General features: G+C 44.4%; 56 protein-coding genes and 1 tRNA gene (1 of these 57 running past the window's edge). 29 read left to right on the top strand and 28 right to left on the bottom strand.

Features of this window, described 5'->3' with window-relative positions; all coding sequences use genetic code 11:
• The 6 genes from QXR92_00285 to QXR92_00260 form a co-directional block, all read left to right on the top strand.
• A protein-coding gene (locus QXR92_00285; GenBank protein ID MEM0318450.1) for an MBL fold metallo-hydrolase crosses the window boundary here: on the top strand, positions 1 to 813 show its 3' portion. Its footprint begins 69 nt before the window's first position; only the last 813 of its 882 coding nucleotides appear in the window; its start codon lies beyond the left edge, outside the window; its stop codon occupies positions 811 to 813.
• A 74-nt stretch (positions 814 to 887) separates the two neighbouring features.
• Entirely contained in the window at positions 888 to 2129 is a 1242-nt protein-coding gene (locus tag QXR92_00280) for a glycosyltransferase (GenBank protein ID MEM0318449.1), read from the top strand.
• Positions 2130 to 2153: 24 nt separating this feature from the next.
• A complete protein-coding gene (locus QXR92_00275; protein ID MEM0318448.1) occupies positions 2154 to 4754 on the top strand; it encodes a thermopsin family protease in 2601 nt (866 codons plus the stop codon).
• 37 nt (positions 4755 to 4791) lie between these two features.
• On the top strand, positions 4792 to 6225 hold the full coding sequence (cysS, locus tag QXR92_00270) for a cysteine--tRNA ligase (protein ID MEM0318447.1): 1434 nt from the start codon (positions 4792 to 4794) through the stop codon (positions 6223 to 6225).
• Between the two features lie 2 nt (positions 6226 to 6227).
• Entirely contained in the window at positions 6228 to 6968 is a 741-nt protein-coding gene (locus tag QXR92_00265; protein ID MEM0318446.1) for a class I SAM-dependent methyltransferase, read from the top strand.
• 156 nt (positions 6969 to 7124) lie between these two features.
• Positions 7125 to 9545, top strand: coding sequence for a plasma-membrane proton-efflux P-type ATPase (locus QXR92_00260; GenBank protein MEM0318445.1), 2421 nt, complete (start codon positions 7125 to 7127; stop codon positions 9543 to 9545).
• Here the strand turns inward: QXR92_00260 and QXR92_00255 are convergent.
• Positions 9528 to 10748, bottom strand: coding sequence for an FprA family A-type flavoprotein (locus QXR92_00255; GenBank protein MEM0318444.1), 1221 nt, complete (start codon positions 10746 to 10748; stop codon positions 9528 to 9530). The genes QXR92_00260 and QXR92_00255 overlap by 18 nt on opposite strands.
• 525 nt (positions 10749 to 11273) lie before the next feature.
• Positions 11274 to 13274: a V-type ATPase 116kDa subunit family protein gene (locus tag QXR92_00250; protein ID MEM0318443.1), complete on the bottom strand. Its 2001-nt coding sequence runs from the start codon at positions 13272 to 13274 to the stop codon at positions 11274 to 11276.
• 192 nt (positions 13275 to 13466) lie between these two features.
• On the opposite strand from QXR92_00250, the gene QXR92_00245 reads away from it, so the two are divergent.
• From QXR92_00245 to QXR92_00210, 8 genes are all read left to right on the top strand, one after another.
• A complete protein-coding gene (locus QXR92_00245; protein MEM0318442.1) occupies positions 13467 to 13784 on the top strand; it encodes a V-type ATP synthase subunit F in 318 nt (105 codons plus the stop codon).
• Between the two features lie 134 nt (positions 13785 to 13918).
• On the top strand, positions 13919 to 14524 hold the full coding sequence (locus QXR92_00240) for a V-type ATP synthase subunit E family protein (protein MEM0318441.1): 606 nt from the start codon (positions 13919 to 13921) through the stop codon (positions 14522 to 14524).
• 5 nt (positions 14525 to 14529) lie between these two features.
• Positions 14530 to 16320 carry a V-type ATP synthase subunit A gene (locus QXR92_00235; protein ID MEM0318440.1) on the top strand — a complete coding sequence of 597 codons (1791 nt, stop codon included), beginning with the start codon at positions 14530 to 14532 and terminating at the stop codon, positions 16318 to 16320.
• 6 nt (positions 16321 to 16326) lie between these two features.
• Positions 16327 to 17730 carry a V-type ATP synthase subunit B gene (locus QXR92_00230; protein MEM0318439.1) on the top strand — a complete coding sequence of 468 codons (1404 nt, stop codon included), beginning with the start codon at positions 16327 to 16329 and terminating at the stop codon, positions 17728 to 17730.
• A gap of 12 nt (positions 17731 to 17742) precedes the next feature.
• Positions 17743 to 18393, top strand: a complete 651-nt coding sequence (locus tag QXR92_00225; GenBank protein ID MEM0318438.1) for a V-type ATP synthase subunit D — start codon at positions 17743 to 17745, stop codon at positions 18391 to 18393.
• Positions 18394 to 18512: 119 nt separating this feature from the next.
• Positions 18513 to 18827 (top strand): V-type ATP synthase subunit K, encoded by a 315-nt coding sequence (locus tag QXR92_00220; GenBank protein MEM0318437.1) that lies wholly within the window; start codon positions 18513 to 18515, stop codon positions 18825 to 18827.
• Between the two features lie 75 nt (positions 18828 to 18902).
• A complete protein-coding gene (gene proS, locus QXR92_00215; protein ID MEM0318436.1) occupies positions 18903 to 20327 on the top strand; it encodes a proline--tRNA ligase in 1425 nt (474 codons plus the stop codon).
• A 329-nt stretch (positions 20328 to 20656) separates the two neighbouring features.
• Complete coding sequence (locus QXR92_00210; GenBank protein MEM0318435.1) at positions 20657 to 20944, top strand: 30S ribosomal protein S26e; 288 nt, start codon at positions 20657 to 20659, stop codon at positions 20942 to 20944.
• 24 nt (positions 20945 to 20968) lie between these two features.
• Here QXR92_00210 and QXR92_00205 read toward each other — a convergent pair whose 3' ends face one another.
• The 5 genes from QXR92_00205 to topA all read right to left on the bottom strand — a co-directional run bounded on the left by QXR92_00205 (position 20969) and on the right by topA (position 26633).
• Positions 20969 to 21823 carry a deoxyribonuclease IV gene (locus QXR92_00205; GenBank protein MEM0318434.1) on the bottom strand — a complete coding sequence of 285 codons (855 nt, stop codon included), beginning with the start codon at positions 21821 to 21823 and terminating at the stop codon, positions 20969 to 20971.
• A gap of 30 nt (positions 21824 to 21853) precedes the next feature.
• The gene (locus tag QXR92_00200) at positions 21854 to 22630 is read right to left on the bottom strand and encodes a ribonuclease Z (GenBank protein ID MEM0318433.1); all 777 of its coding nucleotides are present in this window, start codon (positions 22628 to 22630) and stop codon (positions 21854 to 21856) included.
• A complete protein-coding gene (locus QXR92_00195; GenBank protein ID MEM0318432.1) occupies positions 22627 to 23622 on the bottom strand; it encodes a hypothetical protein in 996 nt (331 codons plus the stop codon). Before QXR92_00195 ends, QXR92_00200 begins: the two co-directional genes overlap by 4 nt.
• Positions 23623 to 23683: 61 nt before the next feature.
• Entirely contained in the window at positions 23684 to 24580 is an 897-nt protein-coding gene (locus QXR92_00190) for a ribose-phosphate pyrophosphokinase (protein MEM0318431.1), read from the bottom strand.
• A gap of 31 nt (positions 24581 to 24611) precedes the next feature.
• On the bottom strand, positions 24612 to 26633 hold the full coding sequence (gene topA / locus QXR92_00185) for a DNA topoisomerase I (protein MEM0318430.1): 2022 nt from the start codon (positions 26631 to 26633) through the stop codon (positions 24612 to 24614).
• Between the two features lie 180 nt (positions 26634 to 26813).
• Between topA and QXR92_00180 the strand changes: the two genes are divergently transcribed.
• The gene (locus tag QXR92_00180; protein ID MEM0318429.1) at positions 26814 to 27578 is read left to right on the top strand and encodes an MBL fold metallo-hydrolase; all 765 of its coding nucleotides are present in this window, start codon (positions 26814 to 26816) and stop codon (positions 27576 to 27578) included.
• Here QXR92_00180 and QXR92_00175 read toward each other — a convergent pair.
• From QXR92_00175 to QXR92_00160, 4 genes are read right to left on the bottom strand one after another with little or no spacing between them, the layout of a single operon-like run.
• The gene (locus tag QXR92_00175) at positions 27570 to 28139 is read right to left on the bottom strand and encodes a methyltransferase domain-containing protein (protein ID MEM0318428.1); all 570 of its coding nucleotides are present in this window, start codon (positions 28137 to 28139) and stop codon (positions 27570 to 27572) included. The genes QXR92_00180 and QXR92_00175 overlap by 9 nt on opposite strands.
• 38 nt (positions 28140 to 28177) lie before the next feature.
• Complete coding sequence (locus QXR92_00170) at positions 28178 to 29068, bottom strand: ABC transporter permease (protein MEM0318427.1); 891 nt, start codon at positions 29066 to 29068, stop codon at positions 28178 to 28180.
• A gap of 6 nt (positions 29069 to 29074) precedes the next feature.
• Complete coding sequence (locus QXR92_00165) at positions 29075 to 30076, bottom strand: ATP-binding cassette domain-containing protein (protein MEM0318426.1); 1002 nt, start codon at positions 30074 to 30076, stop codon at positions 29075 to 29077.
• Positions 30069 to 30557: a PadR family transcriptional regulator gene (locus tag QXR92_00160; protein MEM0318425.1), complete on the bottom strand. Its 489-nt coding sequence runs from the start codon at positions 30555 to 30557 to the stop codon at positions 30069 to 30071. The genes QXR92_00165 and QXR92_00160 overlap by 8 nt, the downstream gene beginning before the upstream one ends.
• 194 nt (positions 30558 to 30751) lie before the next feature.
• On the opposite strand from QXR92_00160, the gene QXR92_00155 reads away from it, so the two are divergent.
• Complete coding sequence (locus tag QXR92_00155) at positions 30752 to 31966, top strand: N-6 DNA methylase (GenBank protein ID MEM0318424.1); 1215 nt, start codon at positions 30752 to 30754, stop codon at positions 31964 to 31966.
• A 166-nt stretch (positions 31967 to 32132) separates the two neighbouring features.
• On the opposite strand, the gene QXR92_00150 is transcribed toward QXR92_00155, so the two are convergent.
• The 3 genes from QXR92_00150 to QXR92_00140 form a co-directional block, all read right to left on the bottom strand.
• Positions 32133 to 32207, bottom strand: a tRNA-Val gene (locus QXR92_00150).
• Positions 32208 to 32335: 128 nt separating this feature from the next.
• Positions 32336 to 32590, bottom strand: coding sequence for a helix-turn-helix domain-containing protein (locus tag QXR92_00145; protein MEM0318423.1), 255 nt, complete (start codon positions 32588 to 32590; stop codon positions 32336 to 32338).
• Positions 32580 to 32756, bottom strand: coding sequence for a ribbon-helix-helix domain-containing protein (locus QXR92_00140; GenBank protein ID MEM0318422.1), 177 nt, complete (start codon positions 32754 to 32756; stop codon positions 32580 to 32582). Before QXR92_00140 ends, QXR92_00145 begins: the two co-directional genes overlap by 11 nt.
• 188 nt (positions 32757 to 32944) lie before the next feature.
• Between QXR92_00140 and QXR92_00135 the strand changes: the two genes are divergently transcribed.
• Genes QXR92_00135 through QXR92_00125 form a run of 3 tightly spaced genes read left to right on the top strand, consistent with a single transcriptional unit; the run spans position 32945 to position 35365 of the window.
• Positions 32945 to 33550: a hypothetical protein gene (locus tag QXR92_00135; GenBank protein MEM0318421.1), complete on the top strand. Its 606-nt coding sequence runs from the start codon at positions 32945 to 32947 to the stop codon at positions 33548 to 33550.
• A complete protein-coding gene (locus QXR92_00130; protein MEM0318420.1) occupies positions 33525 to 34514 on the top strand; it encodes a thiamine-phosphate kinase in 990 nt (329 codons plus the stop codon). Before QXR92_00135 ends, QXR92_00130 begins: the two co-directional genes overlap by 26 nt.
• The gene (locus tag QXR92_00125) at positions 34511 to 35365 is read left to right on the top strand and encodes a protoheme IX farnesyltransferase (GenBank protein ID MEM0318419.1); all 855 of its coding nucleotides are present in this window, start codon (positions 34511 to 34513) and stop codon (positions 35363 to 35365) included. Before QXR92_00130 ends, QXR92_00125 begins: the two co-directional genes overlap by 4 nt.
• A 24-nt stretch (positions 35366 to 35389) precedes the next feature.
• Here QXR92_00125 and QXR92_00120 read toward each other — a convergent pair whose 3' ends face one another.
• From QXR92_00120 to QXR92_00110, 3 genes are read right to left on the bottom strand one after another with little or no spacing between them, the layout of a single operon-like run.
• On the bottom strand, positions 35390 to 35860 hold the full coding sequence (locus QXR92_00120; GenBank protein MEM0318418.1) for a (2Fe-2S)-binding protein: 471 nt from the start codon (positions 35858 to 35860) through the stop codon (positions 35390 to 35392).
• Between the two features lie 2 nt (positions 35861 to 35862).
• The gene (locus tag QXR92_00115) at positions 35863 to 36753 is read right to left on the bottom strand and encodes a xanthine dehydrogenase family protein subunit M (GenBank protein ID MEM0318417.1); all 891 of its coding nucleotides are present in this window, start codon (positions 36751 to 36753) and stop codon (positions 35863 to 35865) included.
• A 6-nt stretch (positions 36754 to 36759) separates the two neighbouring features.
• Entirely contained in the window at positions 36760 to 39192 is a 2433-nt protein-coding gene (locus tag QXR92_00110) for a xanthine dehydrogenase family protein molybdopterin-binding subunit (GenBank protein MEM0318416.1), read from the bottom strand.
• 134 nt (positions 39193 to 39326) lie between these two features.
• Here QXR92_00110 and QXR92_00105 point away from each other — a divergent pair, with 134 nt between their 5' ends.
• From QXR92_00105 to QXR92_00090, 4 genes are all read left to right on the top strand, one after another.
• Complete coding sequence (locus tag QXR92_00105) at positions 39327 to 39620, top strand: MoaD/ThiS family protein (protein ID MEM0318415.1); 294 nt, start codon at positions 39327 to 39329, stop codon at positions 39618 to 39620.
• Between the two features lie 128 nt (positions 39621 to 39748).
• Positions 39749 to 41404 (top strand): thermosome subunit alpha, encoded by a 1656-nt coding sequence (gene thsA, locus QXR92_00100; GenBank protein ID MEM0318414.1) that lies wholly within the window; start codon positions 39749 to 39751, stop codon positions 41402 to 41404.
• A gap of 64 nt (positions 41405 to 41468) precedes the next feature.
• Positions 41469 to 41762 carry a DNA-directed RNA polymerase subunit K gene (locus QXR92_00095; GenBank protein ID MEM0318413.1) on the top strand — a complete coding sequence of 98 codons (294 nt, stop codon included), beginning with the start codon at positions 41469 to 41471 and terminating at the stop codon, positions 41760 to 41762.
• A 317-nt stretch (positions 41763 to 42079) separates the two neighbouring features.
• Positions 42080 to 42253, top strand: coding sequence for a hypothetical protein (locus tag QXR92_00090; GenBank protein ID MEM0318412.1), 174 nt, complete (start codon positions 42080 to 42082; stop codon positions 42251 to 42253).
• A 123-nt stretch (positions 42254 to 42376) separates the two neighbouring features.
• Here QXR92_00090 and QXR92_00085 read toward each other — a convergent pair whose 3' ends face one another.
• The 3 genes from QXR92_00085 to ilvA form a co-directional block, all read right to left on the bottom strand.
• The gene (locus QXR92_00085; protein ID MEM0318411.1) at positions 42377 to 42709 is read right to left on the bottom strand and encodes a carboxymuconolactone decarboxylase family protein; all 333 of its coding nucleotides are present in this window, start codon (positions 42707 to 42709) and stop codon (positions 42377 to 42379) included.
• An 88-nt stretch (positions 42710 to 42797) separates the two neighbouring features.
• Entirely contained in the window at positions 42798 to 44387 is a 1590-nt protein-coding gene (locus tag QXR92_00080) for a DUF2070 family protein (GenBank protein MEM0318410.1), read from the bottom strand.
• 187 nt (positions 44388 to 44574) lie between these two features.
• Positions 44575 to 45783 carry a threonine ammonia-lyase gene (ilvA, locus tag QXR92_00075; protein ID MEM0318409.1) on the bottom strand — a complete coding sequence of 403 codons (1209 nt, stop codon included), beginning with the start codon at positions 45781 to 45783 and terminating at the stop codon, positions 44575 to 44577.
• 186 nt (positions 45784 to 45969) lie between these two features.
• Between ilvA and QXR92_00070 the strand changes: the two genes are divergently transcribed.
• From QXR92_00070 to QXR92_00060, 3 genes are all read left to right on the top strand, one after another.
• The gene (locus QXR92_00070; GenBank protein MEM0318408.1) at positions 45970 to 46815 is read left to right on the top strand and encodes a M55 family metallopeptidase; all 846 of its coding nucleotides are present in this window, start codon (positions 45970 to 45972) and stop codon (positions 46813 to 46815) included.
• Between the two features lie 14 nt (positions 46816 to 46829).
• Entirely contained in the window at positions 46830 to 47318 is a 489-nt protein-coding gene (locus QXR92_00065; protein MEM0318407.1) for an ABC transporter permease, read from the top strand.
• 65 nt (positions 47319 to 47383) lie between these two features.
• Positions 47384 to 48340, top strand: coding sequence for a DNA methyltransferase (locus QXR92_00060; protein MEM0318406.1), 957 nt, complete (start codon positions 47384 to 47386; stop codon positions 48338 to 48340).
• Here QXR92_00060 and QXR92_00055 read toward each other — a convergent pair.
• The gene (locus tag QXR92_00055; GenBank protein MEM0318405.1) at positions 48330 to 48665 is read right to left on the bottom strand and encodes a hypothetical protein; all 336 of its coding nucleotides are present in this window, start codon (positions 48663 to 48665) and stop codon (positions 48330 to 48332) included. The two genes, QXR92_00060 and QXR92_00055, sit on opposite strands and share 11 nt — an antisense overlap.
• A gap of 81 nt (positions 48666 to 48746) precedes the next feature.
• On the opposite strand from QXR92_00055, the gene QXR92_00050 reads away from it, so the two are divergent.
• Together QXR92_00050 and QXR92_00045 are read left to right on the top strand one after the other, a co-directional pair.
• The gene (locus tag QXR92_00050) at positions 48747 to 49853 is read left to right on the top strand and encodes an inositol-3-phosphate synthase (protein ID MEM0318404.1); all 1107 of its coding nucleotides are present in this window, start codon (positions 48747 to 48749) and stop codon (positions 49851 to 49853) included.
• 15 nt (positions 49854 to 49868) lie between these two features.
• On the top strand, positions 49869 to 50558 hold the full coding sequence (locus tag QXR92_00045) for an HAD family hydrolase (GenBank protein MEM0318403.1): 690 nt from the start codon (positions 49869 to 49871) through the stop codon (positions 50556 to 50558).
• Between the two features lie 40 nt (positions 50559 to 50598).
• On the opposite strand, the gene mvk is transcribed toward QXR92_00045, so the two are convergent.
• From mvk to QXR92_00010, 7 genes are all read right to left on the bottom strand, one after another.
• On the bottom strand, positions 50599 to 51597 hold the full coding sequence (mvk, locus tag QXR92_00040) for a mevalonate kinase (GenBank protein MEM0318402.1): 999 nt from the start codon (positions 51595 to 51597) through the stop codon (positions 50599 to 50601).
• Positions 51598 to 51608: 11 nt separating this feature from the next.
• The gene (locus tag QXR92_00035) at positions 51609 to 52976 is read right to left on the bottom strand and encodes a tripartite tricarboxylate transporter permease (protein MEM0318401.1); all 1368 of its coding nucleotides are present in this window, start codon (positions 52974 to 52976) and stop codon (positions 51609 to 51611) included.
• A gap of 2 nt (positions 52977 to 52978) precedes the next feature.
• Entirely contained in the window at positions 52979 to 53230 is a 252-nt protein-coding gene (locus tag QXR92_00030) for a hypothetical protein (protein MEM0318400.1), read from the bottom strand.
• 124 nt (positions 53231 to 53354) lie between these two features.
• Positions 53355 to 54185: an ABC transporter permease gene (locus tag QXR92_00025; protein MEM0318399.1), complete on the bottom strand. Its 831-nt coding sequence runs from the start codon at positions 54183 to 54185 to the stop codon at positions 53355 to 53357.
• A gap of 9 nt (positions 54186 to 54194) precedes the next feature.
• Positions 54195 to 55172, bottom strand: a complete 978-nt coding sequence (locus QXR92_00020; protein MEM0318398.1) for an ABC transporter permease — start codon at positions 55170 to 55172, stop codon at positions 54195 to 54197.
• The gene (locus QXR92_00015) at positions 55169 to 56149 is read right to left on the bottom strand and encodes an ABC transporter ATP-binding protein (GenBank protein ID MEM0318397.1); all 981 of its coding nucleotides are present in this window, start codon (positions 56147 to 56149) and stop codon (positions 55169 to 55171) included. Before QXR92_00015 ends, QXR92_00020 begins: the two co-directional genes overlap by 4 nt.
• Complete coding sequence (locus QXR92_00010) at positions 56146 to 57105, bottom strand: ABC transporter ATP-binding protein (GenBank protein MEM0318396.1); 960 nt, start codon at positions 57103 to 57105, stop codon at positions 56146 to 56148. Before QXR92_00010 ends, QXR92_00015 begins: the two co-directional genes overlap by 4 nt.
• A gap of 244 nt (positions 57106 to 57349) precedes the next feature.
• On the opposite strand from QXR92_00010, the gene QXR92_00005 reads away from it, so the two are divergent.
• Positions 57350 to 57671: hypothetical protein (locus QXR92_00005; protein ID MEM0318395.1), on the top strand; the 322-nt coding region annotated here is incomplete at its 3' end.

The raw sequence follows: 57671 nt of genomic DNA, 5'->3' as shown, positions 1-57671 counted from the left end.
GGGAAACTTCTCGCTCAGCACGGCGCTTCATATTTTCTGGAGGCATCTTGGGGGGAGGAGAAGAGAAGGATTCTTGTGGATACTGGATGGAACGGGGAGGCCCTTTTGTTCAACATGAAAATGCTCGAGATAGATCCAAAGAGCATTGATGCAATTGTTATAACACATGGACACTGGGATCATACAGGAGGGCTTCTGAAGGTGCTCGAAAAAGCTGAAGGAAAGCAAATACCCATCGTAATGCATCCCCTTGCCCTCAAGACATCCTTCATCAGTGAGCCGTTCATCCGTCCTGTTGGAATTTTGTCATTTTCAGAAATAGGCGAGTTGAAGAGATTGGGAGGCTATCCCATTCTATCCAGAGATCCTGTAGAGATAGCCCCAGGCATTCTGACAACTGGAGAAATCGAGAGAAGGAATGATTTTGAGAAAGTAGAGGAGCCCTATATGTTTGTTGGAAAGGATGGAGTGCTGGAGCGCGACATCATATCCGATGACATAGCTCTTGTCATAAAGTTCAGAAGTGGCATTGGAATAGTTACCGGGTGCGGGCATTCAGGCATAATAAACATCCTGGAAAAAGCAAGAGCTCTAACCGGTGAGACGAAAATAAAGTTCATCATAGGAGGCCTTCATCTAGCAGAGGCATCGGATGAGAGGATAATCAGAACAGTAAGCCATCTCTCTAAGCTTGATATCGATGCCATTTGCGCAGGTCACTGTACTGGATTGAGAGCCAGCTGTGAGCTCTTGAGGAGCTTTGGGACAAAGTTCAAGCAGATCCACGTTGGAATGAGCATGGAGTTCTCATAGAAGAAAAAGGGAAATTCTGCTTAGTAAAAAAACGTTTTTAGCAGTTATTCAATAATTCTCTGTAGTTGATTGAGATGGCTAAAGCTGTAGTTCTTCATCACTACTGGAACGAGCCAGGAGGAGGAGAGCTTGTATGCTCATCCACGGCAATCGCTCTGAAAGCTATGGGATTTGATCCCGTCCTCGCCTCACCCATGAAAATAGATGTTAGCAAGTATCCCCAATGGTACGGCATTTCCCTGGAAGACTTTGAAACATATAGCTATCCAATAGACTTGAAGGCATTTGGAATTTACTTAAGGCTCTTCGTAGGCAATGTGGGGAAAAGAGCAGCTGAGAAATTCAATGCAGAGATAGTATTTTCCGATGAGGCTACGTCACGAAGAGCATTGAAAGAGCTCAGAGAGAGGGGAATAGAGACCATAGAGTACATTCATTTTCCTCTTGAGGCAGCCGTTAACGAGGATTACAGAAAGAAGGGGTATTTCTATGGAAACGATCCGTACATTCTCGAAAGGTACGGTAGGTTTCCGATGAATCTGTACTGGTGGGTATACAAGAAGATTCTTCCGCAGTTCACAGGTATAAATCCATTTGATGCTTCAAATCTCGTTCTAACAAACTCTTCTTGGACTGGAAACATTGTGAGGGAGGTGTATGGGGAGAAGCCCACTGTATTGAACCCCCCAATCCCGCCATCGATGGAGATAGTTGAGAGGCCAAGGGACTTTGAGGAGAGGGAGAAGAGCGTGGTCATGATTGGGAGGTACAGCGAGGAGAAGAGGTATCACTGGGTCATAGAGGAGGTATTGCCGAGGCTCCTCAGGGAGGATCCTGAGATAAGGCTATACATAATTGGGTCCTCCTCCACCCCCCATTCCAGAGCATATGTGAGTAGGCTGATGAAGCTAGCTGGGAGCATGGGGATCAAGATCTCTGAAAAGGAAGAATGCAGTGAGAGCATATGCCTCTTGCTCAATGCTCCAAGCGAGCTCAAGCTTAAAATCATGGACAGATCCAGGGTATTCATGCATGCAACAGTAAACGAGCACTGGGGAATTGCTGTTGCAGAGGCAATGGCCAGGGGAATTCCAGCAGTGATTCACAGATCTGGAGGTGCATGGAGCGATCTGGCTGAGGATGGGAGAAATGCCCTTGGATATGTGGATGGGGATGAGGCAGCAGATGCTGTTCTCAGGCTCATGAACAATGAGGGGGAGTGGAGAAGGCTTTCAAGGGCATCTGTGGAGAGGGTAAAGGAGCTCAATCTAAAAGAATATGCGAGGAAGCTGGGAGAGCTGTTGAAGAAGATCTGATTTTCTAAAGTGAGGATCCCAATCATGAACAGGTATCTAACTGCTGGAGCGCTGTTGTGGCTGGTAACTCTTCTCCTGCTATCGGGGAAAATAGCACTGGCACAGGGGGAAACTCTGCATGCATTTCAATGCTACATGGAAACTCTCAACTTCACCTATTCGCATGAGAGGCTCGGAAGCATAGCCCCCAACTATGAAGTTTACTACTCTGAAAACATATCTGCTCCCGGAAGCATAGGCATTTCCATCTTCTCATCTATATTTTCGACGCAACCATTGGAACTAGTTATCAAGGATAGCATAACTGGAAAAGAGATATATAGAAGTAGCGCTTCAAGCAATCTGAGCCTAACTTTCACTGCAAACATTTCTACACCAGCAATTCTGGAGATAGGCATATACAATCCTGGAAGCTATCCAGCTGATTACTACGGCTACATCTCTGTTGAGCTCTGCGGATCTCCTGCTGTAGCAGCCTGGATAAATGGCAATATAAAGGCAACAATCTCTCAGCTTGGAAGCATAGCACCTGTTGGAGTGGTTGATTATGGCGTTACCTCCCTCTCCGGTGAAGCATTCTTCTATTCGATTAGAACAAATTCGGTGCGAGGCATTGTGAACATAACCAATCCCCCATCTTCCATTTCCTATTATGCAAATGGCACAGCGGCTTTTCCCGGCTTCTCCATTCAGCTCAATGCATTCCTCGTTGTCGATCTGGCTGATGGAAAAAGGCAGATATATTGGCTTCAGAACTGCCTCAATTGGAAAAGCAGCTATGGTTCAATGCTAGGATATATCGACAATATATGGAATGCCACATCAGCCCCATCCCAATTTTCTCAGGGAAGAATTGTTGGAAATGGAGGAACATATTGGTATTGGGGAGGAGGAGAGCAGTACTATGCCTATGGGAAGGAAGGCACCATAGCATTTGGAACCCATGATTTAACAATTTCCACTGCTCTTAAAGGTTCTAGCATTATTGTGAACTTCATTCTGGATGGAAAAGTCTACGACTCTGTGCTCATAGAGCCCTATGCTCCTGCCAATAGAGCAGAAATCTACATTGATCCTTCTATAAAGACTTCGTACGGCACTCCTCTGGATCTGGAACTCGTATTTGCTGGATATTCAGCGGAAGAGCCAATAGCTGTTCTCAGTGGAGGAAGCATTGAGCTCTCTCTGTACTACAATCTTTCTGGAAGTTGGATCCCTCCTCTAGCGGCCTGGAGCATTGGAACTGCTACCTATGAGAGAGCTAGAGCAAACTCCATAGCTATTTTCCCCCACTCAGCAGCTGTGCTTCCTGGAAATGCAGAAGCTTACCAGCTCTGGTCGAGCTCCGTAATAGTAGTGACTCCCTATGGAGTTTTCATGCAGGAAAGCAACGACATATCTCAATATCTTAAGGAGATCGATTTGGGCAACGGAACAAGGCTAATCCTACCAAGAGCCTATGTGGACGGGAGGGAGGTAAACGGAAGCACGGTCCCCATGGGAACTGTCGTCTTCATCAATTATACTAGAGAATACCTGGTGAGAGTAAGTTCCCCATTAGGAAACAGCTCGATTTGGGCAATCGATGGAACCCCTCTGATGAATCTAATAAACACAACAATATATCTATCGCAGAGCGAGAGAATGGTTCTTATTTCAGCTTTCATAGATAGCAATAAAATAGACTTCAGCAGCTATTCAATTTCCGGCCCAATTAACCTGACATTAGTTTATGGAAAAGAATATCTTGTGGATCTTCTCACCTATAATGGAGAAAAGAATATATGGATAAGAGAGGGAAGGGATTTCCTCTCGCTTATACCAGAAAGGATAGATCTTGGAAACAGAACTTCTCTGGTGCTTTCTTCCCTCAAGTTCAACGGAACCTATATCAATCCGCAGACCTTCAGCCTTAGCTCTCCTGGAAGGCTTGAGGCTATATATGTTACAGAATACTTGGTGAAAATCATTAGCCCGTTCAATGAGAGCGATGTATGGATAGAGCCAGGAGAAAACCTCAACTTGCTTTCAAGCAAGATAATAGCTTTTAATAATAATACGAGGCTCGTTCTAGTTGGAGCTTTCTTGCCAAATGGAACAGCCCTGGACTTAAACTTCACTGTTAACTCTCCAGTCGATGTGCTTCTCAAATATGAAAGGGAGTTTCTCGTTAATATACAGCTTCTCAACGGAAACTACACAGCTTGGCTTCCTGAGGGAACTTCCTTGAACCTTTCATCTCTCGCATCCACAGTTCATGGAAATAGTGGAATTTATGCATATTCTCTATCATTTCAGCTTCTCTATATCTCAACCTCTCAGGGCAATGTGCTTTCAAATGCTACTCTAAACAATCCCATCGAGGGGAGGGGGGTCTTTAGGGCTAGAGCAGCTATACAAACATCCTTGCTTGGATTGCCCAACGTGCTAACACTTTCAACACTTACCTGTGGAAGCTCAACAAATGAGAGCATTTCATTCATGAGTCGCGAACAGATCCTCACATTGGATGATCCTTCGGTTTCTTCCTGCAGCGTCAGCATCCCTATATCTGTGCCTCTCCCCATAGCTGCCCTAATCACAATTATATTTGGAGCGCTCATAGCAATCAAGATGAAACGATAATAATCCTCTTTCCAATATTTTTGCTGAGGTCAGTAAGATGAGCAGTCTGCCAGAGCTGAGAGTATACAACACAGCATCTAGAAGAACCGAGTCATTCCAGACAGCTGTGCCTGGAATAGTGAGAATGTATGTCTGCGGTCCAACAGTATACGACAGATCTCACCTCGGGCATGCTAGGACATATATAGCTTTCGATGCCGTCAAGAGGTACCTCATGCTCAGGGGATATCACGTAGTCCATATACAGAACATAACCGACATAGATGATAAGATAATAAAAAAAGCACAGGAGACTGGGAAGAAATGGGAAGAAGTTGCGGAGGAGAACATAAAAGCATATCTTGAAGCTCTCAGCAAGCTGAAAATATATCCCACTCTTTCTCCCAGGGTAACCCATCATATAGAGGAGATTATCTCCGCAATTCAGAAACTCATTGAGCTTGGTTACGCATATGAATCAAATGGGAGCGTATATTTCGATGTGAGTAAATACCCATACTACGGAGAGCTATCAGGTAGGAGGAGCATGGAGAGCTGGAGACAGGAGGAAGAGACGCTCAGGGAAAAGAGAAATCCATTCGACTTTGCTCTCTGGAAGAGAATGAAGGAGGGAGAGCCCCATTGGAGCAGCCCCTGGGGGGAAGGGAGGCCTGGATGGCACATAGAGTGCAGTGTTATGTCTTCTAGGTATCTTGGGGTCCCCATAGACATACATGCAGGAGGAGGGGATCTAATCTTTCCCCATCATGAAAACGAAAGGGCGCAGTCTGAGGCTCTGTTTGGAATTAGACCGTGGGTTAGATATTGGATGCATGCTGGCATGCTCACCATAAGGGGGGAGAAGATGAGCAAGAGCCTGGGAAACATGATATACATAGATGAAGTTCTAAAGCGCTGGAGCCCCGAAGTTATAAGAATCTGGGTCCTCAGCTCTCACTACAGGAGCCAACTTGAATTCAACGAGGAATCGCTTCAGCAACACGAGGCAAACCAGCAGAGGCTGGCAACAGCATATAGAGAATTGAGAGCCTCACTCAGGGATTTCTCCCAGAATTTCCGATTGGAAGACGATGAGATAAAGGTCATAAGGGAGATAGAATACCTTCACAGGGAATTTCATGAGGCAATGAGCGACGACTTCAACACGGCCGCTGCATTAAAAAGCGCGAGGAGGGCAACCGATATTTACTTTTCAATATTGAAGAGAAGCTGGAATCCAGCAATAGCAGCACAGCTATTCAGCTTCCTTCATGAGGCCAATCTGGTCTTCGACTTTGTACCAGAAGAAGCATCTCTCGCTAGGGAAGATGAGAGGCTGAAGCAAATGATTGAGCTCTTAATAGCCGTTAGAAGAAGCTTGAGAGAGAGAGGGCTGTACGAGCTTTCTGATAGAATTAGGAGCTCTCTGGGAGAAATGGGCATCGAGCTGCAGGACAGTGGCCTTGAAACAAAATACATAATGAGGAAGTAAATTTGGCCTCATCTCCCAGCGATAAGCAAGTATCTCTCAGCTACTGGTCGAGAATAGTAAAGGTTCTAAGCGATATTCCTCAAATCTATGATTTAGCAAACTTGATAATGAGCATTGGCAGCGTTGTCTATGTTAGGGAAATATTCAAGATTAATGTGAGAAAGCTCTCAACGAGGACTAAATTTCCTGTTCTGGATGCTGGTTGTGGTCCTGGAAGCTCAATAAAAGCTCTGTTGGAATCCCTCGGAGAAGAATCCTACATCATTGGCCTGGATCCCCTCACGAGCATGCTTGAAGAAGCCTTAAGAAGGCACGGCAACAGGCAGGGGATAGAGCTTGTTAGGGGAGTCTTCGAAGCCCTTCCGTTCAGGGATGGAAGCATTTCCACCATAACGTTCTCATTTTCGTTCAGGGATGCCATCAACTACTTCAGAGCAGCTAAAGAGGCTTGGAGAGTGGCGAGAGAGGGAGCAGCTGTCCTAATACTCGACCTTGGCAAGCCTCTGAGGAAAAGGATCTATTCCAAAATATTGGAAGGGCCTTACATGCTCTTTCTTCCTGCCATAGCTGGAGCTGTGCTGATGGGGTGGAGAGGGATAACCAGATACATTGAGCTCAGAAGAACATATACAAGATTCATGAGCACTCCAGCAATCAAATTTCTTTTTCAAAAAATATTTGGAAAGGCAAAGTGCTACTACATGCTAGGGGGAGCGGTCTTTATTCTCGAAGCAAAAAAGTGATCCTACGACCTCTGGAAGCAATCTCTCCAGTGGAAAGCTTAGTGCGACATTTTAAAAGATGCTACAATCTCATAAAATTATTAAGAGCGAAAAATGCTTTTTATAGCTAAATTTGCTACGCTATAATGTGCGAGGAAGCTGTGAAGTGATTGTACAATGAGCAGCACCAAGCAAACTTCTACAAAGGACTTCGAGAAAATCTCTGCTGAAGATGCCATGAAGCTTTTGAGCACAAATGCTGAAGGTCTCAGCGATTCAGAGGCCGAGGAAAGATTGAAGCACTATGGGCTCAATGCTGTTGAGGAAAAGAAGGAAAATCCAATGCTCGAATTTCTCAGGAGATTCTGGGGTCCAATGCCATGGTTGCTTGAAATTGCCATAGCCCTTTCTCTTATAATAGGGCATACGATTGAAGCTGTCATAATAGCAGCTCTACTCGTAATAAATTCCATTGTTGGCTTTGCACATCAGCACTCGAGCAAGAAGGTCCTTGAAACACTGAAGTCAAAGCTAGCACTGAGGGCCAAAGTTATAAGATCGGGAAGACTGAAAAATATTGAGGCAAAATTTCTCGTTCCAGGAGACATAGTAATAGTAGAGCTTGGAGACGTAGTTCCAGCGGACTGCAAAATCCTTGAAGGAAGCATTTCAGTGGACCAATCCATTCTAACAGGGGAAAGCCTTCCGGTGGATCTCTCTTCCGGAGACGTCATATTTTCAGGTTCTGTTGTGAGGAGAGGAAAGGCAAAGTGCTTAGTTGTTAATACTGGAAAGAACACCTATTTTGGAAAGACCGTTGAACTCGTCAGAATAGCGAGACCAAAGTCACATCAGCAGGAGATAATGCTCTCAATAACTAAATATTCAATGTATTTGGGCATTGCAGTTATGATAGTAGCCAGCATATTCACTTATCTTACAGGACTAAAGAACGAACTTATCTCAATAATAGCATTCGATGTAACTATCCTAATGGGCTGTGTCCCAGTAGCTCTCCCCGCAGTTCTGACAATTATGCAGGCAGCAGGAGCAAGAGAGCTGGCACAGAAGGGCGTTCTCGTTGCTAAGCTTGATGCAGTTGAGGATGCGGCCTCGGTGGATGTGCTTTGCCTAGATAAAACTGGTACAATTACAATGGGATCCATAGAAGTAACAGAGCTGATCCCCCTGGGTTCCATTGATAAGAAGGAGCTCCTGGAGCTTGCCCTATATGCAAGCAGTACAGAAACTGGAGATCCAATAGATGCTGCAATAGCAAGGAAGGCCAAGGAGCTAGGGATTGTGCCAAGGGGAAAACAGCTATCTTTTACTCCTTTCGATCCTTCCCTCAAGAGATCTGAGGGAATAGTGGAACTTGATGGGAAGAGAATCCGCGTCTCAAAAGGTGCACCCCAGATAATAAAGAATCTATGCAAGGAGGCATCTCAAAATTTGGAAAAAATTATTGAGGATCTTGCTACAAGGGGTCTGAGGACTCTTCTAGTTTCATATGGAGAAGAAGGAGGAGAAATGAAGATAGTAGGAGCAATAGGACTTTCAGACCCCCCAAGGCCAGACTCAGCAGAACTGATAAGAAAGCTCAAGGAAATATACATAAAGCCCAAGATGCTGACGGGTGACAGCTTCCTCATAGCGAAGGAGGTCTCAGCGAAAGTAGGAATAGGGGACAAGGGAGCATCCCTATCGCAAATAAAGTCCTACGATCAGGAGAAATTTGCTCAAACAATAGAGATGGTGGACTTCATTGCAGAGGTCTATCCAGAAGATAAATATTCAATTGTGAAGGGGCTTCAGAATAGAGGGCACATGGTAGGAATGACGGGAGATGGAGTAAACGATGCTCCTGCCCTCAGGCAGGCCGAGCTTGGAATAGCGGTGAGCAATGCCACAGATGTTGCTAAGGCTTCAGCAGGCATAGTTCTTCTGACTCCTGGACTCAAGGGAATAGTGGATGCTATAATTCAGAGCAGGGAAGTATATCAGAGAGCGCTCACATGGATATTGAACAAGGTTGCAAAGGTAATTCAGTTTACATTACTGCTGGTACTTGGCCTGATGTGGCTGCGCTACGATGTCCTTACTCTAATGGGAATGGCCCTCCTGATTTTTGCCAATGATTTTGCCACAATGTCATTGGCTACAGACAATGCAGAACCCTCACTCAGTCCAAACAAATGGAGCATAAGAAATCTAATGATATCTTCCTCAATAATTGGAATAGCTCTTCTCTTTGAAGCTCTCATAGCCATATACCTGGGACTTAGGCTATTTGCCTTCGGTCAGCATGAGATGCAGACATTCATTTTGCTGGTAATGGTCTTCACCAGCCAATTCAGAGTCCTAATTGTGAGGGAGAGAAGGTGGTTCTGGAGAACAAGGCCGGGAAGGGAACTATCAATTTCCATCATAGGGGTCATAGCTGCCTTTCTTGCCCTTGGAACCCTCGGGTTGATCGTCAAGCCAATTCCACTGACAGCCTCCCTCTTTTCCCTTATCTATTCGGCAGCATTCACATTAGGCATCGATCCTCTAAAGGTCCTAATATTCAGAAAGGTTGGCCTAGCTGCTGAGAAATAGCTTAGCAACCACTTCATGAATTTTTTCCTTATCCCAAGAAGTCAGCTTGGAATTCACCATTATTGGCTCGGGGACTTTGAACCCCTTCTTAACCAGGTTCTCTAAGAGAATTGATGCAGCAGTCCCCCCTCCCCACCCATATGTTCCGATCAAGAGAATTTTCTTTTCCCTGCATAGCTTTTTCCCCATAAGGGAAACCAAATATTCAATGATGGGGTGGGGAGAATTCTCATACGTCGAGGATATGATTACAATCAAAGAAGCATCTTGCATAGCTGCTATTGCATCGGAGAAGTTATTCCTCATCTTGGATGTGAATCTGAAAATTTTGCTGGGTACACCAAATTGCTCTAGAGCTTCCGAAACTTCTTTGGCAACCTCCTCGGAAAAGCCGTACATAGAGCTCAAAGCAATAATAGCCTCCCTCTTCTCTCCACATAGGGACCAGCCCTCATATATGGAGAGAAGGGATTCGAGAGCCCCATTTCCATGAAAAACAGCTCCATGGGCAGGCAGAACTATTTCCGCATTGAGATTGAGCTCTCTGAGCTTCCTAACTGCGCTCACAACATTGTTTCTATATGCACCTATAACATTAACAAAGTATTTCTTCATTTCCCAGAGGTATTTCTCATTTCTTACAATTTCTTCACTTTCTAGAAGCTCGGATTCAATTGAATAGGCACCAAACACATCGCCCGTGAAAAGAGCCCTTCTGCTTTCAAGATAGGTCACTATAGTCTCAGGCCAATGGAGCCAGGGCACATGAAAGAACCTCAGCTCATCTTTTCCAACCTTCAGCGTCCCCCCATCCTTAATCTCCAATCTGGAAGAAGGCGAAATCCCATAGAAGCTCTTCATCAGGTGAAAGGAAATTGGGTGGGATACTATCTTGATGTCTCTGTTCCTCTCAATGAGCAATTCCAGAGCTCCGGAGTGATCTGGTTCCATGTGGTTGACAACGAGAAAAGAAACATCCTTTGGAGAAGCTACTGAGTCCAGGGCTTCGAGAAATGCATAGGAATCCCTGGGGCCCGTGTCGATTAAGATGCCCCCCTCCTCAGTTGATATAAAATATGAATTGTAGGATATCATTTCCGGAATCTCCCAGAGGGCCTCGAAGAACCTCGTCTCAGAATCAATGATCCTTATCATCGTAATATTTCTGGAAATCTTCCTTATGCTCCACTCAACCTTTCCCATGGTAATTCTCCGGTTTAAGCATACTTTAGTATTAAAAAAACACGATTTATATTTTTAGGGTTTTGCATGGATTCAAAAGAGCTATCTCTGGATGGTTGCTCTCCTGGCGCAGGCTTCATCAAGGTTAATTTAGGCTATTTCAGAGCCTGAAAATTGTCTACGAGAAGAAGAAAGCTGTTGCATAATCCGTTGGCAAAAGAGAGCTATTCGAGAAGTATGCTAAGCGAGAGAAAAATAGAGAGATTTCGTAAGCAAGCTCGCTAAGCAGTTAACCACCTTTTCCCCAAAGCTGTTCATGTTTTTGAAGACCTCGAAAAGGAAGGCTTGGTTGCTAGAGGGAAAGCTAGCTAGAAGAGGAGGGAAGGGAAATGCTTGAAGACCCTGGGAAGCAATGCATAAGAGGCTCTCAGAGAAGGCACTAGTCGTTAAGGTTTCTCCGCACAACGCTTTTTAAACCTGCCCACGATGCGGTTTCAAGCTAGACAGACAAATATTGGATAAACGGTGAAGCTTAAATCACAATACTTATTCTATCACTATGTTGAGAAGGGGCCTCAGCGGAGTGAAAGGAATTCCACTCCCAGAATAGAACTTGCTGAACCACTCGTAATAGTGCAGCCTGAGAGAGTGGGCAAACACAATAACTCCTTCTAGTCCTGCAGCTAATAGGTTTCCAATCACATAGATCAAGATTCCTGCTACTATTCCAGCCGTGCCACTCATCAAGAGCTTTGCTAGAACTGTGAAGCTGTACATTAGCCCTGCATGGGCAACACTCAGTCCCAAAATCCTAAGAAAGCTGGCAGTGTTGCCTATCATCATGAGAACAGCTTCGAACATTTCCATGAAGGACATAGTGATTGCTGAGGACACAGATCCCCTTTCATGTTTTACAACGTGGAAAATGGGTTCTGCGAGGAACATAAGAAGAAGGCCAGATATCGATCCCCACCTCACAAGGAAGCTCTGAAGGTCTCCTGCTCCACCGAAGACGGCTCTGTATATAATGCTTCCGGCCTCAGCTGAATTATAAATAACGAAAGGATATAGAGCAAATGTGAAGGCAATGAACTTTGGTAGCCCTACCTCAATTGCCCCGATCAAGTCCCTGGAGATAATGTAGTTCAGCATACCTATAAAAGTGCCCAAAATCAGCAATGTTGAACCCAATCTCAGCGAGATATTGATCATGATGTCAACAGCGGTTCCTCCAGCTTCAAACGGGCTTGGAAGCGGTGGATGACCATGCCACAGAATTTCTCCAAGGTTTGTCAGCGGTCCAAAGAACTCTCCAGCCAGCAATCCGCTTACTACGCTTGCAATGCCCAGGTAGATCGCCAGTAGCCCAGTGTTCTTCCATCCTTCCCTTCCCTTCGCCCTCCTCATTAGAAAATAGCCAAAAAGCGCTACAAGGAGCCCGTGTCCAGCATCCGGGAACATCAGAGCAAATATTACAGGAAAAGTTATAGCAACCATAAGCACTGGATATATTTCACTTGCCTTAGGAGCTCCATAGTTGTCCACTATCATCTTGAACGGCTTGAGGAAGCTTGGAACAGATATTGATGAGGGAACCTCTTCTGCAGTGAACCCCCTCTCAACTTTTCCTATGAAAAGTAGAAATTCATCGTTGAGTGCTCTTCTAAGCATATCCCTAGTTTTCACAGTCTCTTCCGAGGGAATGAATCCCCTTACTACTATAAAGCTATCTGTTACTCTTGAGAAAGACAGAATCTTCATTGCTTCATTTGCTGTAAAGGCTTCAGCATAGAGCTCAATTATTCTGTCCTTATAGCTCAACAGCTCTGCCTTTCTGCTCTCCAATTCTAACTCAAGTCTCTCCAGCCTACTTCGAATTTCCTCGCAGGCCCTCATTGGATTGCTTGGAAGCCCCTCCCCAATCTCAATCTGCTTGAAGCCCAGCGATGCTAGAATCCTCTCCACATTTTTCTCGTTTTCCCTCAGGGAGAAGACTACAAGCAGTGATCTTCTCTCATTTATTGGCCAGATGAAAAATACCTCATCCTTGAGAAATGTTTTTGCAGCTTCAATTGAGTCAGAGGGAATCTCGCCTATCTTAACTGAAATAAGCTTCAGATCGAGTATTTCCCTGAGATCAATATCCAGGTTACAGAGAGGCTCCAATTCCCTCAGAAGATCTACTAGCTTGGTTGCCTGCTGCTTTTCCTCTCTTAGGGCTGAGACTATTGGATCAACCGATGCTTCCAAGGACGAAATCTTAGAAAGAAGCTGTTTTGAAAAATCTATCCAATCCGCTATCTTGAGGGAGCCGCCTCCAGAAGAGAGGAAGATCCCAACCTCTCTCATATAATCATTCAGCTTTCTAATCTTTGATGTGAGCTCAAATGACAGTTTCTGCGCAGTTATATCTGTATCCCCGGGAAAGGAAGCATCTACTGAAATTGGATGAAATATGTTGGTGCTGAGAAGCGTTGAAGCTAGCCTGCTTGAGTTCTTCCTGGAGGTCATTATCGTTATCTCAGCTATCTCTCTTGAGATGAACATCAGCAGCAAACCTCTTCAGCAGGGATGATGACAGGTAGTTCTTAATTCTAACCTTCTCTAATTTATTTTTTCTCTATCTATGATTAGAAAAAGATAGCAGGCTGAAAAATAAACTATAAAAAATAATAATAGAAAAAACAATCTACACTAGAAGACTTTGTGCTTTTATGCCGTCTCTGGAGATGTAAGAATATGAGCACAGATCCAATGGAAGGTAAAGTTGTAGTTATAGGAAATGCAGATCTTGTGACAATGTACAGGAGCATAGGCTGCTTGGGAGAGGTTCAAAGAAATCCCACAGAAGCAATAAAGCTGATCGAGGTCTATGCCAATAGAAACGACATCTCTCTAATACTAGTTGAGAAGGATCTAGGTGAGGTTATTTCTAAGGAAATAGATAGAATAAGGAGAAGGACGGGAAAGATCATATTTCTTCTTCCCTCTCCCAGAAGCGGCTTTGCTCCCTCCAACATGAGAGAGCTAGTTCTGAAAGCACTTGGCTTTGGATAGCGATCGAGCCTAGCTACAAGGCTTCACATGGAGGATCAACTATTATGTTATTACAATGAAAAATGTCATTTTTCGAGGCTAAGTTTTTATAGGGAATGAAATCCATTTAAAAGCTCGTTACTTGGGTGAGATGCTTGGAAGGGGGTAAGCCAGAGAAACTGTCCTCAGCAGTCATAGAAAGAGCGCTCAAGGATTATGCTGAGTACATAAATGGAGTTAAGAAAGACGCTCTCACAATGCTCGATGATGGATACAGGAAAATAAGAGCTGAAGCCCTGTCTAAACTCAATGAGGAATATTCCTCTTACATTGATTCGCTCAGGAGCCTCGAGTCATCTCTCGAGCTGAATACCAGGTTGAGCTCTCAGATGAAAATAAATGAAATTGTTGAGAAGGTGCTATCAGCTTCTGAAGAAAGAATTTTCGGGATGAGCGAAAAAGACAGGGAGAAACTCTATAGCTCAGCCCTGAAGAGAGTCCTATCATCTTCCCTCAGCAGCTCGATAGAGCTTCATGTTGAGGCAAAGGACAGGAAGATTTTTGAAAAAATTGTCAAAAAGATTGCTGAAAAAGCGGAGGAAATCGAGATAAAGGCTGATCTTCCTGAAGGAAGCGGAGGCTTTGTTCTGGTTTACCCCGAAACAGGCATATCCCAGGATTTTACGCTGAAAAGAGCCTTTGAGCTAATGAGAGACGAGCTCATGAGCACAGCAAAAAAGGTTCTATTTGAAGAGGAATGATCTTCATGAGTGTCCTTGGAAGAATTAGGAGAATATCAGGATCCTTAGTAGTTGCAGAAGATATGGCTGGCATAAAGATGTACGAGGTCGTTGAGGTTGGAAGCGAAGGGCTAATAGGGGAAGTATCGAGGATTGAAGGAGATGTTGCTTATATTCAAGTTTACGAATCCACATCCGGGCTCAGACCTGGAGAAATAGTTAGGGGAACAGGAGCTCCCCTGTCTGTTGAGCTGGGACCAGGGCTAATTAGCCAAATATATGACGGAATTCAGAGACCTCTGGAAGAAATTAAGAGAGAGACAAACTCAATTTTTGTGAAGAGGGGAATAAAGCTTCCCGCTCTACCGAGAGACAAGAAATGGCACTTTGTTCCTGCCGATCAAATCAAGCCTGGAGAGAAGCTTGAAGGTGGGACCATTATTGGAACTGTGAAGGAAACAGAGCTCATAGAGCATAGAATAATGATTCCTCCAAATCTACATGGTACACTGAAGGAGATTGTTCCAGAGGGAGACTACAGCATAGAGGAGGAAATAGGAACTATTGAACAATCGGGGAGAGAGACCCCCCTCAGACTCTATCATACATGGCCTGTGAGGATTCCCAGACCATATTTAGACAAGCTCGAGCCAACTGAGCCACTTATAACTGGGCTCAGAATAATTGACACGCTTTTTCCAATAGCAAAAGGAGGGACAGCAGCAATACCAGGGGGCTTTGGAACTGGGAAAACCGTAACCCTTCATGGGCTAGCACAGTGGAGCGAGGCAAAGGTCGTGATCTACATAGGATGCGGAGAGAGAGGAAACGAGATGACCGAAGTTTTGGAGAGATTCCCAGAATATAAGGATCCATGGACCGGAAGACCTCTCATGGAGAGAACGATCCTAATAGCAAACACGAGCAACATGCCAGTGGCAGCCAGAGAGGCAAGCATCTATGTTGGAATAACCATGGCGGAATACTACAGAGACCAAGGCTACGATGTCCTCCTAGTAGCAGATTCCACAAGCAGATGGGCTGAGGCTCTGAGAGAAATAGCTGGAAGGCTTGAGGAGATGCCTGCAGAGGAGGGATATCCCAGCTATCTGGCTTCAAGAATAGCCGAGTTCTATGAAAGAGCGGGAAGGGTTATAGCTATTGGTAATCCCAGAAGGATTGGTTCGGTGACGCTTGGAGGAGCAGTTTCGCCTCCGGGAGGAGACTTCACGGAGCCGGTAACAAGCCATACCAGGAGATTTGTGAGAGTTTTCTGGGCCCTCGATACAGCTCTAGCATATTCAAGGCACTATCCAGCTATAAACTGGCTCCTCAGCTATAGCGCATATGCAGATACGGTGAGTGAGTGGTGGAAGAAGAACGTTGATCAGAGATGGCCAGAGGACAGAAAGAAGGCTCTTGACATACTGTACAGAGAAAACGAAGTGAGAGAAATAGTGAGATTGGTAGGAACGGAGGGCCTAAGCGAATCGGACAAGCTTGTCCTTTTCACAGCAAGGCTGATCAAGGAAGGATTTCTCAAGCAGAATGCATTTGATCCGATCGATGCATTTTCAGATCCTCGAAGACAATATAAGATGCTGCGATCTATACTCACTGTCCATGAAGCAGTTCAGAGCATAATATCGCAGGGATTGGCGACAGTCTCAGAAGTCGAATCGGCTATTTCGGATCAAGTAGCTCAGCTGATGAGAGGAAGATATACTATACCGCACGACAAGCCGGAGGAATTTGATTCCATTGTTAATAATATTGTAGAAAAGCTAAAGTCATTCAATCAATCACAGTCAAGGTGATTTCGCGTGGCGCTGAGAGAAAAGAAAGGAATATCTGGAGTGATTGAGTCTAAGGAAGTGGAGAGAATAAGAGGCCCGCTCCTTTTCGTTAAGGCTTCATCTGGAGTAGCTTTCGATGAGCTAGTTGAAGTGGAGCTATCCTCTGGAGAGAAGAGGAGAGGAAGGGTACTGGATGTGAGCAGGGGAGTAGCTGTAATACAGGTCTTCGAGGGAACTACAGGGATTTCAACAACTGGAACAATCGTTCGTTTTCTTGGTAAGACACTCGAATTGGGAGTATCCGAGGACATGCTGGGCAGAATATTCAATGGTCTTGGAGATCCCATAGATGGGGGGCCATCAATCATAGCTGATGATAAGAGGGATATCAATGGAGAGCCCCTCAATCCATCATCCAGAGCTTATCCAAAGGACTTCATACAGACCGGAGTCAGCGCAATAGATGGAATGAACACTCTGGTAAGAGGACAGAAGCTTCCAATATTCAGCGGGGGAGGCTTACCTCATAATCTGCTTGCTGCACAGATTGCTAGGCAATCTGTAGTAAGAGGAGAAAACGAGCAATTCGCTGTTGTCTTTGCTGCTATTGGAATAAAATATGATGAGTTCCTGTTCTTCAAGAGATTCTTCGAGGAAACTGGTGCAAGAAACAAAGTAGCAATGTTTGTCAATCTTGCCAATGAGCCTGCAATGATAAGGCTTGTCACTCCAAGAGTAGCGCTCACGCTGGCGGAGTTCTTGGCGTATGAGAGAGACATGCATGTGCTCGCGATAATTACTGACATGACTAACTATGCTGAAGCACTGAGGGAAGTTAGTTCTGCCAGAGAAGAAATACCTGGAAGACAGGGATATCCTGGATACATGTACAGCGATCTGGCATCAATATATGAGAGGGCTGGGAGGGTCATAGGAAAGAAGGGAAGCATTACACAAATGCCAATCCTCTCAATGCCAAATGACGACATAACTCATCCTATTCCAGATCTCACTGGCTATATCACAGAAGGGCAGATAGTCCTTGATAGAGGACTTTACAATAGGGGAATATACCCACCAGTGAATGTTCTCATGAGTCTTTCCAGGCTAATGAAGGAGGGGATAGGTGCTGGAAAGACTAGGGAGGATCACAGTGATGTTTACAATCAGCTATACGCAGCATATAGCAGATCTCAGGAGCTGAAGAGCCTGGCAACAATAATAGGGGAGGAGAGCCTCAGTGCAACAGACAAGAAATATCTGAGATTTGGGGAAGCATTTGAGAGAACTTTTATCAATCAGCTCCCAACGGAAAATAGAAGCATTGAGGAAACTTTGGAAATAGCTTGGAATGTTCTATCAATCCTTCCAGAAACGGAGCTCACCAATATCAGACCAGAATACATACAGAAGTACTACAAGAAAAACTGAGGTAAGCAGAGCTTGAGCTTTGACAAAAGAAGCAGACTACCTACGAAAATAAACCTGATAAAACTAAAGAGGGATCTCTCTCTAATAAGAAGAATAAGGAAGGTTCTTGATGAGAAGAGGTCCGCCCTTCTTCTCTACATAAGGACGATGATAGGGGAGTATGAAAAGCTATATGCGGAGACATCTGAAGAGCTGAAGAGAGCATATGCTTCCTATAGCGAGGCACTCTTCGAGATAGGCTTGAAGCGATCAACAGATATAGCCGTCTCTGTCCCACCCAGCCTCTCAGTAGCAGTTAAGACAAAGCTTGTCTTCTCAGTGAGAACCCCCTATCTGAGCCTCAACAGAGACTCGATCCCCCAAATGCTTTTCCCAGCAGATATACCTCCATCCTTCTTCCGAGCGAGAGACGAGCTGAAAAATACCTTTGAAAAGCTTCTCAAGCTCATAGAGCTCGAGAACTCAATATTCAGACTCATAGCAGAACTGAAAGGAACGCAGCGCCTGATAAATTCAATTGACTACGCCATTTTGCCGGACTATGAGAAAAGCATAAAGTACATCTCGCTTATCTTGGACGAGAGGATGAGGGAGGAATTCACGAGGCTCAAAGTGCTTAAGGCAAAAAGGACAGCTTCTGCACAGGAGGAAAAAGAAGGGTAAAATAGAAAAAGAGCTTTAATAATAAAGAAATTCCAGGCCTAATCATGAACTGAAAAATTAAGCAATATTTAAAAGAGGGAACCCAATTAATAACATCAATCCATGGAGAGGTAGAGATGATGAGAGCTTACAAATTCCTTCTATATGGGTTATTTGTATTCCTTGCACTAATAATGATGGCATCAGCTGCCTCTGCACAGACGACAACTGCAGAGGCAAGCGTTTCCAGCTACAAGGCCCTAGGAGCAGCACTAGCTGTTGGACTCGCAGGTCTAGGGGGAGGGTATGCAGTGGGAGTTGCTGGATCTGCTGGACTGAGCGCTCTAACGGAGAAGTCGGAGCTATTCAGCAACGTTCTCCTAGTTGTGGCCCTTGGAGAGGGAATAGCTATATATGGTTTGATAGTTGCCATTCTGATAATAATTCTGATCTGAGCGTTTCCAGATTCGCATCTTAGAAAGCTTTTTCCATGTTTTCAGTCCCCAGGGAGATGGTTCGTAGTGGCTGAGATGGGAGATAAATTCAGCGAATGGTTCGATAGGGTACTGAGAGAGGCAGAAATATACGATTACGGCAGGTATCCCATAAAGGGAGTAGGAATATGGATGCCATATGGGTATGCTCTCCGAAAGAACATACTAGATGTTGTTAGGAGAGAGCTGGACTCCACAGGACACGAGGAAGTTCTTTTTCCAATGCTAATACCTGAGGATCTCTTGGTCAAGGAGGAGGAGCACATAAGAGGCTTCAGGGATGAAGTATACTGGGTTACTCATGGAGGGCTCGAGGAGCTTGATGTGAAGCTAGCTCTGAGACCGACAAGCGAGACATCCATTAGCTATATGGAAAGCCTCTGGTTTAACAGCTATAAGCAGCTCCCAAGAAAATTCTATCAGATAGTGAGCATATTCAGGTATGAGACAAAGTCAACCAGACCTCTGTTGAGGCTCAGGGAGGTAACAACGTTCAAGGAAGCTCATACAGCTCATTCTTCCTTCGAGGACGCCGATAGACAGGTCAAGGAAGCTCTCGATATATATTCGAGAATATTTGACAGCCTTGGCATCCCATACATAATTTCAAGAAGGCCTGATTTTGACAAATTCGCTGGAGCCCTTTACACAATCGCCTTCGATACTGTATTTCCTGATGGAAGAGCTCTTCAGATAGGAACAGTGCATCATCTGGGGCAATCGTTCTCAAAGCCAATAGATGTTAAGGTAATGCTGAGCGATGAGAGTATAGATTACGTCTGGCAGACGAGCTATGGAATTTCGGACAGAGTCATTGCCTCAGTAATAGCTGTGCATGGAGACGAGAGAGGAGCAGTTCTACCATTTAGAATTGCACCTCTGCAGGTTTCAATAGTACCTATATATTTCAATGAAGAGGAGAAAGCCTCCTCACTGAGATATGCGAGAGAGATAGAGGGCAAGCTGAAAGATTGCGGTATAAGAGCAAAGATAGATGAGAGGGAGGAGCTAACTCCAGGAAAGAAATTCTATGACCTTGAGCTAAGGGGTATCCCCATCAGAGCTGAGATTGGAAGGAGAGAGGTCGCTGGAAGAACTGCTGTCCTTGCTAGGAGAGATCTGTTGAAAAAAGTCGTCGTTGAAGCTGACAGAATATGCGAAGAAGTCATCAGAATTGGAGATGAGATTGACAGGAACTTGAAGGAGAGAGCATGGACTAGGCTCAACTCAAGCATCAGGAGGGTGATTTCCCTGCAGGAAATTGAAAATTATGAGGAGAGGAAAGGAATAGTTGAGACGCCATGGTGCGGAAAAGATGACTGCGCTCTGAAGATGCAGGAGAAAACCGGACTCAAGGCTCTGGGATCTCCAATTGATCCTCCGGACTGGGTTGCTGGGAAAAAATGTCCTATCTGCGGCAGAGAGGCTAAGACCTCTCTCAGGCTTGCTAGAACTTATTGAGAATCCAATTTGACTACCATTTCCTGCCCTAAATTTCTGCAGGCTTTGCTGTGTACTTTTCTTTCTTCTCCAAGCTTCACATTAGCTATTATCACTCTGAATGAGAGTCATGGAAATTTTTCCAGCTAAATAATCTCTGGGCCTTCCACACAGCTTCCCAGGCTAATTCCAGACATCCTGCAGAGACTAAAAAAAATTAAAACAGCTTTCACACACTCAAGAATGCTGGTCCGCTTGAGCTAGAAAACAGCGATCTGCAAAGATTTAAAATCTTTCAGAACAAAGGTTTTGCCAATATGCTTCACTGATTTGAGAGGGAGAGTGTGTAAATGCCGAAAAAGAGAGAGAGCAGAGGAAGACATAAAGGAGGAAAGGGCTATGTAGAGAGGATTCAATGCGACAACTGCGGAAGGCTTGTTCCCGAGGATAAAGCAATATGTGTTGAGAGAATGTATTCTCCCATCGAGCCCCAGTTGGCAAGGGAGCTCGAGAAGAAGGGAGCAATAATAGCTAGATACCCTGTCAAGAAATGCTATTGTGTTTCCTGCGCCATTCATCTTGGAATTGTCAAGGTGAGGGCGGAGGAGGAGAGAAAAGCTAAGCAAAACATAATTTGAGCTTGTTCTTTCAAGCAAGTGCTCTTATTTCTCGAAACAAACATCTTCACAAATGCTCTTCATTTTTAGAGCATCTCGCTCAAGCACAGGACTTTCGCTTATTATTATAGCATCTATGCCTACTTCTCTGTAAGCCCGGCATACAATACTGAAGTCAGGACCAAAATTTTCGTCGAGGGTGTGATGCTCCTTTTCTCCGCCTCTTGTATATTCAATCTTAGAGAAGTGCGTGTGCAGGGGGTTCACAGCCTCTCTTCCCAGCCCTCTCTCTAAAGCTTCTATGACCTTCAGAACATCCTCGTAGCCCGTTGGGAATTTTCCCAAGCTTCTAGCATGGAGGTGAGCCCAATCAACCACAGGCCTGCATCTGTCAATTTCACTGCAGATCTTTATTATATCATCTACAGAACCTACCTGCTTCGTCTTTCCCGTAGTTTCAGGTCCCAGCCACACATTAGAAGCAGATACATTCAACGCTCTGCTTCTAACTTCTTTCAGGGCAGATATCACTCTGGCTACTGCTTCCTTTGTCCCCCAATCCAGGTAGTATCCAGGGTGAAAGACAACGACATAGCTGCCCATCCAACTAGATGCCTGGAGAGAGTCCACGAGCCTTTTTATGCTGCTCTCCACCTTTTCCTGCTCAAGTGCGGAGAGATTAACATAGTAGGGAGCATGCATGCTCAAAACAACATCGTTTTCCCTGGCAAGGCTACCTAACTTCTCTGCCCTCTCCCTAGATATGTTTACACCCCTCACAGCCTCATACTCCATAGCATTCAGTCCGATCTCTCTGAGAAATTTGGGAGCATCTAACAGATCCCCATGCAGATCTATTGGCTTCCCTGCAGGACCAAACCTGATTTTCCCACATGGCAAACCTGTTCACCAATTTCTAGTAGTGATTTCCTACAGATAAAACTTCATTCCATCTTTTGCCAAGAAGCTCATGGGAAAAATTCTTCTAGCCTCTCTCTCCAGAACGAGGGGATCGCTGCTGTATCTGCTGCTTATATGAAAAAGGAATAGGATTCTTGCTCCTATATCCCTTGCTAGCAAAGCAGCATCTCTCGATGTTGAATGTCCATAGTTCCAGGCTTCAGCTCCAACCTCCTCAGAAAAAGTGGAATCGTGTATTAGGATTTCTGCGCCCCTTATGGCATCTCTATAACTATCGCAGGGCATAGTATCACCAGTATATGCTAGTGAAAATCTAACTTTTCCTCCATGACTCTTCCCAACCAGAAGATATCCAAAGGAAGGAGATATAGTATGACATGTTCTAAAAGGCACAACATCTATAGCATCTCCTATGCTCAATCTGCTTGGCTCCTCTACTTTAATTTCGAAGGAAGGAGTAAAGCTGGTTATTCTGAAGGAAGCATCAAGAAAAGACCGAATTTCTGCAGGAGAAATGACGAGAAGAGGCCTAGTCCTTGATTCCATGCTCATTGTCTGGATTAGACCAGGAAGGCCGAAGATATGATCTCCGTGAAGGTGAGAAACCAAGATAGCATCTATTTTGGCACTTCCAATGCCCAGCCTTGAGAGGGAAATCTGCGTTCCCTCCCCAGCATCCAGAAGAATGTATTTTCCTCTGTACTGCAGCAGAATTCCCGGCATGCCCGAACCTCCGCTGGGAACTCCCGCAGCTGTTCCCAGAAATATTAGCCATGCATCGCTCATTCCTTCACCATCACCATCACTGCTCTGGTTAACCTGTTGTGGACGTACATCGGGCACTTATGCTTCAAAAAAACTCCCTCTGGTATGGAAACACTTCTTGCCAGATCTTCATCTATGGAGATGACGATCCTCCCTCCCTTTTCAATAGTTTCAGAGATCTGCTGTAGAGCTCCAGAGAGGAGCTCTGTTGGAGCTGAATAGAGAGATCTAATTGATCTATTATATGGAGGGTCACTTACCACATGGCTGAAGGCCCCTCTCCTCATAGGAAGATGAAGGGCATCAGCCCTCACTATCTCAAACGGCTGAGGCGATAGAGCCCCAAGGTTTGCTTTTGAGCCTGCACACATATCCCTTCTTATATCGCTGCAGAGAAGCTCTATATTCCATAATTCTGAGGCAGCTAGGAGGATAGTACCAACACCACAGAAAGGATCGTATACAGCTTTTCCTCCAAAAGGAGATGCCAGATTGACCAGGAGCCTCGCGAACCAGGGATTTAGGGCCCCGGGCTTATAAAATGGAAGAGTATGGGGATTTCTGCTCATCAGCTCCCCCTTTCCCTTTGAGGACAGAGACTCTCCCACAATTATGACTCCATCAGTGAGGAAAATTTCCACCTTTCCTTGTCCTCCCTCCAAATTTCCACATCTATCCCGCAGTAGCCCCTCAATCGTCTTCAGAGCCCTCTCCCTTCCCATTTCCCTATTCATTCCCTGCATCCTTCTTATTTCAACTTCACCTATGGAATCAGGACAGGCAAAATGCCTTATCTCCCCCTTCGCACCCAAAATGAGAAGCACCTTTCCAACCGACTTCAGAGTCGATGAAACGGACTGTGCCCACACAATGCTATTTAGATCCCCTATTTCAAAGAGCTCCACTCCAGTGAAAGAAGCTATCTCTCTGAATCCTTCCTTATTCTCAAGCAGTGAAAGCATCTCAGCTCTGCTCAGACAGGCATGCTTTCCCGATATGTTGGCATAGGCCACATGAGTCAATCTTCAGCTTTCCTCATATTGCTTATTCCAGTATCAGATTAAAAAGGCAATCTCAATCATTGTTCAGGAATTTTCCTATTGCTTTTGCCCCTTCTTCGGAAACATCAAAGTACTCTATTCCTGGCAGAGGGGGAAGCGTATTAGCTGCTATGATCGTTGAAACTCCTGAGCTTTTCAGCTTTTTGTAGGCATCTCCGACCATAAGGGCATGCGTAACTGCTACATAGATCTTATCAGCTCCCAATTCCCTGAGCAGAGAAGCAGCCTTAGCCACAGTACCTCCGGTGCTAATAATATCATCCAAGATAACAACCTCTCTGTTTTTCACGTCAACCTCTTCAGCAGTTATTGTTACCTCTCCTGTTCTGAGATCCCTCTTCTTGCTCAAATTGAAGAATTTGCATCCCAAATTATCTGCCACTGCCTTTGCTCTCTGCAATGCTCCAATGTCAGGGGCAACTATTACTGGGCTCTTCGTTATTTCCCTCAGCTTCGAAGAAAGCGAATCCACAGGAATTATGCTATATGCCTTTCCCCTGAAATACTCCAGCGATCTCTCCTTGTGGATATCAAAGGTTATAAGCCCTGAAGCTCCCATGAATGAAAGTATCTGAAGAAGAGCCTTTATGCTGATCGGCTCTCCAGGCAAGAATATTTTGTCCTGCCTGCTGTAGGCAATGTAAGGAAGGTAGAGAATTATCTTTTTAGCTCTGCTTTCGCTGAGTGCTTCCATTGTGAGCAGAAGCTCCCAAATTGAATCATTTTGTGGAGGAGAAAGTGAATGAGCCAAAACAACATCTTTCCCAGAGACCTGCCCATCTATTCTAACGTAGCTCTCTCCATCAGGAAACCTCTTGCTCTCTACCTGTAAAAACTCAACGCTCAATTTCTTGGATAGCTGGCTGCAGAACCACTCGGACTTTGTTCCACAAACAAGAACAGAACTCAAAGGCGCTCACCAAAAAGTTGTTTTCTTTTAGCTACAAAATTATCTTTTTCTCGATTATGCCCCTCGCAACCTCTCTCACTGCCCTTCCAACTGAAGCGGATCTGGCAATTCTTCTAAGTATCTTCTCTCTGCTCTCTCCAAATGCCTTTTCCCATGCATCGAAGCTCTCGGTTAGCCTCTGAAGAGCCGTATAATGTACTAGGCAGAGCCCCCCTTCCTTCAATGCTGGAAGATCGCAGAGCTCGCACCTATTCTCTGGGGCAGTGAACTCTCTCATGCGCTTTCTCAATAGCTCTCCTCTCTCAATAGATTTCTCCAGTTCATTTTTCAGAAATTCCTTTGCTTCTTTAACAACATTTTCTCTCTTCTCTCTATTCTCTCTGATCAGAAGGAGCTTTTCCTCAAACCTCCTTGTCAGTTCTGTTCTAGTTATGTCGGGGAACTCCTCTCTTAGGAAAAGAGCGACTGCAATCCCCAGCTTTGTGGGAACTACACTCTTTCCCTTGAGCATGAGATAACCTCTTTTAAACAGCGTCTCCATTATCTGCGCTCTCGTTGCTTCTGTTCCGATTTTCTCATTCTCCATCCATTTCAGGAGCGATGCTTTTGTGTACAGTCTCACCTTTCCCTGAAACAAGGAAGATATTTTGGCTGACTTCAACTCAACTCTATCTCCTTCAGAAACCTCCATCTCTCTTTCTCTGCCTCTAGCAAAGTAATATGCTGATAGCCAGCCGGATTTAACTACTCTCCTTATTTGTGCTAGGAGCTTTTCCTCCCCAATCTGAATGAGCACATCTCCTTTTTCTATATCCGCATGAGGCATGAAGGCAGCCATATACCTCCTTGCTATGAGATCGTATATTCTCATCCCATCTCTGCTGATCTTGGTTGGTATCTTTCCTGTTGGATATATAGCAGGATGTGCAGGATCCTCCTTTTTTCCCTGCACTGGCTCGAAGCTTCCCATAGCAATTATAGAGGAGGCTATTTCGCTATAGCTCTTTATTGATGAGAGCCCGCTCATTATCTTTCTATGCGGAACTGTTGGAGGAAGCTTCTCGCTGTTTGTCCTTGGATAGCTGATTAGAGCGTCGAGATACAGCTCCTCTGCCAAGCGCTGTGTGTAACTCGGAGAGAAGCCATAGATCCTGGAGGCCTCGTACTGCAGCTCACTGAGGTTGAAGGCTGGAGGAGGAGGAAGGAGTTGGCGCTCTTTCTTGATCTTCTCAACCCTCCCTTCCTTAGCTCTAACTATCCTCTTTTTTCTGTCCTCAGCTTCAATTCTAGTTTCGAAAGGAGATGAAACATGTGTAGTACTCAGCTCTTCTCCATTGACAATTACTACAGCCCTAAGCACGAACTTTGGAGGGGAAGCAAATGTTAAATATTCAAAGTATCTATTGACGACCTCGAAGAGCGTAGGACTCTGCACTCTGCCAGAGCTAAGCGACTTCTTCCCTCTTTCTCCAGCCACCCAGCTGAGCAGTCTGCTCAAATTTATCCCCCAGATCCAGTCTAGCTCGTGCCTGCAGAGGCCAGCTTCTATCATCTCCCAATCCATTCCAGAGAGGGAGGAAAAAGCCTTTCTGAGCTCATCTTCAGTTAGCGATGAATATTTCATCCTTAAGGCCTCGGCCCCGTTGCCAAGCTTATTTATAATCATGTATCCGATAACAGATCCCTCGATGTCATAGTCACAGGCATTTATATAGAGAGATGCATTCCTCGCAAGCTTGGATAGAGCACTGTAGAACTTCCTCATATGCCAGGCTTTTCTTTCTGCTTCCCACCTAGGAACCCATTCATAGTCAAAGACTGGAAACCCAGCAGTGTTGGTGGAGAGCGTGAACATATGTCCCGCTGTGCTCGCTATTGCATATGTCCTATCTTTCATCTTCACTATCCAGTAGGCAACCCCTCTTTCCCTGCACTCCACAGGCCTTCCCGTTAGAGCCCTTGCCAGAGCTGCTGCTGCCTTCGGCTTCTCCGCAATAATCATCACATATCCTTTCCCCAGCAGCTGCTCACAGCTGACTTCACTCTTCGCCATTAATCATCAACCAGCTTCAATTGAAACCTCCCTCTCCTATTAGCTATCTATGGAGAGGCTGAAAATACCATGACCACTTTTCGACATATTTGATTTCCCGATTCTCTGAACCACTTTGTTTACTAAACAGCAAAAGGAATATTTAGATTTGCGGAAATTGAGAAAGCAAGGGTGAAGAATTTGAGCTCTAGTCTTCTTTTCATAGGCACGGGAGCAGGAGGAAGTTCTGGATCGAGCAGATGGAGGGCATCCACCTTAGCAGAGCTTCAGGACTCCCTCCTACTTGTGGATTGTGGGGTCGGTTGTCACTACAGGCTCAGCGATAGGGGATATTTGACTGAGCTCGATGCTGTTTTCATTACCCACATGCACATGGATCACTTTCTCGGCCTTCCTGAGCTGATTTTTCAGGCACACATGGAGGGGAGAAGGAAGCCCCTGAAAATAATCGGACCATCTGGACTTGAGGAAAGCATAAGAGTCGTTGCTCCCCATCTCTTCACAAACATTTCATTTCAGCTTCTCATTGATAGAGCAGAGAATCTCAGAACCTTCAGTCTGGGAAGAAATCAAATGCAGATAGTAGATGTATGCCACGTCCTTCCAGCCTTCGGACTCACCATAAGAGATGATGATACCATGATAGGCTTTTCAGGAGATACTTCTGAGCCCTGCCAAGGCATTGATAAAATGAGAGGGGTAGAAGTTCTGGTTCACGAGGCCACCTGCGATGATAGATACGAGGAGCTGTGCAGGAAATATGGACACACCACAGCTAGGCAGGCTATTGCAGCAGCATCAAAAATAGGAAGCAACATCCTTCTGCTAAATCACATTGATGAGAGATTTCACAATGTTCAGACGACGGAGTCTGATATACTGAAAGAAGGGAGAAGCCAGACAGCAAGAATAGTCAATGACCTGGAGAGAATAATCTTAAGATGATTTCTCCAGAACGAGAGCAAAAGTTGTTCCGTGCTTCTCCCATAAAACCCTCATTTTCCCCTCTAAACGCCTCTTTATATCATGTGGAGGAGCTCTTATTCTCCCCTCAAGCATATCGAGAACCCAAATGTGCGGGTATCTCTTATCTATATCTATAAGCACAACTCTTCTGGAAACCCTTTCTGCTTCAAATAAGCTGTTCATCCAGTTGCTGGAGTAAAAAATCGAATTCACAAAATAAGCACAGTCAAAGATCTTTCCCTCTCTAATCGGAAGCTTCTCCATAATTCCTCTTATGTACTCTCTCCCCTCGTCTTGCTCGAATATCTCAGATAGATCAAGACCAACATACAGCTCCAGATCTCTCAGCAATTTTCCAAGATTTCCTTTTCCGCACCCTACATCAAGCACTTTTCTGCATGCAAATTCTTCTCTTATCCTATCAGAAATTCTGTATTCCTCGAACTTACTGCTAGCAGGATAAACCCTGTATACTGCTGACAAAAAAGCCAGAACAGCCCTCTTCCTAGCTCTATTCAGCAAATTCTTAGCTTCTCTCATGGCCACCATACATCTGCTTAAATTTCATGATCATTCTGCTACTCCTTCCTCAGGCTCCTGCTTGCTATTATGACGCCGATGAGCAAAAGAACGGCTGCTGTAATAGATAAAATTCCCAGGTCCTTTAGAATAGTTGATGAACTAGCAGAGCTTCCCATAAGGAGAGCCTCCCTCAATATGTCGGCTGTGTACGTTAGAGGATTGAACTTTGCCACTGTTTGGAGCCAGTTTGGCATCATAGCCAAAGGAACGAGAACGTTGCTAGCAAACATAAGGGGAAGATTCAGAAGATTCATAACCGTCATCTGTGTTTCCCATGATTTTGCCTTCAGCGTTATTGATATCATCAGGGTTCCTATTCCTACCGAAAATAGAACAAGACCAGCAATTGCTGCAAGAAGCTCCCAGGCTCCTGCAATATTCAGCTTGAGACCAAAGGGGATCGCAATTATCAGTATTATCATAGACTGCACTATAGCCTTCACCGTTCCTCCGAGAACCTTTGATACTATTATGCTTCCCCTAGAAATAGGGGCCACAAGTAGCTTGTTCAAATAACCAAGCCTTCTATCCCATGAAAGGCTCATCCCTGTCTGCAGCCCTGCAAACAGAGAGATCACTGCCATCATGCCCACAGCCATATATGAGAAGTAATCAATGTTCGAGGTTCCGAATAGCCTCGTCATGATGCCATTGAACATAGACTGAACTTCCTGTGTTACATATGGAGGGAGATTGCTAAGTATATCTGGAGGTATTGTGAAGAGTCCTGTCAAATTGAACGCTTTGCCAAATAAGCCGATCCAGAGAACTGGCTGGATTAACATCATTGCTACAACATAAGGCTTATTTATCCACTTCTTGAGCTCTCTGAGAGTAAGTGCCCCAATCTCAGAATATAACCTTCCTCTGCCAATTTCCTTCACCATTTATTCTCACCTCCTTCTCCTCCTTATAGCCCTCTCCCTGAAGACCTCTTCCTTTGATACTTCTGTTTCCCTGATCCTCTTCCCCGTATATTCGAGAAAGACCTCATCCAAAGATGGTTTTATCAGGTTCACAGATTTCACCACCATCCCCTTCCTGCTCAATTCAAGAACGAGGTTGGGAAGAACTCTCTCTCCCTCGGCAGTTTTTATTCTTATAACATCTCCCCTCAACTTAATTTCTTTGATGAGACCATTCGTTGGAATTAATTTTTCGAGCTCGATTTCATGTGACAGACCATCAACCTGTATTTCTATTATATCTCCTCCCAGGCTCTCTTTGAGCTCTGCAGGAGATCCTATTGCCTTTATTTCTCCATAGTCAATTATAGCAACTCTGTCTGAGAGCTTATCAGCTTCTTCCATATAATGAGTTGTCATTATTACTGTCATGTCTTCCTCCTTCTTTATCCTCTTTATGTACTCCCACACCGCAGTCCTCACTTGAACATCTAGTCCCAAAGTTGGCTCATCCAGGAAGAGGATTCTGGGGCTATGGAGAAGAGCTGCAGCAAGCTCCAGCCTCCTCCTCATTCCTCCGGAAAAGTTCTCGGCCTTCTTGTTGGCAAATTCGCTCAGATCCATGAACTCAAGCAATTCCTCAGCCCTCTTCTTCGCAATGCTCTTCGGAATATGGTATATAGCAGCTTGCACCATCATGTTGTCCCAGGCTGTTAGATCATCATCCACTACTATGTCTTGAGGCACTAAGCCAATTATTTCTCTAACTTTGCTGGCCTGCTTCTCAACATCGAAGCCTCCCACTATTGCTCTTCCCTTGGTTGGCTTTATGAGAGTCGTCAATATGCTAATTGTTGTTGTTTTCCCAGCACCGTTTGGACCGAGCAGACTGAATATCTCTCCATGATGAACAACGAAGGATATCCCCCTTACTGCCTGAATATTACCCGGATAGATCTTCCAAAGATTTTCTACAATTACATCATCCATTTTTACCACCCTGTAGAATTCTCTCAACTTCATTTCTAGCGTTATCAAGAATCCTAACTATCTCTTTCTCCCTATTTTCAGATATCTCAGGCAAGTATATGTAGAGTGTTCTGAGAAGCCTTTCCACAGCCTTCTTAAGCTCTCCATGCTTTCCACTTTTCAGCTCCTTTATTCTCTCAATCATTTCCTCTATCTCCTTCTTCCTCTCTCTCAAGACTCTTTTTCCTTCATCGCTAGGCTGATAGTATTTGCTCCCTCCTATGTTCTCTACTAGAACTAGCCCCTCTTTTTCCAGAGCTCTGAGAGTAGGATAAACGAGTCCAGGACTTGGGGAATATTCTCCCTCGAACATCTCCCTCATTGTTTTAATTATTTCATAGCCATTCATCTTTCTCTCGTTCAGAATATTGAGTATAATCAGCCTGAAAGTTCGCTTGGCTATAGCTTTCCTTTCCTCGAAAATTTTATCCTTTGGCTTCATTTCCTACCTCTCTCCCTAATATTTTGAAATTGAGCTGTCTTCATTTCATATGAGCCTGAGATATCACGATATATCAAGATATTTTTAGTTAATAAATGCAGTGCAATAATGCAGTAGCTTTAAAACATCTCCGCTTAGCTTTAATAATGATTTAGAGTAAAAAACTCACAAAAAAAGGAGTTTAGGTAGGAGATTTGGAAACTGAAGAACTTCGCCCCGAGACGCTAGAATACATTCGCTCCAGAAGTCCAGAGTATAGAGCAATGATGGGACAATACTTCACTCCGAAGAGCTTGAGGAGGGAAGTCCTTCGGAGAATTCCAAGGCTCATTGAGCCTAAGGTACTGGATCCAGCCTGCGGTACTGGGGAGTTCCTAGTTTCTGCTAGGGAACACTTTGTTCGCCCCAAGCTCTTCTGCTGGGAGATCGATCCCGAGCTAGGGAAAATTGCAAAGAAGCTTATCCCAGACGCCCAAATAGAAATAATAGATTCCCTCGCCAAACCATTCAGTGAGGAATTTGACGTCGTAGTTACAAATCCTCCGTATTATGAATTCAAGCCAAGCGATGAGATTAGAGAAAAATTTGAGGAAATTCTCTGGGGAAGAGTCAACATTTACTCACTTTTTATTTATTTGGCAGTCAGGGTTGTGAAGCCAGGAGGCTACGTAGGATTAGTGGTATCCTCCTCCATGAACAATGGAGCATATTTCAGGAAGCTGAGAGAATATATAGCAAAAAATACGAGCATAGAGTACATGAAAGTTCTCGACGGCTCGAGGATCTTTTCTGATGCGAATCATACATTTCAAATCCTCGTTATGAGAAAGCGAGGTAAAGGAGAGCTGGATTTAGGCAACGAGAACTACGTGCTAGACCTAAACGGTTCAAAGATATTCTCAGAGGAGGCTGGTTTGCTTAGGAAAACTTTAAATCATAGCTATACACTTCGCGAGCTTGGATATTCTGTTAGAACTGGAAAGATTGTATGGAACAAGAACAAGGAGAAGCTCGTTGACAATCCCCGTGATGGCATCTTGCTCATATGGTCTCACAACATTAGGGATGGCAAGCTTGTTCTCGAAAACAAGCCAGGAAAGCCACAGTATATAGTTTGGCCTGAAGAAAAAGCAGATAGAGGTCCAGCCATAGTTACATCCAGAATTGTTGGGCATCCAAAGAGAGCTTCGTTGAGAGCTTCCCTAGTTCCAGAAGGCACAATCTTTGTTGCAGAGAACCATGTGAACGTAATCTATCCCAGAAAGAGCGCTCCGATGAGGGAGCTTCTTGCAATCGTTAGATGGCTGAATTCTCCAGAAGCTCAAAAGGTTATAAGAGCCATCACGGGAAACACGCAGGTATCGAAGAACGAGCTCGAGAGGATTATTCCAATAAGACTAGATTTTTGAAAATTTCAGTGGCTGTGAAAGGATCTCCTATGCAATAAAAATTGAACTAGGGTATTATGCTTAGCTCCACTTAGAAATCCAGAGAAAAATGGGCGAAACTCTGCCTCATTCATTTAGTTTCTATTGAGCCTCCAATAGCAGGTATTTCAAGAAGCTTGAAAAGTAGTGGGCCCGCTGGGACTCGAACCCAGGACCTCCGCCGTGTCAGGGCGGCGTCCTAACCAGGCTAGACGACGGGCCCTTCTGAGCCTTTATTACTTTGAAGTAAGTCTAATAAATCTTTACAAATTCTAGCCCAATTTCTTGGAGCAGGATCATGAAATACAGTTAATTCCAAAACTGATTGTTAACCCTTTCTCCAATCTCTATTTATTTGTGTGGGAATTTCCGCCTTGATAGATTGAAACAACCAGCACCTCTTTCAATATATCCCTTTGCTATTAGAGAATCAATTACAGCCCTCGGATCCTTTATACCAACAATGCTCTCCAGCTCCCTTATTGCGAGGATCTCCCCTACTGATATATTGTTCATGAAGTAAACAAGGGCCCTATATTCTGTTTCGTTTAAATCGGGATACAGCTTCTTCCTGTCGCCCGTAGACTCTCTGCTCTCAGACGGCACTATTCTGCTCCTCTTCTGCTTGATTTGTGGAAAGGAGGAGACCTATGGCAAATCTTATTGCATCGCTTCTGCTCTCAAAGCGTCCCCTGCTCACAAGCTCGTCTATCTCTTTAGCCATCTCGTACGGAACCTTACATGTTATGAGAGCTGTCCCCGATCTCTTCACTTTCTTTCCACCAACAAAATTTTAGTAATGGATCTAGGTTTTTAAGCAAATGATCTCTGAACTTTCTACATGGAAAATGTTCGTGGTCCATCATGGGTAATGCTCGCAGACCCGAGACCCATTTTATTAAAAGAAAGAGATGGAGGTTAAAAATGTAGAAGGATAATGAGCTGTAGGGGCAGCTGAAAATGGATGCTTGGGAAAAGAGAAAGACAGAATTCCTCGAAAGAATTAGAGCCGATAGGGAGATAGGATACCTTGACCCAGGAATTGAGGATACGTTGAGCTTGATAAACTCTAGAAAGAGGAGCTACACAACATCATCATGCATTGGAAGGATCACAGCTGTTGATTCCGACTATCCCTGGAGAAGAGAGGACGAAGAGCCAGTTCTCTTCAAGAAGCATGGGGAGATCACCGTCGAAGAGCTCAAGAAGCTAATTGAATTCGAGCCAAAAAAACTCCTATGGCTAATAGTAAGTGGGCCAATAATCCACATATGCTCTAGAGATCTAGAAGAAGCAAAGAAGCTCCTTATTGCTGCCAGAGCTTCTGGCTTCAAGCACTCCGGCATAATGAGTGCATCGGAGGGTTGCTTCATGGTTGAGCTAATAAGCGGCACCCAGCTATTCGTGCCTCTCAGAGACAGTGCTAAAATATTTATTAATGAAGCCTCTCTATCTGATTTGCTATCCATAATTAATGGATCTATACTCGAGGGAAGGGAAAGGTTGAAAAGACTTAATGAGAAGCTGAGGGAGCTTTTGCTTGAGGAGAAGCAAGAAAGTATTTGAGCTGGGAGAAATCGAGACCATACGGAGCATTTTGAGAATTCTGAAGCCCGTCATTAATAGGAATGCCTGCTTTCCAACAGAGGACGACGTGCAGGCCCTAGATGGGTGCGAAATCGCTGTTAAAATAGATGGCTACAGCGAGAGCATGAGTCGCTACCCATGGGAAAGCTTGAGGGACTGGGGATGGAGAGCAGTTACAGGTCCCATAAGCGATCTTTCTGCTAAAGGCTACAGAGCAGTGGGCATAGTATACAGCTTGGGTATTCCGAGAAACATGGAGCTAAGCACAGTCAAGGATCTCGCCAGGGGAATAAGAGAAGCACTTCACTGGTATGAAGCTTCATTCCTCGGAGGAGATCTGAATTCAAGCAGGGGAGAAATATGGATTGACGTAGCAGCAATAGGAAAGCTTTCCTCAGGCTATCCTATTCCAAGAAATGGGGCCAATCCCGGAGACAAAGTATTTACAACAGTGCAGAATGGTTATGGCAAACCTGGCCTCCTCTACAATCTCTTTGTGAGTGGAGCCTGGAAAAAGGCATCTAGGAGGCTTCTAAGCTTTCGTCCAGCTGCCGTGACATCATTTTCAGAGCTAGCTAGATTGATTCGAATAGACTCAGCAATAGACTCCAGCGATGGTTTGGCAAAGAGCCTCAGGCTAATTGCTGAAAGCAGCGAAATCTCAATTGAGCTGAGCAGAATACCCATATCGAATTACATGAGAAAACTATTGAGAAAGTTCAGCGTAGATCCTCTTCAGGCAACTTTGTTTGGAGGAGAGGAGTACGAGATAATTTTCACAACAAGCGAGCCCGTTGAAAGAGTTATTGAAGCATGTAGGGCAGTTGGGATCAGATGCCTTGAGATAGGCAGGGCGCTCAGGGGAGATGGAAAAATATTTTACAAAGGAAAAGAGATACTGGGAGAAGGTTGGGATCACTTCAGAAGTGGGGAAGATCATTGAATCTCTCAGCAGTTTTCCTCGATCTCTTCAAGCCGACTCAAACAGCCTTCCTGGTGCTTTCTGGGATAATTGCATATATCATGTCCTCCGGTGGCAACATAGACCTAGCAATTCTAGCAATATTGACAATATCGCTGTACTTCACCATAGCAGGGACCACAGGCTTCAACATGTATTTGGATAGAGATATAGATGGAATAATGAAAAGGACTTCCAAGAGAGCGCTTCCTTCTGGAAAGCTTAAAGAAAAGGAGGCCTTGGCATTTTCCTCAGCCTGCTTGCTCATAGGTTTAGGAGCATCTGCTCTGATAAACTTCGCGGTCTTACTAGCAGGCCTTTTAGGAACATTCATAGACCTTGTTGCCTATACATATCTTTTAAAGCGGAGGACCTCCCTCAGCGTTGTTGTTGGTAGCCTAGCTGGAGGATCACCCTCTCTGGGAGGTTGGCTCGCCCATCCTGGCTCTCCGCTGAGCGGAGGAATAGTGCTCATGATGATAATTTCAATGTGGTCCCTGAATCATATATGGTACATTTCATCATATTATTCCGAGGATTACATAAGGGCCAAGGTTCCGATGTTCCCCATAATAGTCGGAAGGGAGAAAACAGGTGCTATTTCCATAGCTGTAACTCTCATGATGATAGCTCTAATAGCACTTCTTTGGACCAGCAAAATAGTGAAGCTATGGACGGTAGCTTTAGTCTCAGCAATAGCTCTGTACCTTATAGCTCTGCAGCTGAAGTACATCAGAAGCTCTGAGAAGGAGCTGGCAAAGAAGATATTCAGAGGGTTCACTATGTTCCTGGGAACAACACTTATTCTATTTGCATTGAGCACTTTTATATAACCAGGAAAAAAGTTTCAAAAAAAGTTATTTTCTGTAGTACTTAGCTGCATCCATTATTGCATCGATTATTTGCTTGTAGCCTGTGCATCTGCAGAGTATTCCGCTCAGGAATTCCTTGACTTCCTCCCTGGTTGGGTTTGGATTCTTCTGAAGGAAATAGTGCGATGCAACTACAAACGCTGGAGTGCAGAAGCCGCACTGAAACGCTCCATGCTCGATAAAAGCCTTCTGTATCGGAGCAAGCTCTCCATCCTTGCTTATACCAGCAGCAGTTATAATCTCAGCTCCATCTGCCTCGACCCCTAGAACCATGCAGGACTTAACAGGCCTCCCATTGAAGAGTACAGTGCACAGACCGCATTCTCCCTTCCAGCATGCAGCCTTAACGCTTGTCTCTCCTAGCCTGTCCCTCAGCACTTCCAGCAGAGTTTCATTGTCCTCTATTTGGACTGTTCTCTGCCTACCATTTAGCCTGAAAGTTATCGTTCTCGCCATTCTCACTCACCTGAGAGAAGGGTCTTCATAGCTTTCAATGTCAAAACTTTGATCAGATGCTTTCTGAACTCTGCACTTGCATACGGATCCTCTATTACATCCAACTTGCTTATCATATTATCAACCTCCCCTTCAAGTACATCCTCTATCCTCTCTGCTCTCTTGAGCCTCTCCTCAAATTCTCTTGCGCGGTAGGGAAGCTGCGTAGCAGATGTTACCACGAGCCTTACATCTCTCTTCCCAGGATCATTTGGATTTGCAATGAGAGCAGAGAGATTGACTATTCCGTATTCAGTTCTCGATTGCATCTTAACATAGGTAGACCTTCCACCTACAGGAGGTTCCCTAAATAGAATTTCCGTAACGATCTCCGTCGGAAGCAGGTTGGTGGTTGCTGGTCCAAGAACTAACCCATCTACAGGAAGCCATCTGTCACCTTCTGCACTCACAGCATGGACCTCGGCATCAAACAAAACAGCTGGTCCTGGTATGTCAACATAGGGCAAGCCTTCCAATATGTTTCCAACTAAAGTAGCCCTGTTCCTTATTATTGCGTCGGCCATGACCTGAGCAGCTTCATACAAAGCTCTATATTTCTCCTTCAGCTCGGGATTTTGCTCCAGGAACTCTTTAGTTTCATTGGCAGTGACTGTTGCTCCTACAAGGAGACCCTTTCCAGGAATGTATTCAATTTTCTTCAATTCGGGAATTCCCTTTATGTCCACTACAATTTGAGCCTCAAGCAATCTCTCTTTCATGAAGCCGAGGAGACCTATTCCACCATTCATTATCTTTGCTGCCCCCTCGTTCTCCTTCAGCAACTTCAATGCCTCATCTAGACTCCCTGGTTTCACATACTTGAATTCTGGCAGGGTAAAGTAAGGTGCAGACATCTCATCTCACCCCTTCCACTCCTTGAGCGCTTTAATCGCTTTTTCTATTAGGTCCGGCCTCTGCTCTTTGATTGCTCTCCAAACTCTCTCGTGAGTGAGTGGGAGCTCGGTTATCTCAACTCCAGTTGCTCTCTGTATGGCGTTGCCTATAGCGGGTATGACAGCTATCATCACATTTTCGGAGAATCCTCTGGCACCAAAAGGTCCATTGGCTTGAGGCGTCTCAAGGAACTTGACCATCACTTCATCTGGAACATCCTTAGCTCTGGCTATATAATAGAAGCTGAAGTTAGGATTGGCCACCCCACCTGTATCATCGAATATGATCTCCTCAAACAGAGCCCTACTCATCCCCATAACGAGACCTCCATATGCCTGTCCAGCTGCTGTCAATGGGTTGATCACTCTCCCCAAATCATAGACTTGAGTAGCCTTCAGGACCTTTACCTCTCCAGTGAGGAGATCTAGTTCGATTTCAACAGCTGTTGAACCAAACGTGTAGAAAACAGTAACATGTCCTGGCTCGGAATGACCAGTCTCCGTATTAATCGGAAGGGCCTGCCCAGTATCGGGATCAAGGTAGCTTAGCACAGCAGGATAGTGCTTTCCTCTTCCTATTATTGGCCCACCGTATACTTGACCATTGGGGAACGTGTATCCCATAACAATCTCGGTTAGTGGCACAGACGACCATGGCTCACCCTTGACGTACACCTTGCCATCGGCAATTTCGAGTTCTTCGGGCTTCACCTTCAAAACTTTACTTGCAACATCCAAGATCTGTCTCTTGGCATCTTCAGCGGCTTCGAGAAGTGCTGATCCTACGGTAAACAAGCTTCTACTTCCCACAGTCTGCCAGGTATATGGGTTCCACTCTGTGCTGTTCATCCATGATATATGAACCTTCTCAAGAGGAAGATCGAAGTATTCAGCTACAAGCATTCTGAGGGCATTGACTGTTCCCTGTCCATAGTTTCCAGTTGCCACCATTACATCTACGCTTGCATCCTCATTGAACTTTATTATGGCTGCATCTACAGCGTTTGGAGGCTGACTAGGCCCCTTCAAGCTAACTGCTATCCCCTTAGCTCTTATCTTCCAGGGCTCCTTTGGCTGCTCAGGCTCCTTCCCCCACTCTATGAGCTCAGCCGAAGTTCTCATGACTCCAGGAAGATCTCCCTGGTCAGCCCTCATCGGGGTTCCATAGCCAGTAGTTGAAGATGGGTCACCCATTCTCAGGAAGTTCTTGCTTCTGATCTCCAGAGGATCTAGTCCAAGCTCCTTGGCACCTATATCCATCATTCTCTCAAGAACCCAGTGGTTTTCAGGATATCCAAATCCTCTTATGGCAGTTGTTGGTACTTTGTTTGTATAAGCAGTTATGCTTTCGCAGTATACGTTTGGCATATCGTAAACTCCTGTACATGCGTATCCAGCTGTCCTGGCAACGTTTACTGCATAGTCTGCAAAGGCTCCACCGTCGAATAGAAATCTCACCGAATAGGCAACTATTCTCCCATCTTTTCTGAACCCCATCTTTGCCTTTGCTCTATATCCTGCAACTATTGGCATGCTCTTCATTTGCTCAGCTCTCGACATGGTTAGCTTCACTGGCTTATAGCCTGCTTTCTTTGAGAGCATTGCAACAAGGGGCTCATTCAATATTCCAGCCTTTCCTCCAAACCCCCCTCCGACATAGGGGATCCTTATCTTGATCTTACCAACAGGTATTCCAAGGCTCATGGCTGTTAGGTACCTTGGAGCATAGGGCGACTGACTGCTGGTCCAAATCTCCACGTCCCCAGTTACCTTATAGTGAGCAATCGTGTTCCATGTCTCCATATATGCATGTGTTATGAACGGTATCTTGAAGTTTCTCTCAATAACAACATCAGCTGAATCTATAGCCGCTTCACCCTGCCCTTTCTGAAGCTTGAACAGATTCGCTATATTTGTGCCAGGAATCGGCTTGAATGCTGGAGAGATCCTGTACTTTCCAAGATCAGGGTGAAGTATCGGGGCATCTGGCTTTATTGCATCTTCAGGATCAAAGACAGGGGGAAGAGAATCATATTCAACTTCAATCAAATCAATTGCTTTCTCAGCAGCCCTCACGTTTTCAGCAACAACAGCTGCAACTGGATGACCAACCCACAGAGCCTTGTCTATGGCCAAGATATCTCTATCTCCCACGTAGATCCCAAGTCTATAGGGAAAATCCTTTCCTACGGCAACTGTGACTACTCCAGGAACCTGCAGGGCTTTACTGAAATCCACATTCTTTATTCTCGCATGCGGCTCTCTTGAAGTTACCAGCTTTGCATGGAGAAGACCAGGGAATTCCATGTCAAAGACGTATTGGGCAGAAGCTGTCACCTTCTCATAAAGATCGGGCGGTGGCACAGGCTTTCCTATTATTTTGAACTGATTTGCACTCAAGAACATTCACCTGGTAAGCAAATGAATTTATTGCAGAGTCATCGATATATAAATTATTTTTCTTTTTTTATAATCAAACTTTTTAAATAAGTGCCAACATACTTTTAGTTTGAGGAAAAGCGGGGCTAAGCAGAATGGCCTCAGTTACAGTAAGATTCTATGGAAGATTAATAGATATTGTAGGGGAAAAGGAAATAACTATTAACGATGTCGATAAGCTCTCCGACGTCTACGATAAGATTAGAACCAGATTGGGTTCTAAAGCTTCAGCTCTATTTCAGGAAAACGGCGAACCAAGAGCTGGGATAATCGTTGTGATAAATGGAGAAGCTGCCACGTTCAGAGGAGGAAAGAATGCCAGGCTGTCAGAGCATGACAGAATAACGTTCGATGCTATAGACGTTTTTCAAGTAGAAGGAGGAGGATAGTGGAAGGCAAGTAGGTTTGAGGAGAATTTTCCGAAGATCGAAAAGTTTTTATAGAAGTAGATTTTATGATCATAGTTGAACTCACTTTAGAGTCCAGCCATTTGATTGGCACCTGAGGTGATATAATAATGAGCTATGGAGTTCCTGTATTGATTCTTAAAGAAGGTACACAGAGAACAACGGGTAGAGATGCTCTGAGAGCAAACATAATGGCAGCGAGAGTACTCGCTGAAATACTAAAAACTAGCTTGGGTCCCAGGGGACTCGACAAAATGCTGGTAGACAGCTTTGGAGATGTTACTGTAACAAATGACGGTGTGACAATAGTAAAGGAAATGGAAGTGAACCATCCTGCAGCGAAGCTGCTCGTGGAAGTTGCCAAGGCTCAGGATGCCGAAGTGGGAGACGGAACAACTACTGCTGTTGTTTTGGCAGGAAGCTTACTTGAGAAGGCTGAATTTCTCCTCGATCAAAACATTCACCCAACACTTATAATGGAAGGTTATTCCAGCGCGCTTCACAAAGCCATTGAGATACTTGACAATATAGCTATAAAGGTACCAACTCAGGATGATGAACTGCTCAAGAGGCTAATCAAAACCTCGATTTCCAGCAAGTACATTGGAAGCGGAGCAACGCTTGAGAAGCTCTCCGATCTCATACTGGAGGCAGCAAAGGCTGTAGCAGAGCCAATAGAGAACGGAGGAGGTTTCAATGTAAGACTCGATAACGTGAAGATAGAGAAGAAAAAGGGAGAGTCACTAACAGATTCAATACTTGTGAGAGGAACAGTTCTCGATAAGGAAGTTGTTCATCCTGGAATGCCAAGAAGAGTGGAGAATGCTAAGATAGCTCTCCTAGATGCCCCACTCGAGATAAAGAAACCTGAGATATCAGCTAAAATAAACATCACGAGCCCTGAGCAGATGAGAGCATTCCTTGACGAGGAGACAAAGCTACTCAAGGAAATGGTCGACAAGATAGCTGAGGTCGGAGCAAACGTTGTTATATGCCAGAAGGGAATAGATGACGTAGCCCAGCACTTCCTCGCTAAGAAGGGAATCCTTGCTGTGAGGAGGGTCAAGAGGAGCGACATGGAGAAGCTCGAGAGAGCAACTGGAGGAAGGATAGTGACTAGCATAAGAGACCTGAAGCCTGAGGATCTCGGAGAGGCCGCGTTGGTAGAGGAAAGGAAGGTTGGCAACGACAAGATGGTATTCGTTGAGGGGGTCAAGAATGCCAAGAGTGTTACAATATTGCTCAGAGGAGCAAACGACATAATACTTGATGAGGCCGAGAGAAGCATAAACGACGCTCTACATGTGCTCAGGAACGTCATGAAAGATCCAAAGGTCATAGGAGGAGGAGGAGCCCCAGAAATAGAGCTTGCCTTGCAGCTGAGAAAGTACGCCATGACTCTGGGTGGAAAGAAGCAGCTGGCAGTGGAGGCCGTTGCTGATGCTCTTGAGACCGTTCCAATGATACTTGCCGAGACCAGCGGTCTCGACGCTCTGGACTCTCTCATGAAGCTGAGGCAAATGCACAGTGAAGGAAAGGTACAGGCAGGAATAAATGCGATAACTGGAACAATTGTTGAGAACACGTTCGAGGAGAACATAATTGAGCCAATAATTGTTAAGAAGCAGGCAATCAAGAGTGCTATCGAGGCTGCTATTACGATATTGAAGATAGATGACCTCATCGCAGCTCAGCCTCCTAAGAAAGAAAAGGAGAAAGGCAAGGAAGGAGAAGAAGGATCAACCCCGAAGATGCCCGAATTCTAAAAACTTTTTAATCTTCTTTAAAAAACCTTATTTTTGTTCCATATATCTTTTTGGGGGCGTTAGCATGAGCTTTGTGATTCCCAAGAGCATCGATGAAGTTATTCCACCGAAAAAACTTACAAGATTCGAGCGGGCCAGAATAATAAGCGCAAGGGCGCTTCAGCTATCTTTTGGAGCCCCACCCTTCATAGACCTGACATCTGTTCCAAGAGACCCAATATATATTGCTGAAAAGGAGCTCGAAGAAGGCGTTCTCCCCATAACTGTAGCAAGATGGCTGAGGGGAGGAGTCAAGCAGCTTGTTCCAGTGAGATGGCTCATTGAGGAAGAAAGGAAAGGAAAAAGAAAGATATCATGAAAGAATAGAGCCATTGTTCAATTTCTTTCGCTGCGACTGGCGTATTTCCTGTATTACTTCTGCGGGTTTTGGAATACTAACTATCATTCTTGCGTAGTACTTCAACTTAATTTTTCCTATAATCTCAAAATGGTATTACAATATTTCGCATATAGAAAGAAATTTTTGGAAAAAGTTTTGTTCTTTTTTCTTGCTTTGAGCTTGAAAATGCTGGAGATTTAAAAGGTAAATAAAGCATTTTGCTTCATAAAGCTGGAAATATGTTTATATAAGCACGCATGGAATATTTTCACAAACATTCACAAGGTGCATGAAGAATGGAATTCGAAGCGTTTGATGTAAAGGCTAGGAAGAAGGTAAAGCTTCAGAACCCCGAGATTGTGACTCTGAAGAATGGAAGAGTTGCTGTTAGGGGAAAGAGCCCTGAGACCGGAATAACCATTTATAGAATACTTAGCAAGGCAGAAGTCGAGAAGCTTCAGAAGAAGTAGGCAGACTCTCTTTATACATTGCCCCAAAAATTTCTTTTTTCACTTCATCTGTTCCTTGTGCATTTTCTTTGAAACTGAAAAGAAACAATAAATTTTGAAAAAAGGAATTGGGAGAAGAGAGTCTCATTTCTGTTTGGCAAAATCGTTGAGAGCTTTTAGGACTGGAACGAGGTGTGCCAATCCAGGACCACCATCCATGAGCACGGCTACCCAAGCAGCCTCGAGAACCTCTTCTCTTGTGGCTCCAGCGTTTAGTGCCTCGTGAACATGATAAGATATGCACCATTCACAGTGCTTAACTATTCCAAGAGCCAATGCAATGAGTTCTTTAGTTTTCACATCAAGAGCTCCCTTCTTTTCGACCTTTTCCAGCAGCTCCATGAAAGCTGCTACTTTTTCCGGATTCTCTTTCTGGACAACTGCTAACATTTCACTGAACTCTTTCAGTCTTTCCAATTCTATCACCGATTTTAATTAATTTGAATCATATTATTTTTGTTTTTTTGTATATATTCATTTTTTTCGAAAAGAAAAGGCAGATCCTTTACATGTAAAGAGATACTATCAAAGCTATCGCAAGATAGCCAAATATAAGAGCTTCAAAAATTTTCAATCTATCAACTATTCTCTCAAATAGTCCCATACCCCTTTCCCCTACTACGCTCATGTTGAGCCTAAGGACATGAAAAGCAACCTCTCTCTCGGATTCCTCGCTCTCAGCCCTCTTTAATGATCTGAGCAGAGCATCCACAACCTTGGAGGCAGGTATTGTTTCTCCCACAACTTTGTATCCTCTTCCCTTCGAACTTCCTGTACTCTCATGGTTGTCCGTAGTGGCTACTTCAACAATGGTGAATCCAGCAGATCTTGCAGCATCAACCAATGCTCTTCTCATCTCATCTCTCATGTTGTTTCCATCTATAACTACAAAGGCAGCCTTCTGGCCTTCACATTCTATCGTTATTACGCTCATTCCCAGCGGTCCAATTTCATTGCCTGAAGGATCAAGCTCCTCAGTACTCACGGAGGAGTATCCTATTCTCGGCTTGCATTTTTCCTTTGGAATCTGAGATATAAGGTAAAGAAGGTCATTAATGTGCTTAGAGCTCCAGTCAACTTCTCCTTCGAATTTGTTCTGAGAGTCCACTAGTATAACTCCAGCATCCTTGGCCTTCTGCGCCAAAAAACCTGGTAAGTCATCCATAGAGCTGTTTTTTCTCGATATGAGAAGCAAAGGAGGACAGCTTCCCAGACTAAAGCCTGTTGCCCTAATATCTTCCATTTCTAGAGAAAATGGCTTGATCCCTTCCCCTCTGCAGCTCATCCAGCTGCCCTGATCGAGAGCTAACTCAATGCTCTTTATGAGACTCTCTACATCCTCACTTGTAGCAGGATCATTCTCATGACTCCCTATGCCGTGAAGGAATACAAGCCTGTATCCACGTTCATTCAGCCTATTTCTGAGCAATCTAACGAGCTTCGCCCCACTCACATTCCTAAATGGGCCAGGATGAACATTAGATACAACTAGGAGTATAGGAGAGATTCCATCTATTTTGAATAGATATACCTCAACTTCCTTGTCCTCGGACAAGCTCTTCAAAACCCTTTCAAATGAATTGCTTTCTCCAAATAGAGTTTCAATCATGGAGCTAAAAAGATAAAATGGATCTGTACCATAAGCCAATTTCTTGGATATATGCTTTAGAAAAACCGCTCCTAGAAGCAGAATGAAGCTCCCTAACATAGCTTTTTCGCTTATCCTGCTGTAGATTATAGATGAAATTATGAATGGCAGCACATAGATCAAACTGTTGGGTGATAGCGACAGAAGTATGACGGAAGTGATAGAGGGAACTAGAAGAAATAGAGAAAAAGGAGGTCTGAATAGAACTAGCTCAATCATAGCTGCTGTAGCAACTATTACAGATGATATAGTCAATATCCTTCTCAGATTTAGAGCACTATTCCTCGATATGAAGAGCATGAAGGAAGCGAATAGCAATTCTCCAAAGTAGACCAGCGTTCCTTTCAGGACTGAGAAAGCCACAGCAATGCTGAGTGCGGCATATGTTAACTTTCTTGAAGATCTTCCAAGCAATGCTTTGAAGGACTGCTCAAATCTTCGGGCCATCTCTGTTTCAGCTTCCCCTTTTTTCAAGCAACTGTCATAACTTGCGCTCTTCACAATAAAAAAATTTCCCCCTATTCTTTCGTTTGAAGGCCTTGCTCTTCAAGACTCATGGCGAACATAAAGCTATCAAAATTCTCCATAGCAACTCCAACATGAGTTTTTTGGCTAGAGATAAAAATTATGGATGCTAAGACAGCATGAAGCCAGCTCTTTCGAGCTCTTTCCTAACCTCTGGCTCCTCTTCCTTGCTTGGTAGTTCAACTATGAGCTCTGCTCTCGCATATCCTGGTGGTAGCTTTAACCCCATCCTGTCATGTCTTATTTCAAGAATATTTCCCCTATGTTTGTATATGACTTCTAGTGCTTTTTTCAGCTCTCCCGGAGAGTCCCTCAGAACAAGATCTATTTCTACTATTCTACCATCAGCTGAAAGACCCCTGAGTATTATCCTGTACAGGGTCGTGAGATCGATATTGCCTCCGCTTAGCACAAGAACAGCTTTTTTGCCCCCCTTTCCTATGGAACCACCCTCCAGCAGAGCAGCCAGAGGCAGAGCACCTGCTCCCTCAACAACTAACTTTGTTCTCTCCATAAGAAGGTAAATGGCTCTAGCTATCGAGTCCTCACTTACAGTTATGACATCATCAACAACCTCATTCATAATATTGAAAGTAAGGTCTCCAACTGACTTCGTTATTACACCATCAGCTAAGCTAGGTTGGGGATCAACCTTTGCTATGCTTCCCATCTTCCTCGAGAGGAAATACTTGGGATCCCCCTTCGGCTCAACACCAATAATCTTCACATTAGAGCGCCTCATCTTTATAGCAGTCCCTATTCCAGATATCAGGCCTCCTCCTCCTATCGGAACGACCACCTCATCTACATCAGGGAGCGCCCTAAGAATTTCTACCCCAATAGTTCCCTGACCGGCAATTATCTCTGGATCGTTAAATGGATGAATTAGCATGGCTCCATTCTCCTTAGAAATCTCCAGGGCCCTGCCGTAGGCCTCATCATATACTGTACCATGAAGAATGACATTGGCCCCATAAGATTTAGTTGCATTTACCTTGAATGGAGGAGTTATCTCAGGCATTACAATTGTTGCGGGAACTCCCATAATTGATGAGGAATATGCTACACCCTGAGCATGATTCCCGCTAGATGCTGCAATAACTCCTCTTTTTTTCGCTATATCGAGGTTTCTCATTATTTTAAATAGGGCTCCCCTCACCTTGAACGAGCCCGTTTTCTGCAGATTCTCCAGCTTTAAGTAGATCTTTCCCCCGCTTATTTTTGAAAATGTAGCACTATAGTCAAGGGGAGTTCTGTGAATCTTTCCTTCCAGCTTTTCATCTGCCTCCTGTATTAGGTTGTTTATCTCGTTGAGCAATACACACACCAAAAATGATTTTCTGTCAAATTTGGTTATTATGAATATTTATCAATTAAAAAATGCTTGAATGCTGAAAGGTTCTTTTAAAAGCATATAGTCAACAATCTTTTGAAGTTAGGCAAGTATCTATTCTGCAATAAACTTTAATTTTATCCATTATGATTTTCGCAGGGGTGTAGAAAAATGGTCAAGAGAGCCTTCATATCTGTTGATCTGGAAGGTTTGCCTCACATAGTTCATAGAGCGCAGCTATCTCACGATAGACCCCTCTGGAGCGAGGGGAGGAAAATAGCTACAGCCTTCGTCTCCGAAGCCTCTAAAACCCTCCTGGAAAATGGATTTGATGAGGTTGTGGTAGCAGATAGTCATGGAGAAATGCTGAATGTAGATCCATTCGAGCTTCCAAATGGAACTATCCTAGTTAGGGGCTATCCGAGGCTCAAATCCATGATCTCCGGTGCGGAAGGAAGCTCTGTAGCCTTCTTCATTGGATATCATGCTGGTTTCGGTACAAAGAACGCAACTTTTGATCACACATATAGTGGCAGCGCAATACATAAAGTCGAGATAAACAAAGTTTTATGCAGCGAATTTCTAATAAATGCTCTTGCCCTCAGCGAGATGGGGATCCCAGTAGGACTTGTAGCAGGAGATAGCGCTCTGGAGCCGGAAGTCAGAAAGTTCACTCCATGGTCTATTTTTGTCCCTCTCAAGAGATCAATTGGGAGATATGCCTCATTGAGTCCTTCTATGGTGACATTGATTGAGGAAATTAGGAAAGCCTCAAAGGAAGCTGCTGAGGCGGCAAAGAGAGGGGAACTAAGAATAATAGCATTGGAAAAGCCTGTAACTCTGGATGTCACTTTTCAAAATACGAGCTATGCAGACGTTGCCGAGTACCTCCCTTGGGCAAAAAGAATAGATGGATTAACAGTCGAATTCGTAGTCGAAAACGCATTAAGCGCTCTTAGCTTGATCGAACTTCTTGCTATAGCTTCAGCAGGAGTGAGGAGCATGAGCTCTCCCTAATTTTTTAAAAAAGCATGTATATTACAAACACTATAGCTAAAATAACCCATTACATCTTATTTCGCACACCCATAGGCCTCAAGCTGAGGAGCATTGGAGAGAACCCAAGAGCAGCAGATGCTTTAGGCATCAATGTTTTCCTAATGAGGCACCTATTCACTCTATTAGGAAGCTCTTTAATGGGTTTAGCTGGTGCTTATCTAGCTCTTGGATTCACGGGAATCTATACAAATACAATAGTTAGTGGAAGAGGATGGATTTCAATAGCTATAACAATCTTTGGGAAATGGAGTCCTCTCCCTATACTCTTTGGCTCACTTCTATTTGCTGGAGTTGAGGTTTTGGTTTACACGCTCCAAGCCATGGAGATAAATATTCCATACCAGCTCCTCTTTATGCTCCCATTTATTGTGACTTTGGCAATTCTAATTTACACGTCGAGAAGGGCTGAGATGCCAGCATCTCTCGGAAAGCCTTATGATCGCGAAGCGATTGAAGAATAAATTTCTATTCGCCCTCTCCTTTTTGATCCTTTTTATAATGTATACTCTTTTTTCAGGGATATATGGTGGAATCTGAGTTACAAGCAGAAGGATTGCAGAGAGAGATATTAAAGCTACATGAGGGAATGAAGGAAATAAAACACGAGGACTTTCTTCTCTTTAAAAGCACAAGAAAGAGTATAAACATAGGAGGAAAGGAGCTTTCTCTGAGAGTTCCTAAGCCAAAAGTATTGGAGCCGGAATCATTTGAAGCAGAGAGAACAACTGTATGGAGCTTTCCGCAGAGGGGAAAATGGGCGACGCATAAGCATAATGCTTCCTATAGAGGGAACTGGGCTCCACAGGTTGCCAGGAACTTAATACTTCTATATTCAGAAGAGGGGGAAACCGTACTGGATCCCTTCATGGGTTCTGGAACGACAATCATAGAATGCATATTGCTTAAGAGAAAATGCATTGGAATAGATATAAACGAAGATTCCGTTATGCTGGCTTGGAGCAGGATAGAACCGATCTTGAATGAAAGCTCAAGGGTAAAGCTGTACAGGGGGGATGCAAGGAACCTGGATCTGATTGATGATGAGAGCGTGGAGCTTGTCGCAGGGCATCCGCCATATGCAGGGATCATCAAGTATTCTTCAGATTCTAGCAATGGAGAAGGGGATCTCTCTAGAATGAAATTAGAGGAATACTTGAGGGCTATGGGTGAGGTAGCCAGGGAAATCTACAGAATCCTCAAGACAGGGAAAGTTGCAGCAATTATGGTAGGAGATGCGAGGAAAAAGAAGCACATAATTCCTCTTGGGTATATGGTTATGCTTCAGTTCCTCAGGGCTGGGTTCACATTGAAAGAGCACATAATCAAGGTTCAACACAACATGATTGGAACAATACCTTGGATGAAGAGGAACAAGGACTTCCTTCTCCTTAAGCACGAACATATATTTGTGTTCGAAAAGACCTCTGAGGAGCTAACTTATAGCAAGGAGCTTCCTCTCTTAATTTCCAATGTTATTGCCTAGCAGTAAGCAGCTGGAGCTTATTCTTCAAATACTCTATGCCCTTCTCATATACTTCTCTCCCTCTTTCAGTCAAGAAATAAATGCTCTCCCCACTTTTCCTGGCTTCCCTCCTTAAGAGCCCTTCCCTCTCCATCCTGTAGAGCACTGTATATAGATATACAGTTCTAACAGATATGAGAAACTTTTCATTGAGTTCTCTCTTCAGCTCAACAACGCTGAGGCCTCTTCCATTCATAAGCAAATTGGAGACATATATCCAGAGAACTTCCCCCTCGAGTTTTTTTCTCAACCTCTCAAATGCCCTTGATGCTTCAAAACCATTCATTTTTTTCCCCTGAAAAAGTTTTTTAATTGGACCAAGAAAATCAAATGCAGTTTCATATAAAAAAATTTATACGTGAGAGCCATGGGAAAAATCAAAGTTGGTCTAATAGGAATAGGAAATTGCGCTTCAGCAATAGTGCAGGGGGTGCTTCTTTCTAAAAAGGAACCGAGCAGAACTAGAGAGCTTCTCTATGAAGAAATTGGCGGATATAAAATACAGGACATAGACTTCGTCTTGGCCATAGATGTAGATGTGAGAAAAATAAACAGAGATCTTGGGGAAGCTATATTCGAAGGACCAAACATCTTTCCAAGACTTATCGACGATACGAAGACTGGAGTGAAGGTCATTGCAGGCCCAGTCCTTGATGGTGTAGCGGAGCACATGAGAGATATCTTCATGCCGCACGGAAGAAATATAACAATGGATGAAATTGTAGCTGCCATGAAGAGTTCAGGGGCAGAAATAATAATAAACATGCTTCCAGTAGGATCCGAGGAAGCAACTAGATTTTATGCAGAGGCAGCCTTAAGAGCAGGGGCAGCCTTCATAAATGGTATGCCTGTCTTCATTGCTAGCGATCCAAAGGGAGAATGGCAGGAAAAGTACAGGAGAGCAGGCTTGCCTCTTCTCGGCGATGACATAAAGGGACAGTTTGGTGCTACCATACTTCACTCTTCGCTGACCGCTCTCATGAGAGAAAGGGGGCTAACAGTCAATGAAACTTATCAGCTGAACATAGGAGGAAACACAGATTTCTTGAATATGAAAGAAGAGGAGAGGCTGATGAGCAAGAGGGAGAGCAAAACCAGTGCTGTAGCACACACGCTCAAGAATCCAACAGAGATAATTCAGTCCAAGAGAATCAGAATAGGCCCCAGCGACTGGGTACCATTCTTAGGGAACACAAAAATTGCTTACATCTATATAAAGGCAACATCATTTCTGGGATTCCCGGTTGAGCTCGATGTAAAGCTCAAGGTAGATGACAAGAGCATGTATGCTGCAGCGATGATGGATCTGATAAGGCTGGCCAAGGTTGCACTGGACAATGGACTTTCTGGTCCCATTCAGGAGGCCAGCGCCTACTACATGAAGCATCCTCCCAAGCCAGTGCAGTCTCCATTTGAGGCAAAAAGAATGTTGGACGAATTTATAAGCAGATATGGAACAAAAAATGTTCGTTGATGAAAGGGGAGCCCCTTGAAATGTCTTTCATTTGATATATGGAATACCCTATTGGATCTGGAAAAGCTTTACTCGCTCTTATCGGAAGAGATCTCTGAATCCTACAGTAGGGATGCCAACGAAGTGAGAGATCTCCTTCTTTCAGCTTACCGGAAAGCACTTGCTCTGAGGCTAGAAGGAGCATTCAGGAGCCCCATCCTGGATTCAGCTGCGGTCTTTTCCAAGGAGCTCGGAATGAGCGAGGAGGAGCTCTTCAGAGCTTTTGTCAGAATTCTAAGGAAGAGAGAGATAGAAGAGCTGGCCTTTGAGGATGCCAAGATCGCAGTCAGAGAGCTGAAGGGGCTCGGCTATAGGATGGGGCTCTTGGGAAACGTCATGTTCTGGCCAGGAATGGTAACCAGGTATATACTCGAGAGAAATGATCTCCTCGAATATTTCGATGCTTCCCTGTTCTCCGATGAAGCAGGAGTCCAGAAGCCGGACAAGAGGGCTTTCGAGGCAATAGCTGAGAGATTGAACTGCAAGGTGGAGGACCTAGTGCACATAGGCGATTCCCTCGAAAATGATCTGGCTGGGGCCCTACTCTCGGGGGTCTCTGCTGTACTTATAAGGAGAGAAGTTGAGAGAGCAATACATATAGGAAAAAAAGCAGTCATAGTGCGAGCTTTGACGGAGCTCCCGCAAATCCTCTCCAAGCTTCAGTAGATACCACAGCTTTGTCCTGCACATTTTATTTTAGAGATCCTCATTCCACAGAATCAACTCTGACGCCCTCCGCTCCTAGCTTTGTTCTGATTACTAAGGAACCGTGAAGCTTCATCGAAGTTTCAACTATCTCCTGCTTTTCTGGAACAAGAGCAATAACACAGCCGCCTCCTCCAGCACCGGTTAGCTTTGCTCCATAGGCTCCGGAGTCCTTTGCTACATGAACCAGTTCATTGAGTCTCCTGGTTGAAACTCCCAGGGCATCTAGGAGGGAGTGATTCAAATTCATGAGAAAGCCGAGCTCCCTTAAATCGCCCTTTTCTAGAGAGAGCTCAGCTCTATTGACCACAGTTCCTATTAGCCTCATAATGCTCTCGTATATTTCCGGATATTGAGTCATTCTTTCCTTAACCATTGCAACCATATCCCTTGTCTTGGCCTCCCTCTCTACATAACCTATTATGAGAGGAAGCTCTCTATTTACCTTAATAGGTAGCCTCTCAACATTATCCCTCTCAAATTTTATCTTCAAGTATCCTCCAATTGATGTTATGGATGTATCCATGGGAGAAGCAATTCCCTGCACCTCCTTTTCAACGTCCCATCCAATTTTAGCTATTTCCTCCCTGCTCAATTCATAGCCGTTGACAGCTGCATATGCTGCTATGGTAGAGATAGCTACTGCTGCTGATGTTCCCAGACCAGCTCCCACCGGCATTTCCGACTTTATCTCTATGTTTATGCCCTTCTTAATTCCTAAGTATCTGGAAGTTAGCTCAATTGCCTTATTTATATAAGCTATAGCGGGAAGAACCATTCCATAGTCAGTCTCCAGCACAACTTCGTTTCCTATATAGGAAATCACAATGCCTGGAACTCTGAGATCTCGAGCACTTATCTTTATTACATTATCATTTCTGGATTCTGCTGTAGCATGTACCCGCTTTTCTATTGCAACTACCAGTGCTGGATATCCGTAGACAACAGCATGCTCTCCAAACAGCGTTACTTTTCCAGGAGCGGATGCTGAAACCCTCATTTCCGGTTACCTCACAGGGCTGCCAAAAGGGCAGATATAGTTGGGGCTCCAACTAATACCATGAAGAGCACACCGAGAGATACTCCTAATGTGCTCAAAGTTCCAGATATCAACGATACCAGGAGCATTCCAAATATTCCGGGAATTCCAGCATCATAGTAAGCGAGCAGGAGAACTATGGCAATAAACAGCCCATACAGAGCTTCGGCGGAAACCTTTCTGAAGACCAGAAGAGTTAGAGACCTGGAGTATTTAACGATTAGAGGATATGCGACAAGCAAGGATATGATAACGGAGAAGAGAATCATAGCAGCAACTTCCCCATAACTGTAGTGAGATAGAATGTATTTGTAGGGCTGCATTCCAATGCTCTGGATTGTCTGGAAGAATGGAGCGGCAGGGCCAGCACTCATCGGACCTGTAGCAGCCCCAATCACCAATAGGGGTATCAAGGTCCCTCCTACATATGTCCCCAACTTGACCCCTTCTCTAACTGTATAAGCAAGAAGTGATCCCTGAAGCCTGTCCTTCTTGGTTTCTCTTAGCGTGTCTCCTATTAGTATTGTAAGTCCCACAGGAGACATGACTGTCGCAAGAACAGAAGACAACGGAGACCATATCAGCACATGCAGCAGCTCTTCCTTATTTATATGAGATAAGGGATTGAGCGAAATCTTTCCTATCTTTGCCAGCCTGACTTCTTTTACTCCTCTCTTTTCCATCCGCTTTCTCAGCTCCTTGTTCAGAGCTCTGAACAGCTCAAATAACATTGGGCCGATGGTTATTCCAAGGAAAAGGCTTATCGAGACGGTTTTCCCGTATACCCCCCTCACTCCCTGTACAAGTATGGCAAATGATGGTATCATCAATACAGAGAGCCATTTGTTTTTTGATGTTAATGCTAGTATTATGACTCCAACAAGGATTAGCCAGAACCACCTGTATACTTTCACTCCAAGGACTATGTCCTGAGAGTTCAGCCAGGCTCCTATAGGCATTATAGCGTATGAAACACCAAGGACAAAGAGAGTTACAACAATGGAGGAAATAAGGGCAGCAGCATTTCCCTTTCTGAGCAGTGCATCAGCGAGCCCGTTTTCCTTAGCAACAAGAGCATCTGGAACCTGAGGGACAGCCATGACACCACCAGGTATTCCTGCTAGGGCGACAGGAACAGCATCACCTATCTTGAAAGCAACTATCGATGCCATGAACCACGCGAGAACGAGCAGAGGATCGAGCCCAGCCAGCATTAATGCCAAAGCTATCGGGGCCATAGTAGCAGTTTCATCTGTTCCAGGCAAAATCCCTATAAAAATATATATCACTGAGGAAACGACAGACAGCAAAGCTGCTTGGGCAAATAGAACAGCGTCCACGATCAATCCTCCTCAATCACCCTCTTTACCCTGGTTATAGGCACCGATAGGAAGAAGCCTATGCTGGCTCCTATTGCACCAAGGGTTATCTTCAAGGCACTAGCCAAATTAGGCATCCCCAGCACTTGAGCTGCATATGGAGAGATGTAATAGAGGGCAAATGCTAGAACTGTTGAGATAAGTGAGGAGATCGCAAGCTCCTTAAGCGATATGAGCTCTCCGTAAAGCTCAACATAAGTCTCATCATCGCTCATTTTTTCCACCAAAGTTCATCATTTCCGAATCTGCTTAAAAAACTGTCGGAACTTTTTTAGACAAAAAGTTAAATTGCTGTATTTCAAACCAAAAAGCCTCTTCTCTGGACAAGATGAGGTCAGCTTACTTTTCTGTTCTGGTTAAGATGCTAACAATATAGTCACTGATCAAATTCAGTGATACTATTGTCAGAGTTAGGACCAATCCTGGAAAAAAGATTCCCCACCATGATCCAGCATAGAAAGCTCTGCTGGCCATTGCCAAGGTTTTTCCCCAGCTTGCAATGTTCGGGTCTCCCAATCCCAGAAAGCTTATTCCGCTCTCTGCTACTATGTTCCCGCTAACTGTCATCATGAAGAGGGGAATGACCGAGGGCCACACGTTTGGGAGTATCTCCCTGAACAATATATATAGATCCCTCTCTCCTATTGATTTGGCAGCAGCAACGAATTCCTTCTCAGAAATTGAAAGCGTTTGTGACCTAACAACCCTAGTCATGAGAGGCCATGAAAAGAAACCTAGAATCAGGGCTATATTGTTAATATTGCTTCCAAAAACTACAAGCAGCACTATCATGAAAACGAAGACAGGAATTGAGAGGAAAAGATCAACGATTCTCATGACTATCATATCAATCATCTTTCCATAGTAACCGGAAAGTAAACCAAGAAGAAGAGCTGTGGCGAGACCAATGAATCCAGATAGAAAGCCTACATATAGCGCTGTTCTACTTCCATATACAACCTGACTGAATATATCAGAGCCAACTTGGTCGGTGCCCATCAGATAAGTTAGCGATGGCGGGGAAAGAACAGGACCTACCCCCGTCTTTAGAGGCGGATATGGAGCTATGAACTCAGCGAACACTGCAAATATGAAGACAACTGCTAGAATGGCAGCAGGAAAGAGATTCCTTGGCTTAGCAAGAGCCGAAAGCTTTGTTCCGATCTTCATGTCTCATTTTCACCCCATCAACTTAGCTCTAACTCTTGGATCAACCCTCGCCATGAGTATGTCAGCAACAAAATTCGATACAGAGGTAGCAATAGCAGTCATTATGAAAATGCCGATCACAAGCGGATAATCCCTAAAGGTAACTGCCTGAATTAGAAGCGACCCAATTCCAGGCCAAGAGAATATCGTTTCTGTAAGCACAGCCCCAGCAATGACCTGACCGAATTGAGTTCCAGCCATGGCGATTACTGGAATTAGAGCGTTCCTCAAAGCATGTTTGAAAATTATTCTTTTCCTCGGCAATCCCTTTGCTATGGCTGTGAATATGTAGTTCGAGGAAAGGACATCAATCATTACAGACCTTGTTAGCCTCAAATATGAGGCCATGAATATGAGCGCCAAGGTAGAAACTGGAAGGACCATGTGCCAAAGCACATTGATTACTTTTTGGAAAACTCCTTCAATCCCTATATCAATTATACCTCCCGTTGGAAAGAGAGGAACATATAGGGAGAAGAGAAGCACAAGCAATAGAGCTAACCAATATGCTGGAAATGAATAGAACACCAGACCAAGATAGTTGATCACAGTATCTAACTTTGTGAATGCCCTCCCAGCAGTGATTGCACCTAGATATACCCCTGCAAAAATAGCAATAGTCAGAGCGGTCAGCATAAGCAGAAGAGTTGCGGGAAGCCTGTTCAAAATTGCACTCAACACAGGTGCTTGATAATATGTAGAATATCCCCAATCCCCTACAAAGAGACGTTCAAGGTATATGACCAGCCTTTCCTCTATCGGCTTATCGAATCCATATGCTTTTTCTATTTCCTTTATGTATTCGGGGGAAGCTGCTTCACCTGCAAGCATAACTGCGGGATTACCTGGAGCTAAATTTATAACAAAAAATGAAATGAGCACCACAGCAACTATGACCAACACAGCAGCTATGAATCTCTTGAGCACGAACAATGTGAACTTTTTCACTTTACTTTACCCCCATTTCTAACATGACAAGCAGAAAGTCTTCCAGGTAATACCTCAAGGAGATCGGGCTCCTCCTTTGCGCACTTTTCAATAGCATACAGGCATCTTGGGTAGAATCTGCATCCTATGGATGGAATAGCTGAGGCTTCATCCTTCTCACGCAGCTCAATTTTCTCTCTCTCCTCCGGATTTGGTTTGAGCGTTGAGCTTACGAGAAGCTCTGTATATGGATGAATTGGATGGGAATACAGCTCCTCTGCTTTCCCCACTTCCACGAACTTTCCCAGATACATTACAGCTACTCTGTCGCAGAAAGCATTGACAGTAAGCATGTCGTGCGATATGAGCATTATCGACATCTTCCTTTCTCTGTATAGCCTATTCAGGAGAGTGAGAATCTGAGCTCTTACTGTAACATCAAGCATCGATACAGGCTCATCTGCTACAAGCAGCTCAGGGTTCAGTGACAGTGCTCTTGCAATGAACAGCCTCTGCCTCTGCCCTCCACTGAGCTCCCAAGGCATTCTATTAATGATTTCGCTGGCTGGAGCTAGACCTACGGATTCCAGCAGGCGGAGCAGATCTTCTTCTGTGTGCTCTATGCCATGCAGTTTAAGAGGTCTCTCAAGTATCTCTCTTACGCTCTTTCTTGGATTGGTGGCAGAATAGGGATCCTGAAATATTATTTGCACTTTTCTTCTAAAGCCTCTTCTATCCTTTTTCAACAGCTCTCTATAGCTTTTTCCATCAAGCCTCAGCTCCCCCTCATCATAGTCAAGCAGTCCAGCAACTATTCTTGCTAAAGTAGTTTTTCCCGAGCCGCTTTCCCCCACTACGCAGAATTTTTCACCCCTCTCAACATTGAAGGACACACCATCCACCGCTTTCGTTACTTTAACAGTTTTTCCAAGAAACGAGGATTCCCTGAAGTATTTTTTCAGCTGAACGGCTTCAAGGAGAACCTTGCTTCCGGTCAAGATACAAATCCCCCCTTATCGGCATTGTAGCAGGCATACAGACCATCTCCTATTTCAATATATGGAGGAAAGCCTGCAGCGCATTTTTCATCTGCAAGTGGACATCTTGGAGCAAATGGACATCCATCTTCAGAAAATTCTTTTATTGCTCTTGCACTTTCTCCATTTGCTTTTCCGCTTAGGCTTAGCAGAAGCTCGCGAGTATAGGGGTGCACTGGGTTTTTAAACAATCTAAAAACATTTCCCGATTCCATAATCCTTCCGCCATAGATTACATAAACATAGTCAGCCATGTACGCTACAACAGAGAGATCGTGGGTAACAATCAAAACAGTCAGATTTTCCTTTTCGTGAATCTCCTTCAAGAGGGAGAGAATCCTGACCTGGACTGTTGGGTCAAGAGCAGAAGTAGGCTCATCTGCAATTAGCATTGAGGGATTGCTGGAGAGAGCCATTGCTATTAGCACTCTCTGCGCCATCCCTCCGCTCAGCTGGTGAGGATATAGGGAGAGAACCCTTTTCGGATCTTTCAGGCGCATAAGCGATAGGAGTCTGAGCGCCTCCTCCTCAGCCTCCTTTTCTGTCATTCTTCTGTGAAGCATCAGGGATTCCACAATTTGCTCTCTAACAGTCATGACGGGATTTAGATGGCTCACTGGATCTTGGAAGACCATAGTGATTTTTTTCCCTCTTATTTTCAGCATCTCCTCTTCACTAAGTTTCAGAATGTCGATGCCTTCAAAGAGAATTTTCCCTTCTTCAATGATTGCGGATTTTGGTAGAACCCTCATAATGCTCCTTATTAGGGTAGTTTTCCCTGAGCCGCTCTCCCCAACTAGCGCAACTACTTCTCCTCTCCTAACTTTCATATTGATATTCTTCAGAGCCCTGAACTTGTTCTTTCCCATGAGATAACTGATGCTCAACTTATCTACTTCGAGGAGGAACTCACTCATCTCAATCTCTCTCTTTTGGACAAAGGTTTGCGCACGATTTTAGAATCGGTTAATTGTTTAGACTTAAAAGTGTTATTCTCAAAAAACTTATTAGTTTTTTAATTTTCATGTTTAAAATAATTATCAATACTACGAATCCCACTGTTTTCCTCTGAAATTAGAAGATACTTTTATATGTTTGTGTTTCTTTCGTTAGTTCCTCTAGATATTTTTAAAACCACTCCATGTGAGGTGTAGAATAAATATGAGCACTGATATAGCTACAAGAAATGCAGTGAAGGTAGCGGCTACAGCCACCTTCATAGCACTCTTGATTTTGTTTCCAAGTGTTGGAGCCATACAGGTTGGAGGAACCCTTGTAATTGCAGTACCGTCTGAGCCAACAAGCCTGGCTCTCAATAGTGCGCTATATGCAGGGCTGGTGGAGGCACAGATCTATGACACGCTGCTTAGGTTCGACAATAACCTGAACTTGGTTCCGGGACTGGCAGAGAGCTATTATGTAAACACCACATGTGGCTGCTACGTATTTAAGCTGAGAACCAATGCCACTTGGCATGATGGTC

It is taken from the genome of Fervidicoccaceae archaeon, assembly GCA_038734945.1.
In the GTDB taxonomy this organism is placed as follows: Archaea; Thermoproteota; Thermoprotei_A; order Sulfolobales; family Fervidicoccaceae; genus ARK-14.
This window is presented reverse-complemented; position numbering and strand designations above follow the sequence as displayed.

Coding starts and splice junctions, on each gene's coding strand:
- QXR92_00280 (MEM0318449.1), top strand. CDS start 888: ATGGCTAAAGCTGTAGTTCTTCATCACTACTGGAACGAGCCAGGAGGA.
- QXR92_00275 (MEM0318448.1), top strand. CDS start 2,154: ATGAACAGGTATCTAACTGCTGGAGCGCTGTTGTGGCTGGTAACTCTT.
- cysS (MEM0318447.1), top strand. CDS start 4,792: ATGAGCAGTCTGCCAGAGCTGAGAGTATACAACACAGCATCTAGAAGA.
- QXR92_00260 (MEM0318445.1), top strand. CDS start 7,125: ATGAGCAGCACCAAGCAAACTTCTACAAAGGACTTCGAGAAAATCTCT.
- QXR92_00255 (MEM0318444.1), bottom strand. CDS start 10,748: ATGGGAAAGGTTGAGTGGAGCATAAGGAAGATTTCCAGAAATATTACG.
- QXR92_00250 (MEM0318443.1), bottom strand. CDS start 13,274: ATGTTCATCTCAAGAGAGATAGCTGAGATAACGATAATGACCTCCAGG.
- QXR92_00245 (MEM0318442.1), top strand. CDS start 13,467: ATGAGCACAGATCCAATGGAAGGTAAAGTTGTAGTTATAGGAAATGCA.
- QXR92_00235 (MEM0318440.1), top strand. CDS start 14,530: ATGAGTGTCCTTGGAAGAATTAGGAGAATATCAGGATCCTTAGTAGTT.
- QXR92_00220 (MEM0318437.1), top strand. CDS start 18,513: ATGAGAGCTTACAAATTCCTTCTATATGGGTTATTTGTATTCCTTGCA.
- proS (MEM0318436.1), top strand. CDS start 18,903: ATGGGAGATAAATTCAGCGAATGGTTCGATAGGGTACTGAGAGAGGCA.
- QXR92_00210 (MEM0318435.1), top strand. CDS start 20,657: ATGCCGAAAAAGAGAGAGAGCAGAGGAAGACATAAAGGAGGAAAGGGC.
- QXR92_00200 (MEM0318433.1), bottom strand. CDS start 22,630: ATGAGCGATGCATGGCTAATATTTCTGGGAACAGCTGCGGGAGTTCCC.
- topA (MEM0318430.1), bottom strand. CDS start 26,633: ATGGCGAAGAGTGAAGTCAGCTGTGAGCAGCTGCTGGGGAAAGGATAT.
- QXR92_00175 (MEM0318428.1), bottom strand. CDS start 28,139: ATGAGAGAAGCTAAGAATTTGCTGAATAGAGCTAGGAAGAGGGCTGTT.
- QXR92_00170 (MEM0318427.1), bottom strand. CDS start 29,068: ATGGTGAAGGAAATTGGCAGAGGAAGGTTATATTCTGAGATTGGGGCA.
- QXR92_00165 (MEM0318426.1), bottom strand. CDS start 30,076: ATGGATGATGTAATTGTAGAAAATCTTTGGAAGATCTATCCGGGTAAT.
- QXR92_00160 (MEM0318425.1), bottom strand. CDS start 30,557: ATGAAGCCAAAGGATAAAATTTTCGAGGAAAGGAAAGCTATAGCCAAG.
- QXR92_00135 (MEM0318421.1), top strand. CDS start 32,945: ATGGATGCTTGGGAAAAGAGAAAGACAGAATTCCTCGAAAGAATTAGA.
- QXR92_00120 (MEM0318418.1), bottom strand. CDS start 35,860: ATGGCGAGAACGATAACTTTCAGGCTAAATGGTAGGCAGAGAACAGTC.
- QXR92_00115 (MEM0318417.1), bottom strand. CDS start 36,753: ATGTCTGCACCTTACTTTACCCTGCCAGAATTCAAGTATGTGAAACCA.
- QXR92_00105 (MEM0318415.1), top strand. CDS start 39,327: ATGGCCTCAGTTACAGTAAGATTCTATGGAAGATTAATAGATATTGTA.
- thsA (MEM0318414.1), top strand. CDS start 39,749: ATGAGCTATGGAGTTCCTGTATTGATTCTTAAAGAAGGTACACAGAGA.
- QXR92_00095 (MEM0318413.1), top strand. CDS start 41,469: ATGAGCTTTGTGATTCCCAAGAGCATCGATGAAGTTATTCCACCGAAA.
- QXR92_00090 (MEM0318412.1), top strand. CDS start 42,080: ATGGAATTCGAAGCGTTTGATGTAAAGGCTAGGAAGAAGGTAAAGCTT.
- QXR92_00080 (MEM0318410.1), bottom strand. CDS start 44,387: ATGGCCCGAAGATTTGAGCAGTCCTTCAAAGCATTGCTTGGAAGATCT.
- QXR92_00070 (MEM0318408.1), top strand. CDS start 45,970: ATGGTCAAGAGAGCCTTCATATCTGTTGATCTGGAAGGTTTGCCTCAC.
- QXR92_00065 (MEM0318407.1), top strand. CDS start 46,830: ATGTATATTACAAACACTATAGCTAAAATAACCCATTACATCTTATTT.
- QXR92_00055 (MEM0318405.1), bottom strand. CDS start 48,665: ATGAATGGTTTTGAAGCATCAAGGGCATTTGAGAGGTTGAGAAAAAAA.
- QXR92_00050 (MEM0318404.1), top strand. CDS start 48,747: ATGGGAAAAATCAAAGTTGGTCTAATAGGAATAGGAAATTGCGCTTCA.
- mvk (MEM0318402.1), bottom strand. CDS start 51,597: ATGAGGGTTTCAGCATCCGCTCCTGGAAAAGTAACGCTGTTTGGAGAG.
- QXR92_00030 (MEM0318400.1), bottom strand. CDS start 53,230: ATGAGCGATGATGAGACTTATGTTGAGCTTTACGGAGAGCTCATATCG.
- QXR92_00025 (MEM0318399.1), bottom strand. CDS start 54,185: ATGAAGATCGGAACAAAGCTTTCGGCTCTTGCTAAGCCAAGGAATCTC.
- QXR92_00010 (MEM0318396.1), bottom strand. CDS start 57,105: ATGAGTGAGTTCCTCCTCGAAGTAGATAAGTTGAGCATCAGTTATCTC.